The 42341-nt window shown below is 64.4% G+C and carries 40 protein-coding genes and 2 tRNA genes (1 of these 42 running past the window's edge); 11 read left to right on the top strand and 31 right to left on the bottom strand.

Annotated elements, in window-relative coordinates:
* Positions 1-63: 63 nt before the first annotated feature.
* From queF to QMX85_RS01520, 5 genes are all read right to left on the bottom strand, one after another.
* Complete coding sequence (gene queF / locus QMX85_RS01540; RefSeq protein ID WP_282338406.1) at positions 64-894, bottom strand: NADPH-dependent 7-cyano-7-deazaguanine reductase QueF; 831 nt, start codon at positions 892-894, stop codon at positions 64-66.
* A gap of 83 nt (positions 895-977) precedes the next feature.
* Complete coding sequence (locus tag QMX85_RS01535; RefSeq protein WP_282338405.1) at positions 978-1517, bottom strand: cupredoxin family protein; 540 nt, start codon at positions 1515-1517, stop codon at positions 978-980.
* A gap of 92 nt (positions 1518-1609) precedes the next feature.
* On the bottom strand, positions 1610-2389 hold the full coding sequence (locus QMX85_RS01530) for an ABC transporter permease (protein WP_282338404.1): 780 nt from the start codon (positions 2387-2389) through the stop codon (positions 1610-1612).
* Positions 2386-3318, bottom strand: a complete 933-nt coding sequence (locus tag QMX85_RS01525; protein WP_282338403.1) for an ABC transporter ATP-binding protein — start codon at positions 3316-3318, stop codon at positions 2386-2388. Before QMX85_RS01525 ends, QMX85_RS01530 begins: the two co-directional genes overlap by 4 nt.
* Before the next feature lie 83 nt (positions 3319-3401).
* Positions 3402-4022, bottom strand: a complete 621-nt coding sequence (locus QMX85_RS01520) for a glutathione S-transferase (protein ID WP_282338402.1) — start codon at positions 4020-4022, stop codon at positions 3402-3404.
* A gap of 254 nt (positions 4023-4276) precedes the next feature.
* On the opposite strand from QMX85_RS01520, the gene QMX85_RS01515 reads away from it, so the two are divergent.
* Positions 4277-6724, top strand: a complete 2448-nt coding sequence (locus QMX85_RS01515; protein WP_282338401.1) for an acyl-CoA dehydrogenase — start codon at positions 4277-4279, stop codon at positions 6722-6724.
* Between the two features lie 117 nt (positions 6725-6841).
* Entirely contained in the window at positions 6842-7249 is a 408-nt protein-coding gene (locus QMX85_RS01510) for a PA2817 family protein (protein WP_282338400.1), read from the top strand.
* Between the two features lie 113 nt (positions 7250-7362).
* Here QMX85_RS01510 and QMX85_RS01505 read toward each other — a convergent pair whose 3' ends face one another.
* Positions 7363-7524: a hypothetical protein gene (locus QMX85_RS01505; protein WP_282338399.1), complete on the bottom strand. Its 162-nt coding sequence runs from the start codon at positions 7522-7524 to the stop codon at positions 7363-7365.
* A 5-nt stretch (positions 7525-7529) separates the two neighbouring features.
* On the bottom strand, positions 7530-8114 hold the full coding sequence (locus QMX85_RS01500) for a hypothetical protein (protein WP_282338398.1): 585 nt from the start codon (positions 8112-8114) through the stop codon (positions 7530-7532).
* Here QMX85_RS01500 and QMX85_RS01495 point away from each other — a divergent pair.
* Positions 8101-8283 (top strand): hypothetical protein, encoded by a 183-nt coding sequence (locus tag QMX85_RS01495; protein ID WP_282338397.1) that lies wholly within the window; start codon positions 8101-8103, stop codon positions 8281-8283. The genes QMX85_RS01500 and QMX85_RS01495 overlap by 14 nt on opposite strands.
* A 119-nt stretch (positions 8284-8402) precedes the next feature.
* Here the strand turns inward: QMX85_RS01495 and QMX85_RS01490 are convergent.
* Together QMX85_RS01490 and QMX85_RS01485 are read right to left on the bottom strand one after the other, a co-directional pair.
* Positions 8403-8478: transfer RNA gene (locus QMX85_RS01490), tRNA-Gly, on the bottom strand.
* 2 nt (positions 8479-8480) lie between these two features.
* Positions 8481-8556: transfer RNA gene (locus QMX85_RS01485), tRNA-Glu, on the bottom strand.
* Positions 8557-8776: 220 nt separating this feature from the next.
* On the opposite strand from QMX85_RS01485, the gene QMX85_RS01480 reads away from it, so the two are divergent.
* Positions 8777-9547 (top strand): hypothetical protein, encoded by a 771-nt coding sequence (locus tag QMX85_RS01480; protein WP_282338396.1) that lies wholly within the window; start codon positions 8777-8779, stop codon positions 9545-9547.
* A 9-nt stretch (positions 9548-9556) separates the two neighbouring features.
* On the opposite strand, the gene QMX85_RS01475 is transcribed toward QMX85_RS01480, so the two are convergent.
* Together QMX85_RS01475 and QMX85_RS01470 are read right to left on the bottom strand one after the other, a co-directional pair.
* Entirely contained in the window at positions 9557-10039 is a 483-nt protein-coding gene (locus QMX85_RS01475) for a GAF domain-containing protein (protein WP_282338395.1), read from the bottom strand.
* On the bottom strand, positions 10036-10926 hold the full coding sequence (locus QMX85_RS01470) for an ATP-binding protein (protein WP_282338394.1): 891 nt from the start codon (positions 10924-10926) through the stop codon (positions 10036-10038). Before QMX85_RS01470 ends, QMX85_RS01475 begins: the two co-directional genes overlap by 4 nt.
* Before the next feature lie 101 nt (positions 10927-11027).
* On the opposite strand from QMX85_RS01470, the gene QMX85_RS01465 reads away from it, so the two are divergent.
* Positions 11028-13340 carry an ATP-binding protein gene (locus QMX85_RS01465; protein WP_282338393.1) on the top strand — a complete coding sequence of 771 codons (2313 nt, stop codon included), beginning with the start codon at positions 11028-11030 and terminating at the stop codon, positions 13338-13340.
* An 11-nt stretch (positions 13341-13351) separates the two neighbouring features.
* Here QMX85_RS01465 and QMX85_RS01460 read toward each other — a convergent pair whose 3' ends face one another.
* From QMX85_RS01460 to msrB, 3 genes are all read right to left on the bottom strand, one after another.
* Positions 13352-13807 carry a MarR family transcriptional regulator gene (locus QMX85_RS01460; protein ID WP_282338391.1) on the bottom strand — a complete coding sequence of 152 codons (456 nt, stop codon included), beginning with the start codon at positions 13805-13807 and terminating at the stop codon, positions 13352-13354.
* Positions 13804-14289 (bottom strand): glutathione peroxidase, encoded by a 486-nt coding sequence (locus tag QMX85_RS01455; protein WP_282338390.1) that lies wholly within the window; start codon positions 14287-14289, stop codon positions 13804-13806. The genes QMX85_RS01460 and QMX85_RS01455 overlap by 4 nt, the downstream gene beginning before the upstream one ends.
* A 165-nt stretch (positions 14290-14454) precedes the next feature.
* Positions 14455-14853 (bottom strand): peptide-methionine (R)-S-oxide reductase MsrB, encoded by a 399-nt coding sequence (msrB, locus tag QMX85_RS01450; RefSeq protein WP_090229222.1) that lies wholly within the window; start codon positions 14851-14853, stop codon positions 14455-14457.
* 170 nt (positions 14854-15023) lie between these two features.
* Between msrB and QMX85_RS01445 the strand changes: the two genes are divergently transcribed.
* The 3 genes from QMX85_RS01445 (at position 15024) to htpX (ending at position 17686) form a co-directional block, all read left to right on the top strand.
* A complete protein-coding gene (locus QMX85_RS01445; RefSeq protein ID WP_090229224.1) occupies positions 15024-16235 on the top strand; it encodes a pyridoxal phosphate-dependent aminotransferase in 1212 nt (403 codons plus the stop codon).
* Between the two features lie 16 nt (positions 16236-16251).
* The gene (locus QMX85_RS01440; RefSeq protein WP_282338389.1) at positions 16252-16695 is read left to right on the top strand and encodes a hypothetical protein; all 444 of its coding nucleotides are present in this window, start codon (positions 16252-16254) and stop codon (positions 16693-16695) included.
* Between the two features lie 118 nt (positions 16696-16813).
* Entirely contained in the window at positions 16814-17686 is an 873-nt protein-coding gene (gene htpX, locus QMX85_RS01435) for a protease HtpX (RefSeq protein ID WP_282338387.1), read from the top strand.
* Positions 17687-17744: 58 nt separating this feature from the next.
* Here htpX and QMX85_RS01430 read toward each other — a convergent pair whose 3' ends face one another.
* Entirely contained in the window at positions 17745-18395 is a 651-nt protein-coding gene (locus QMX85_RS01430; protein ID WP_282338385.1) for a thiopurine S-methyltransferase, read from the bottom strand.
* 150 nt (positions 18396-18545) lie between these two features.
* Between QMX85_RS01430 and QMX85_RS01425 the strand changes: the two genes are divergently transcribed.
* Positions 18546-18965 carry an OsmC family protein gene (locus tag QMX85_RS01425; protein ID WP_090229229.1) on the top strand — a complete coding sequence of 140 codons (420 nt, stop codon included), beginning with the start codon at positions 18546-18548 and terminating at the stop codon, positions 18963-18965.
* Between the two features lie 59 nt (positions 18966-19024).
* Entirely contained in the window at positions 19025-19888 is an 864-nt protein-coding gene (locus QMX85_RS01420; RefSeq protein ID WP_282338384.1) for a pirin family protein, read from the top strand.
* Positions 19889-19898: 10 nt separating this feature from the next.
* Here QMX85_RS01420 and QMX85_RS01415 read toward each other — a convergent pair whose 3' ends face one another.
* The 7 genes from QMX85_RS01415 to QMX85_RS01385 form a co-directional block, all read right to left on the bottom strand.
* Positions 19899-20681: a dienelactone hydrolase family protein gene (locus QMX85_RS01415; RefSeq protein WP_282338383.1), complete on the bottom strand. Its 783-nt coding sequence runs from the start codon at positions 20679-20681 to the stop codon at positions 19899-19901.
* A 45-nt stretch (positions 20682-20726) separates the two neighbouring features.
* Positions 20727-21719 carry an HD domain-containing phosphohydrolase gene (locus QMX85_RS01410; protein WP_282338381.1) on the bottom strand — a complete coding sequence of 331 codons (993 nt, stop codon included), beginning with the start codon at positions 21717-21719 and terminating at the stop codon, positions 20727-20729.
* On the bottom strand, positions 21719-25420 hold the full coding sequence (locus tag QMX85_RS01405; protein WP_282338380.1) for a PAS domain S-box protein: 3702 nt from the start codon (positions 25418-25420) through the stop codon (positions 21719-21721). The genes QMX85_RS01410 and QMX85_RS01405 overlap by 1 nt, the downstream gene beginning before the upstream one ends.
* Before the next feature lie 294 nt (positions 25421-25714).
* Positions 25715-27616, bottom strand: a complete 1902-nt coding sequence (htpG, locus tag QMX85_RS01400) for a molecular chaperone HtpG (protein ID WP_282338379.1) — start codon at positions 27614-27616, stop codon at positions 25715-25717.
* Between the two features lie 113 nt (positions 27617-27729).
* Positions 27730-29031 carry an MFS transporter gene (locus tag QMX85_RS01395; RefSeq protein ID WP_348775223.1) on the bottom strand — a complete coding sequence of 434 codons (1302 nt, stop codon included), beginning with the start codon at positions 29029-29031 and terminating at the stop codon, positions 27730-27732.
* Positions 29028-29474: a PaaI family thioesterase gene (locus QMX85_RS01390; RefSeq protein WP_282338377.1), complete on the bottom strand. Its 447-nt coding sequence runs from the start codon at positions 29472-29474 to the stop codon at positions 29028-29030. The genes QMX85_RS01395 and QMX85_RS01390 overlap by 4 nt, the downstream gene beginning before the upstream one ends.
* Positions 29471-29947 carry a PaaI family thioesterase gene (locus tag QMX85_RS01385; RefSeq protein ID WP_282338376.1) on the bottom strand — a complete coding sequence of 159 codons (477 nt, stop codon included), beginning with the start codon at positions 29945-29947 and terminating at the stop codon, positions 29471-29473. Before QMX85_RS01385 ends, QMX85_RS01390 begins: the two co-directional genes overlap by 4 nt.
* A 170-nt stretch (positions 29948-30117) precedes the next feature.
* On the opposite strand from QMX85_RS01385, the gene QMX85_RS01380 reads away from it, so the two are divergent.
* Positions 30118-30381 carry a hypothetical protein gene (locus QMX85_RS01380; protein ID WP_273229187.1) on the top strand — a complete coding sequence of 88 codons (264 nt, stop codon included), beginning with the start codon at positions 30118-30120 and terminating at the stop codon, positions 30379-30381.
* Between the two features lie 78 nt (positions 30382-30459).
* Here the strand turns inward: QMX85_RS01380 and QMX85_RS01375 are convergent, their stop codons facing one another.
* The 9 genes from QMX85_RS01375 to QMX85_RS01335 all read right to left on the bottom strand — a co-directional run.
* Positions 30460-30849, bottom strand: a complete 390-nt coding sequence (locus QMX85_RS01375; RefSeq protein WP_282338375.1) for an MAPEG family protein — start codon at positions 30847-30849, stop codon at positions 30460-30462.
* Positions 30846-31580 (bottom strand): DUF599 domain-containing protein, encoded by a 735-nt coding sequence (locus QMX85_RS01370; RefSeq protein WP_282338374.1) that lies wholly within the window; start codon positions 31578-31580, stop codon positions 30846-30848. Before QMX85_RS01370 ends, QMX85_RS01375 begins: the two co-directional genes overlap by 4 nt.
* 93 nt (positions 31581-31673) lie before the next feature.
* A complete protein-coding gene (locus QMX85_RS01365; protein WP_282338373.1) occupies positions 31674-33635 on the bottom strand; it encodes a methyl-accepting chemotaxis protein in 1962 nt (653 codons plus the stop codon).
* A 152-nt stretch (positions 33636-33787) separates the two neighbouring features.
* Positions 33788-34675, bottom strand: coding sequence for a succinate--CoA ligase subunit alpha (gene sucD / locus QMX85_RS01360; protein WP_090229252.1), 888 nt, complete (start codon positions 34673-34675; stop codon positions 33788-33790).
* Positions 34675-35841, bottom strand: coding sequence for an ADP-forming succinate--CoA ligase subunit beta (sucC, locus tag QMX85_RS01355; RefSeq protein WP_090229254.1), 1167 nt, complete (start codon positions 35839-35841; stop codon positions 34675-34677). The genes sucD and sucC overlap by 1 nt, the downstream gene beginning before the upstream one ends.
* Before the next feature lie 153 nt (positions 35842-35994).
* Complete coding sequence (gene lpdA, locus QMX85_RS01350) at positions 35995-37431, bottom strand: dihydrolipoyl dehydrogenase (RefSeq protein ID WP_282338372.1); 1437 nt, start codon at positions 37429-37431, stop codon at positions 35995-35997.
* Positions 37432-37515: 84 nt separating this feature from the next.
* On the bottom strand, positions 37516-38745 hold the full coding sequence (odhB, locus tag QMX85_RS01345; RefSeq protein ID WP_282338371.1) for a 2-oxoglutarate dehydrogenase complex dihydrolipoyllysine-residue succinyltransferase: 1230 nt from the start codon (positions 38743-38745) through the stop codon (positions 37516-37518).
* 64 nt (positions 38746-38809) lie between these two features.
* Positions 38810-41641: a 2-oxoglutarate dehydrogenase E1 component gene (locus QMX85_RS01340; RefSeq protein WP_273229194.1), complete on the bottom strand. Its 2832-nt coding sequence runs from the start codon at positions 41639-41641 to the stop codon at positions 38810-38812.
* A 251-nt stretch (positions 41642-41892) separates the two neighbouring features.
* A protein-coding gene (locus QMX85_RS01335) for a succinate dehydrogenase iron-sulfur subunit (RefSeq protein WP_090229261.1) crosses the window boundary here: on the bottom strand, positions 41893-42341 show its 3' portion. It continues 256 nt past the right edge of the window; 449 of the gene's 705 nt are visible here — the last part of the coding sequence; the start codon falls outside the window, past its right edge; the stop codon is at positions 41893-41895.

The raw sequence follows: 42341 nt of genomic DNA, 5'->3' as shown, positions 1-42341 counted from the left end.
TTTTTTTTAAAAACCACAAATACCGCCGCCCGCCCCCCCCCCCCCCCGGCGGGGCCCCCCACCTCACTGCCGGGCGAGTCGCCGGTTGTCGAAGGTCGTCGCGTGGTTGCTGCGATACGGGTTGATGTCCAGCCCGCCCCGGCGTACGTAACGCGCATGCACGCTGAGACGCTCCGGCTGGAGCAGATTGAGCAGATCCAGGTAGATGCGCTCCACGCACTGCTCGTGGAAATCCGAGTGCTGGCGGAAGCTCACCAGATAGGCGAGAAAACGCGCGTGGTCCAGTTTTGGACCGCAATACTCCACCACCAAGGTGCCCCAGTCAGGCTGACCGGTGACCGGGCAGTTGGACTTGAGCAGGTGGCTGTGGAAGCTCTCGTCGATCACTTCGCTCGCGTTGCAGCGCAGCAGCTCGGCCCGCGGCCGGCTGAAGTCGTCGATCTCCACATCCAGCTCGTCGATGCACACGCCGGCCGGCTCGGCGATGCCTTCCTCCGCCACCCGCCCCAGCGTCTTCAAGGTCACCGCCACCGTCGCGCCGGCGGCAGCGGACAAGTCGCGAACCAGAAGCGCCTGTAGCGCGTCAGGGGAGGCGAAGCGGGTCTGGTTCAGCGAATTGAGGTAGAGCTTGAACGACTTGGATTCGATGATGCTCGGCGAGTGCGCCGGAATCGCGAACTCGCCCACCGCCACCACCGGCTTGCCCGACACCGTCAGCCAGGACAACTCGTAGCAGTTCCAGTAATCCACGCCCGAATACGGCAGGCTCTGCGCGGTCAGGCCCAGCTCCGCCCATTTCGGAGCGCGCGGGATCGGAAACAGCAGTGACGGCGTGTAGGTGGAGACGTACTCGCTGGATTTGCCTAACGGCGAGTGTTCGGCGGGATGCTGCATGGCGATTGGACCTGACGGGGCGAAAACCGCGGCAGTCTATACAGTCGCCGCCCCGATAAAAACCGCAGGTGCCGGAAGGTGCCTCAGTCGATGTGGATTTCGCCCACCATGCCGGCCTGGTAATGGCCGGGCACGTTGCAGGCGAACTGCAGCCCGCTGGCCTGGGCGAAGGTCCAGACCAGCTCGCGGGTCTGCCCCGGCTGCACGAGCACGCTGTTGGGGTCGTCATGGGCCATGCTTGCGGCCGGGTTCGCCTCGCCATGGCTCGTCTCGACGCCGTGATCCATGCTCGCCATGTTGGCGTGCCCGGCCAGCGCGCCGGTGCTCTGCATGTCGAGCATCTCGCGCTGGTGTGCCGCGTGCATCTGCGCGTCGCCGAGGTTGAATTCGTGGACCAGCTTGCCCTCGTTCTTCAGCACGAAGCGCACCGTCTCGCCGGCCTTCACTTCCAGCAACTTCGGCGCGAAATAGATATCGCCCAGCGTCACCTCCACCGTCCGGGTGGCATCGGCAGCCTTGCCCGGCGCGCCGAAAGCGAAGGCCTGGGCGGGCGCGTGAGCCTGGGCGAGCTGGCAGAACAGCGCCAGCGCGCCGCAGACGAGCGTGGAAGAACGTGACGGCATGCTGAACTCCTGAAAGTCGACGGGTGCGAGTCGCCCGAGTATAGGAAGCAGCGCCGTGGCCGACGCTGCCGCAAATCAGCGACCGCCCCCGCTCACTGGCGCATGCCGCGACCGCTCACCAGCAGGCGAATGCACACCAGATAAAGGACCGCGGTCGCGCCCAGCATGAACACCACGGCGGTGCCGATATGGATGTCGGATACGCCGAGGATGCCGTAGCGGAACGCGTTGACCATGTGCAGGATCGGGTTGGCCAGCGACACCACCTGCCAGAACGGCGGCAGCAGATGGATCGAATAGAACACCCCGCCCAGATAGGTCAACGGCGTCAGCACGAAGGTCGGGATGATCGAGATATCGTCGAAGTTGCGCGCGTAGACGGCGTTGACGAAGCCGCACAGCGAAAAGATCGTCGCCGCGAGGAAGATCACCAGCACCGTGATGCCCAGGTGATGCAGCGTCAGGTGGGTGAAGAACAGCGACAGCACCGTGACGATCGCCGCCACCGCCAGCCCACGCAGGACGCCGCCGATGACGTAGCCGATGAGGATGATGTGCGGCGACACCGGCGAAACCAGCAGCTCCTCCACCGAGCGCTGGAACTTGGCGCCGAAGAAGCTCGACACCACGTTGCCGTAGGCGTTGGTGATCACCGACATCATGATCAGCCCGGGCACGATGTACTCCATGTAGCTGAAGCCGCCCATCTCGCCGATGCGCGCGCCGATCAGCCGGCCGAAGATCACGAAGTACAGCACCATGGTGATCGCCGGGGGCAGCAGCGTCTGCGGCCAGATACGCAGGAAGCGCCGTACTTCGCGGTAGACGATGGTCTGCAACGCGACCAGGTTGGGACGCAGTTCGCCGCTCATCTCGCCACCTTCGCCAGGTTCTGTTCGACCAGGGACACGAACAGTTCCTCCAGCCGGTTGGTCTTGTTGCGCAGGCTCAGCACCTCGATGTTCTGCGCCGCCAGTTGGGCGAACAGGTCGGTGATGCCGAGGCTCTTCTCCACCTGCACCTCGAGGGTATGCGAGTCGATCAGGCGCGCCGGGTAACCCTCCAGCTGCGGTTCGATCAGCAGCGACTCCTTCAGGTCGAGGAGGAAGGTTTCCGCATGCAGCTTGGCCAGCAGCGCCCGCATGCTGGTGTTCTCGACGATCTGCCCGTGGTCGATGATGCCAATGTTGCGGCACAGCTGTTCGGCCTCTTCCAGATAGTGCGTGGTGAGGATGATGGTGATGCCCTTCTTGTTCAGCTCGGTGAGGAAGCTCCACATCGAACGACGCAGCTCGATATCCACGCCGGCGGTGGGTTCGTCGAGGATCAGCAGGCGCGGTTGGTGAACCAGCGCCCGGGCGATCATCAGGCGCCGCTTCATCCCGCCGGACAGCTCGCGGGACGCGGCGTTGCGCTTGTCCCACAGGCCCAGCTGGGTCAGGTATTCCTCGGCACGCTCGCGGGCCTGGCGCAACGGAATCCCGTAGTAGCCGGCCTGGGTGGTGACGATGTCGAAGACCTTCTCGAACTGGTTGAAGTTGAACTCCTGCGGCACCACGCCGAGGCAGCGCTTGAGCGCCGAAGGCTGCGCATCGAGGTCGTGGCCGAACACGTTGACCGTGCCGCCGCTCTTGTTCACCAGGGTCGAGAGAATGCCGATGGTGGTGGACTTGCCGGCCCCGTTGGGGCCGAGCAAGGCGAAGAAATCGCCTTCGGCCACTTCCAGATCGATGCCCTTGAGGGCCTGAAAGCCGTTGCCGTAGGTTTTGGTCAACTGCCGGATGGACAGTGCAGAACTCATAGTGAATGCACGCGCGAGAAAGAGAGTGGATTAGATAGGGGCGGAAGGTACCGATTGCAACCGCGTGTTTCGCGGCACCTCACTCAGGTGAGCGCCGTCATCACCGCACGCTGGAAGGCCGGACGCTCGCGCAGACGCGCATACCAGGCTTCCAGATGGGGCAGCGAGGACCGTTCGATCGGCATCTCGAACCAGGCGTAGATGAAGCTCCCCAGCGGGATATCGCCCATGCCGAACGCCTCGCCGGACAGCCACGGCTGGCGGGCCAGGGCCTGTTCGGGAACCGCCAGCAGGTTGGCGCAGAGGCTACGCGCCGCTTCGATGGCGACCAGGTCGCGGTCGGCTTCGGCAGTGCGCAGCATTCCCCAGAACACCGTGCGGTATGGCGCGGCCAGCGACGAGGTCACCCAGTCCATCCAGCGATCGGCACTGGCACGCGCCTGCAGTTCCGCCGGCTGCAATCCGCCGTCGGCATGCTTGGCGCTCAGATAGCGGACGATGGCGTTCGACTCCCAGAGCACGAAACCGTCGTCCTCGATCAGCGGGACCAGGCCGTTGGGGTTCTTCGCCCGGTACTCCGCGTCGCCAACCACGCCAAAGGCGCCGCCCGCGTCGATCTGCTCGTACGGCAGGCCCAGTTCCTCGGCGCACCAGAGCACCTTGCGCACGTTGTTGGAATTCTTGCGGCCCCAGATCTTCAGCATCACATACCTCGGCTCGTTCCATTGCAATGGTCGGAGTCTACCTTCCCCGAGACCGTCATGGGCCATGGCGATGGGCGAACTCCCCTATCCGCCGGGGGTCACTATCCACGAAGCGTTCGGTCCGAGATGGACGATGATCCACCCAGGATCGCACCATGGCGATCCGCTCGAACCGCTCCTGCCGCCACCACGAACGGTGGCGGCCAGTTACAGACAGCACTGCCTTCGAATGCTGTCTTCACGGAGGATTTCACATGCTGGTCGTTTGGTTGCTGGTTCTTGTCGTCGGCATCGCCCTGCTCGCCCACTGGCGTGTATCGCCACTGCCGTCTCTCGCCGCGGTCGCGGTCTACCTGGTCGCCATGGGCGTTTCCGGCCATGCGCCGGTGTTGCTCATGCTGGTCCTGTGGCTGCTGTGGCTGGCCATCGCGGTGCCGCTGCTGCTGCCCGATTTCCGCCGCCGGGTATTCAGCGGGCCGCTGTTCAACTGGTTCCAGAAGGTGCTGCCGCCGATGTCGGCCACCGAGAAGGAGGCCATTGATGCCGGTACCGTGTGGTGGGACGGCGAGCTGTTCAGCGGTCGACCCAACTGGGATGTGCTGCTCGACTATCCCGCGCCCCGGCTGACCGACGAAGAACGCGCCTTCATCGAGGGGCCGACCGACGAACTCTGCGCCATGGTCAGCGACTGGGACATCGCCCAGCGCATGGACCTGCCGCCCGAAGCCTGGGACTTCATCAAGGCCAACGGTTTCTTCGCCCTGATCATTCCGAAGCAGTACGGAGGTAAGGGCTTCTCCGCCTACGCGCACTCGCAGATCGTGATGAAACTGGCCACCCGCAGCGGCGACCTGGCATCCACGGTGATGGTGCCCAACTCCCTCGGCCCGGCCGAACTGCTGCTGCATTACGGCACCGAGGAACAGCGCAACCACTATCTGCCAAGCCTCGCCAGCGGCCAGGATATCCCCTGCTTCGCCCTCACCGGCCCGCATGCCGGCTCCGACGCCGGCGCGATGACCGACAGCGGAATCATCTGCAAGGGTGAGTGGGAGGGCCAGGAAGTGCTCGGCCTGCGCCTGACCTGGGAAAAGCGCTACATCACCCTCGGGCCGGTTGCCACTCTCCTCGGCCTGGCCTTCAAGACCTACGACCCGGACCATCTGCTCGGCGAGCAGGAGGAACTCGGCATCACCCTGGCACTGATTCCGACCTCCACGCCGGGTGTCGAGATCGGTCGTCGCCATGTCCCGCTGGGCGCGGCGTTCATGAACGGACCGAATTCCGGCAAGGACGTCTTCGTCCCGCTGAGCTACATCATCGGCGGTGAGGAAATGATCGGCAAAGGCTGGATGATGCTGATGAACTGCCTGTCGGTCGGCCGCTCGATCTCGCTGCCGGCGGTGGGCACCAGCGCGGCCAAGGCCACCGGTTATGCCAGCGGCCGCTACGCGCAGATCCGTGAGCAGTTCAACGTGCCACTGTCGGCGTTCGAGGGCATCCAGGAAGCGCTAGCACGCATCGGCGGCAACGCCTGGCTGATGGATGCCGCCCGCGTACTCACGGCCAATGCGGTCGACCTTGGCGAGAAACCCTCGGTGCTCTCCGCGGTGCTCAAGTACCACCTGACCGAGCGCGGGCGCGAGTGCATCGCCCACGCCATGGATATCCACGGCGGCAAGGGGATCATCATGGGGCCGAAGAACTATCTCGGCCGATCCTGGCAGGCGGCGCCGATCTTCATCACCGTGGAAGGCGCGAACATCCTGTCGCGCAACCTGATGATCTTCGGCCAGGGCGCGATTCGCTGCCATCCGTTCGTGCTCAAGGAAATGGCCCTGGTCCACGAACCGGACCGCGACGCGGCGCTGGTGAAGTTCGACCGCCTGCTGATGCAGCACATCGGCTTCGCCGTCAGCAACGCCGCCAGCACGCTGGTGCTCGGGCTCAGCTTCGGCCTGCTCGGCAAGGCGCCGGGGCGTGGCTTGTCGCGCAGCTATTTCCGCTCGCTGAACCGCCTGGCAGCCGCCTTCGCCATGCTCGCCGACCTCAGCATGATGCTGCTGGGTGGGGAGCTGAAGCGCCGCGAACGGCTCTCCGCGCGCCTCGGCGACGTGCTTAGCTACCTATATCTGGGCTCGGCAGCGCTCAAGCGCTTCCATGACCTGGGTTACCCGGCGGAGCAACAGGCGTTGCTGAGCTGGTCGCTGGAGGAATGCCTGGGCAAGGCGGAACTGGCGCTGGAGGGCATTCTCGCCAACTTCCCGAACCGCCTGCTGGGTGCCCTACTGACCCTCGTGGTGTTCCCCTTCGGTCGCCGTCACCCCGGCCCGAGCGACGAGCTGGACGCCGAAGTGGCCGCGATCCTCGGTCGCCCCGAAGGCGACCCGGCGCTGGAGCAACTGCTCGACGGCTGCTTCCGCCCGCAGGACCCGAACGACGCGGTGGGCGGCCTGAAACACGCCTTCGACCTGCTCGCGTCGAGTCACGCCACCTCGCGCAAACTGCACAAGGCGCTGAAGGACGACCAGTTCCAGCCCAAGGCCGGGCAGAACCCGATCGATGCGGCCCTCGAGGCTGGCGTGCTCAGCAGCGAGGAGGCGCACACCCTGCACCAGGCTGAAATCGCCCGGCGCGCGGTGATCGACGTCGACGATTTCGCCAAGGAAGACCTACTGCCCAGCGCCGACAAGGTGCGCTGACTCCCAACGGCGCGCCGGGCCGGGGTAACCCGGCCTACATCGGCTAGCTACAGGCCAGGCCTACGCCGCGCCTACGCGGCCCCGCTATAATGCGCACCCCCACTTCACAGGTATCCCATGGTCACTTCATACATCAATCACAACCTGACCCTGCTGGCCCACCTGCGCGGCATCCTGATCGCGCTTGGCGAAGCGGAACAGATTCCCGATGAAAGCCATGCGCTGTTCGTCGAGCGCTTCGACGAACTGGTCAAGGCGCTGCCGAACATCCCCGAGGAACGTCACCTTGGCCAGGACATGATCTGCCAGGTGTTCCACCGTTACCCGCAGATCGCCCACTTGGTGCCGCGCGATCTGCTGTGGTTCTTCGGCGGCGACTGCCTGCATTTCATGCCGGAGGAGGAAATCGCCCAGTTCCAGGACCTCGAGGAGCGCCGCTTCGCAGCCGAAGAGAAAGGCGAACCGTTCGATTGGGGCCAGGAGCGTCAACTCCTGTCGATACCCGAGCAGACCGCCAAGCACTGACGAGCACGCCGAAAAAAGGCCCTCGCGAATCGTTCGCGAGGGCTTTTTTGTCTGCGGGAGTGCTCGCCTTCAGGCGGCCGGCATCGCCGAAATTGGGCCCGGTCATCGTTACGTCATACCGCGCAGCGAATGCCCAGCTCGACCCACAACCCATCTTGCGCATAGGTCAGCTCCGCCGGCGTGCGGCTGCTGGTGGGGTTCTGCGCGAAGCTACCGGCCTCGCGCTCGGCATCGCTGTCGCCGACCAGCACGCGGCGTTGCGTGCGCGTACGCAACGCCGTCAGCAGTTCCGGGCAACTCGTCCACCGCCCGCGGGTCGATGGGCGCCTCCCAGAGCAGGCTGCCCGGCGCCAGCGACAGGCATCGGTCGGGCAGGATGCTGGGGCGGCGAAAACGCCTGGATCACCGCCGGTCGGTAGTGCATCAGATCGTCCGGCACCAGATCGGTGTCGGCGGTGAGGATGGCGCGCAGAAACTCGCCGAAGTGCACGTCCACCGGCGGCAGGTAGTCCAGCGCGCGGATGCGCAGGCGCAGCACATGATCGGCGGATTCTGCTCGTCGCCACCGAAAAGGCGCATCAGGTCCGCCGTGCTTTGCTCGTAAATGGTGACGAAGGCGTCGTAGGTGGCTGCCACCAGGATCGCGCCCCGCTCGTGCGGCTCGGTCAGCCGTCGCCAGCAGCGTGGGATCGAGCAACTGGTCGCCGTTCTTGTCGTCGATGGCTTCGCATAGCGCCCGGTCGCCTCGCCGAACTGGCGCGCCAGCCCGGTGAGCCAGGAATTTCCGGACAGGCGACCGCGACGCGTCGCCAACTGGCTGGAAACGACTTCCAGTAGGGTGAACGAAACCGATGTGGTTCTCCATAGACAGCACCGAAGGCGAGGCCCAGGCCGGCGATGCTGCTTTCGCCTCGGCCATCGATACCAACCTGAGGCGGCTGTCCGAAACGGAAATGAACGTACTCACCCAGCATGGCGCCGCACTGGTGAACACACGCATCGAGAGGTACGCACCGGAACGGCTGGCCGGCTAGCTCCGCTGGGGACGCAGCGCCGGAGAGAACCGCGCATGGGAAGAATGCCGGAAACGAAAAAGGCGGCCCGTAGGCCGCCTTTTTTGGCTATCAGGTTTTGGTAAGCCTGACTGCAGATTTGGAGCGGGAAACGAGACTCGAACTCGCGACCCCGACCTTGGCAAGGTCGTGCTCTACCAACTGAGCTATTCCCGCAATGGCGTCCCCTAGGGGACTCGAACCCCTGTTACCGCCGTGAAAGGGCGGTGTCCTAGGCCACTAGACGAAGGGGACGCAGCCCGGAACTTACGACTTCTTTTCCGGCTTCTGGCGTTTCGCTTTTGGCTTCACGCTGGAAGTGGCGCGCATTCTATTTAGCCTTCGAAAGGTCGTCAAGCACCCTTCAAATATTTTTTTAAATCAACGACTTCAACTGCTGTCAGCGCGCCACTATCGGATGACACGTCAAGTCTCTACACTCGGGCAAAACGCGCACACTAATAAGGTGAAGAAGATGTCACCCATCGTCATTTCGGTCCTGGTAGCCGCCGGCATCTTGCTGTTGCTGGGCATCGGTTACATCAACCACATGGTGGAAAATAACGCGCTGGAGAAAGCGCGACTGCGCGCTGACCTCACGGACCGCACCCGTCGCATCGGCGATCTGTCGGAGGTCTTCCCAGGGCAGTACATGACGCCGTCGCTCAAGCTGCTGCTGGTCGGGCTGGAGCTAAAGCTCAGCGAACGGCTGCTGACGGTCGACAAGAACAACGCCGAGTTGCGCGCACGCATCGCCTACCTGCAGCCGCTGTTCGCCCAGGGTGAAGGCATAGTCCCGGGCAACCCGCCGCAGCCGATAAACAATGACGGTCAGGCCAAGGAGGTACGTTTCCAGCTGGAAACCCTGCACGGGCAGATTACCCGCGCCGCCCAGGAAGGCCTGCTCTCGGCCAACGATGCCAAGCAGTGGATCGCCAACGTGCGGCACATCCTGGTGCTGCTCCACATCGAGTTCTTCACCAACCTCGGCCAGCAGGCGCTGCAACAGAAGCTACCGCGTCAGGCGCGGCTGGCCTACGAGCGTGGCGTGCAGTTCCTGCGTAAGCAACCCAACGTCGCGCAGTACAAGGCGGAACGCGAGAAGCTGGAACAGCAGCTAGCTCAGACCGAAGCGATGATCCTCGCCTTCGACCAGCCGCATCAGGAAGAAAGCACCGAGCTGAACGCCGGCCTGTCGCAGCTGGAGGAGGATGACGTCTGGCAGAAGAAGAACATCTACGACTGAATACCGCGATCAACAGTCGGTCAGCCGCAGGAAGATCGCCGCCAGACGCTCCAGACCCTGCTGGTCCGCCTCACCGAAGCGGGCCAGGTCTGGGCTGTCCAGGTCGAGCACGCCGATCAGCCGCCCGTCCTTGAGCAACGGAACGACCAGTTCGCTGTTCGAGGCGCTGTCGCAGGCGATGTGGCCCGGGAATGCGTGCACATCCTCGACCCGCTGGGTTTTCCCGGTCGCCGCCGCGGTGCCGCAGACACCACGCCCGAAGGGAATCCGCACGCAGGCCACCTTGCCCTGGAACGGCCCCAGCACCAGCTCCTCGCCACGCGCCAAATAAAACCCCGCCCAGTTCAACGCGCCAAGCTCATGAAACAGGAACGCCGAGAACTGCGCCGCGTTGGCGATGAAATCGCGCTCGCCGGCCAGCAGCGATTCCAGTTGCGCCGCCAGCAGGCCGTAGCCTTCGAGGCCCTCGCCGACCTCGTCGAACGCGATCATGCCTCGGTTCCCAGCAGTTGCAGCCCGACCCACTGGCGGGCGAACTGGTACGCGCAGCGCCCATTGCGGTTGCCACGACCCGAAGCCCAGCGGATCGCCTGCTTCTCCAACTCCTCGCTCCATTGCCATTGCAGGCCCGCCTGCTCTGCCATGCTGCCGATCCAGTGGCGCACGACATCGAGGAAATGCTCCTGGGTGAAGGGGTAGAAAGACAGCCACAGGCCAAAGCGGTCGGACAGCGCAATCTTGTCCTCCACCGCCTCGTTGGGGTGCAGCTCGCCATCCACCATCTGCCAGTTCTCGTTGTCGCTCTGCTTCTCGGGCACCAGATGGCGGCGGTTCGAGGTGGCGTAGAGCAGCACATTCTCCGGCGCGCGCTCCAGCGAGCCGTCGAGCACACTCTTAAGCACGCGGTAGTCCCCCTCGCCCGCCTCGAACGACAGGTCATCGCAGAACAGCACGAAACGCTGCGGCAGACGCATCAGTTGCTCTACCACCCGCGGCAGATCGGCCAGGTGATCGCGCTCGATCTCGATCAGGCGCAGGCCGGCGGCGGCGTTCTCCGCCAGCAGCGCCCGGACCAGCGACGACTTGCCGGTGCCGCGGGCGCCCCAGAGCAAGGCGTGGTTCGCCGGCAGGCCGTCGAGAAACTGCCGGGTGTTGCGCGCCAGTTGCTCGCGCTGGCGATCGACGCCGATCAGGTCGTCGAGGTTCAGGTCGAGGCTGACCTGCAACGGCAGCAGGAAGCCGGAGCGCCCTTCGCGCTGCCAGCGCGCGGCCAGGCAATGATTCCAGTCGAGCGGCGGGCGCACCGCCGGAAGCAGCGGATCGAGGCGCGCCAGGACGCTTTCGGCACGTTCCAGAAAGACGGACAAACGAGGTTCCATCGAATACTCCTGCGACTCGTCGATGACGCGCCGGGTGATGCCGGCGACGCGGTTGATTGGGCTATGCTTGGACGGCGACGGACTCGAGTTGGCCGCTACCCATGGATATATCGTTCACCGACCGCTTGTCGTTCAAGCAGGCCAGCCTGACGGTACTGGTAGCATTCATTCTCGGCACGCTACTGAGCCTGATCCAGGTTGGCGTCGATTATGCCAGCGAAGATGCGTCCATCGATCGCGAGATGCAGACGCTGCTGGAAATCGCCCACAACCCCGCGGCGCGCATCGCCTACAACATCGACGCGGAACTGGCGCAGGAACTGGTCGAAGGCCTGCTGCAATCCCCCGCCGTGATCCGTGCGGAAATCATCGACAACGACGGGGTGCCCCTGGCGAGCGTCAGCCGGACACCGCATGTCGACGGCTATCGGCTGTTCAGCGACATGCTGTTTGGCGAGCACCGCGGCTTCGAATCGACCCTGTTCGTCGACCACGACCCCGGCGAGAACCTCGGCCTGCTGCGTCTGCAAGTCGACACCTATGCCTTCGGCGACCACTTCCTGCGCCGCTCGTTGATCACCCTTCTTTCCGGCTTCGCCCGCAGCCTGCTGCTTTCGCTGATCCTGCTGGTAATGTTCTACGCCATGCTGACCAAGCCGCTGGCCGGCCTGGCGCGTGCACTGAGCACCCGCGACCCGCGCGACCCGCATCAGCGGCTGGAGCTTCCGGCGGGCCACGAGCACGACGAAATCGGCGTGCTGGTGCAGGCCATCAATCAGCAATTGCAACTGACCAGTGCCGAGATCGAGCAGCGCCGCGAAGCCGAGAATCGACTGACGCAGTACCTCGGCGAACTCGAAGGCATCGTTTCGGCGCGTACCGCCGAAGTGGAAGCGGCCAACGCGCGCCTCACGGCCTCCAACCGCGACCTGCAGGCCGCCAAGCGCACCGCACAGGAAACCGCGCAGGCGCGTGCCGCCTTCCTCGCCCACATGAGCCACGAAATCCGGACGCCGTTGAACGGCCTGCTGGGGATGCTTTCGCTGTCGATGGACGGCCCGCTCGGCACCGAGCAGCGCCAGCAGCTGTCGATCGCCCACGACTCGGGCAAGGTCCTGGTGGAGCTGCTCAACGATATCCTCGACCTGTCCAAGTTCGAGGCCGGGCAGCTGGAGCTGGAGCGGATTCCCTTCGACCTGGGCAGCCTGGTGGAGGACACCGCCAGCCTGCTGTCGCAGAACGCCAGCCCCGGCGTGGAGTTGACCTGCCTGATCTCGCCGGGGCTGCCGAGCCAGTTGCTGGGCGATCCGACGCGTGTCAGGCAGATCGTCAGCAATCTGCTTTCCAATGCGCTCAAGTTCACCCGCACGGGTCGCGTCGATGTGAAGGTCCGGCCCAGCGCGAACGGTGTCTGCATCATCGTCCGCGACACCGGAATCGGTATCCCGCCCGCGGCCCAGGCGCGGATCTTCCATCCATTCGCCCAGGGCGGCGCCGGCATCACCCGCCAGTACGGCGGCACGGGCCTCGGCCTGGCGCTGGCACGGCGGCTCTGCGAAGCCATGCAGGGCGAGCTTGAGCTGGATTCGCGCGAGGGCCAGGGCAGCCAGTTCATCGTCGACCTGCCACTGCCGGCGCATCAGCTCGCCGCGCCGGTCCACCACATGAACGGGCGGGTCGTCGCGCAGATCGCCGCCGACAGCGGCCTGGATGAACTCCTCGACACCTGGCTGCCGGCGTTCGGCCTGGAATACTGGCGCCAGGACCCTTTGCAGTCGCTCTCCGGGACGCAGGTAGATCTGCTGATCAGCGATCGCGCGGAAAATCTGCTCGGTCTGCGAGCCGAAACCTCAGCGCCCCTGCTGCTGATCACGGCCTACGGCAACTTCCTGCCGACCGAGGAAACGGCGCACCTGGCACCGCTGGAGCAGTTGGCACGACCGCTGTCGCGCGCCGCGCTCGCGCAGTCGCTGTCACGCCTGCTCGGCCAGGAGCCGACCAACGTCGACCTACGGCAGCGCGAGGAAAAGCCGTTGCGCCGCGCACGGGTGCTGCTGGTCGAAGACAACGCGGTCAACCAGCTCGTGGCCAAGGGCATGCTCGGCAAGCTGGGCTGCGAGGTAGCGGTCGCCGGACATGGCGCCGAAGCGCTGGCGTACCTGGAGGGGCAGGACGTCGATCTGGTGCTGATGGACTGCAACATGCCGGTGATGGACGGCTACGAAGCCAGCCGGCGAATTCGTCGCGACGGACGCTGGGCCGATCTGCCGATCATCGCGCTCACCGCCAATGCCCTGCCGGACGAACGCGAGCGCTGCCGCAGCTGCGGGATGAACGATTACCTGGCCAAGCCGTTCCGCCGCGAAGAACTGGCGGCGATGCTCGACACCTGGTTTTCACCCTCCGCCCACTAGCGAATCGCCCTTCAGCCATCGAGCAGGTGCAGCAGCCGATCCAGGCGCTCGCGCAGATCGATCAGCTCACCGGCATCCACGTCCGCCATGCACTGCAGGCGCTGCTGCACCGGCGGAACCCGGTCACGCAGGGCCAGGCCAGCGTCGGTGAGGCCGAGGTGCACTTCCCGCTCGTCCCGAACGGCGCGCTGCCGGCGCACCAGGCCGAGTTGCTCCAGGCGCTTGAGCAACGGCGTCAGGGTTCCGGAATCCAGCATCAGGCGCTGGCCCAGCGCCTTGACCGTCGGCTGCCCCGGATCGCTGGCCTGCCATTCCCAAAGCACCATCATCGCCAGGTACTGCGGATAGGTCAGGCCGAGCGCATCGAGCATCGGCTTGTAGCCGCGGATGACCGCCCGCGAAGCGGCGTACAGCTTGAAGCAGATCTGCTGATCCAGCGCCAGACCGGCCTCCTCGGCAGGACTCACGTGAGCAGCGCCTCGATCTCGCCCGTCAGCTCCTCGGGCTTTGTGGTGGGAGCGAAACGCCTGACCAGCTGGCCATCGGCGCCGATCAGAAACTTGGTGAAATTCCACTTGATGCCCTGGCTGCCCAGCAGTCCGGGAGCGCGCTTCTTCAACTGGACGAACAGCGGGTGCGCGGCGGCGCCATTGACGTCGACCTTCTTGAACAGCGGGAAACTGACACCGAAGTTCAGTTCGCAGAACTCGGAGATGGCGCTCTCGTCGCCGGGTTCCTGCTTGCCGAACTGGTTGCACGGGAAACCGAGCACCACCAGGCCCCGGTCCTTGTATTCCTGCCAGAGCTTTTCCAGGCCTTGGTATTGCGGGGTGAAGCCGCACTTGCTCGCGGTGTTCACCACCAGCAGGGCCTTGCCACCGAAGTCGGCGAGGGATTTCTGTTCGCCCTTGATGGTGGTGCAGGGTATGTCGAGGAGTACGTCGCCCATGGTCGTTGTCCTTGTCGAGGGAAGAAGACGAAACATAGCAATCAATTGAATTGCACACAATTTATAATCATCCACAAGTCCTTTTCAGTTCGCCAAGCGGCAACGTCACAGCGCCAGGTAAGGTGGGCTGGAGCCCACCCTACGAAGGCGGTGCGTCTGCTGGAATCAGGCGTCGCGCGGTTCGAGCTTCAGCGACGCCGAGTTGATGCAGTAGCGCATACCGGTCGGGCGCGGACCATCGGGGAACAGGTGGCCGAGGTGGGCGTCGCAGCGCGCGCAGCGTACTTCGACACGGTGCATGCCATGGCTGAAGTCCTCCAGTTCGCGGATCGCCTCGGGCGACACTGGCTGGAAGTACGCCGGCCAGCCGCTGCCGGAGTCGTACTTGGTTTCGGAGTCGAACAACGCGGCGTCGCAGCAGGCGCAGCGGTAAAGGCCGGGCGTCTTGCTGTCGTTGTACTTGCCGGTGAACGGGCGCTCCGTACCGCCCAGGCGGCAGATGTGGAACTGCTCGTCGGAGAGCTCCTCGCGCCAGGCGTCCAGGGGTTTTTCAAGCTTGTCCATGGGGTTACCTCGTAGCGGAAAAAAGCCCGGGCTGTACCTTTTCCGGTCATCGGGCCGGACGTATCATGCCTGACTTTCGACAGCGGCCTGGCGTCCGGGTTGCGGCCCGCCCCCTCTCCGCCCTCCTCCAAGCGCGACCGTCCGCCGCGCCATTCGGGACATCCAGCCTCATGCAGTTCAGCAAATCGAACAAGCTCGCCAACGTCTGCTACGACATCCGCGGCCCGGTGCTCAAGCACGCCAAGCGCCTGGAAGAGGAAGGCCAGCGCATCCTCAAGCTGAACATCGGCAACCCGGCGCCGTTCGGCTTCGAGGCACCCGAGGAAATCCTCCAGGACGTGATCCGCAACCTGCCCACCGCGCAGGGCTACAGCGACTCGAAAGGCCTGTTCAGCGCACGCAAGGCGGTGATGCAGTACTACCAGCAGAAGCAGGTCGAAGGCGTCGGGATCGAGGACATCTACCTGGGCAACGGCGTTTCCGAACTGATCGTGATGTCGATGCAGGCGCTGCTCAACAATGGCGACGAGGTGCTCATCCCGGCCCCCGACTACCCGCTGTGGACCGCCGCGGTGGCCCTTTCCGGCGGCAAGCCGGTGCACTACCTGTGCGATGAACAGGCCGGCTGGTTCCCCGACCTCGCCGACATGAAGGCGAAGATCACGCCGAACACCAAGGCGATCGTGCTGATCAACCCGAACAACCCGACCGGCGCGGTGTACTCCAAGGAAGTGCTCGAGGGCATCGTCGAACTGGCGCGGCAGAACGGGCTGGCGCTGTTCTCCGATGAAATCTACGACAAGATCCTCTACGACGAGGCGGTGCACATTTCCACCGCTTCGCTGGCGCCGGACGTGCTTTGCCTGACCTTCAACGGGCTGTCCAAGTCCTACCGCGTGGCGGGTTTCCGTTCCGGCTGGGTGGCGATCTCCGGGCCCAAGCAGCATGCGCAGAGCTACATCGAGGGCCTCGACATCCTCGCCAACATGCGCCTGTGCGCCAACGTTCCGAGCCAGCATGCGATCCAGACCGCGCTGGGCGGCTACCAGAGCATCAACGACCTGGTACTGCCCAACGGCCGCCTGCTGGAACAGCGCAACCGCACCTGGGAGCTGCTCAACGACATCCCAGGCGTCAGCTGCGTCAAGCCGATGGGCGCGCTCTACGCGTTCCCGAGGATCGACCCGAAGGTCTGCCCGATCCACAACGACGAGAAGTTCGTCCTCGACCTGCTGCTCTCGGAGAAACTGCTGATCGTCCAGGGCACCGCGTTCAATTGGCCGTGGCCGGACCATTTCCGCGTGGTCACGCTGCCGCGCGTCGACGATCTCGAACAGGCCATCGGGCGCATCGGCAACTTCCTCAAGACCTATCGCCAATGAGCCACCGGGGCGCCTGATGGATCTGCAGATCGACGAGTTCTACAAGGATGCCGCTGCCGGCATGCTGCTGCTCTATCAGGCGTTTCCGCGCAAGGTGGGGCTGTACGTCGTCGACCTCATCGGCTTCGAGGAGCCCGACGAGTTCGGCCTGCCGAGCAAGCGTCACCAGAGCTGCCTCGGCGCGCTGATCTGGCTCGCCGACGAGGGCTACATCCGCTACGAGTCAAGCATCCGCTACGAAGCCCTCGATCAGGCGGTGCTTAGCGAAAAGGGCTTCCTGCGCCTGTCCAGGCCAGTGCCGCATGTGGCCGGCAGCGCCGAACTGCCGGCGGCCGTGCGCCGTGTGCAGGGCACCCTCGCCCATCAGTTACGCGAGGCGCTGGCCGAGGGCCAGAGCGAGCGCATCGCCCGGCTGGCCCGGCTGATCTTCGACCGTGCGCCGGCATCCCAGCCGGAATGACCCGCCGCAGAGGGCACACAGGACACAGTTTGATACCAGAGCTTGGTTGAACTGGCCGATGGCGCCCCTTATATAGCCGACGTACTTACTCTGTTATCCCGTGAGGATCGTTTTAACCATGATGCGCATCCTGTTGTTCCTGGCCACCAACCTGGCGGTTCTGGTCATCGCCAGCATCACCCTCAAGCTGCTCGGGGTGGACCGCTTCACCGGTCAGAACTACGGCAGCCTGCTGGTCTTCTGCGCCGTCTTCGGTTTCGCCGGCTCGCTGATTTCGCTGTTTATCTCCAAGTGGATGGCGAAGATGAGCACCGGCACGCAGATCATCAGCCAGCCGCGTACCCGCCATGAGCAGTGGCTGCTGCAGACCGTCGAGCAACTGTCCCGCGAAGCCGGCATCAAGATGCCCGAAGTGGGCATCTTCCCCGCCTACGAGGCCAACGCCTTCGCCACCGGCTGGAACCGCAACGACGCCCTGGTCGCGGTCAGCCAGGGCCTGCTCGAGCGTTTTTCGCCGGAGGAAGTGAAAGCCGTACTGGCCCACGAGATCGGCCACGTGGCCAATGGCGACATGGTCACCCTGGCGCTGATCCAGGGCGTGGTGAACACCTTCGTGATGTTCTTCGCGCGGATCTTCGGCAACTTCGTCGACAAGGCGATCTTCAAGAACGAAGACGGCCACGGCATCGGCTACTTCGTCGCGACCATCTTCGCCGAGCTGGTGCTGGGCATCCTCGCCTCGATCATCGTCATGTGGTTCTCGCGCCGTCGCGAATTCCGCGCCGACGAAGCCGGCGCCAACCTGGCGGGCACCAACGCGATGATCGGTGCGCTGCAACGCCTGCGTTCCGAGCAGGGCGTGCCGGTGCAGATGCCCGACAGCCTGACCGCGTTCGGCATCAACGGCGGCCTGAAGAATGGCCTGGCCGGCCTGCTGATGAGCCACCCGCCGCTGGAGGAGCGCATCCAGGCGCTGCGTCAGCGCGGCTGATTGGGGCAGAAATTAAAAAGGGCGGTCTCGACCGCCCTTTTTACTGCCCGCGACACGGCTATCGACGCAGCCTGTAGACGCTCTCCTCCAGCCGCGTAAGCCCGCGCTGGAGGAATCTCCAGTTTTCACCCAGCACGTCCAGCGACTCCAGCGTGTCGATTCGCCAACCCGCGTACAGCTGGCGAACCTCCGCGTCCGCGACGGCGAACGGCGGGCCGCTCATCTGCGTCTGGTCATAGTCGAGGGTGATCAGCAGGCCTTCGCTGCGGGACGGCAGGATACGCTCCAGGTGCTCGACGTAGGCCCGGCGCATCGGCGGTGGCAGTGCGATCAGCGCGGCGCGGTCATAGACGGCCGCGCAATCGGCGACGTCCTCGGCGCTCAGCGCGAAGAAATCGCCACACCACAGTTCGACGTCGCCATGCCGATGCACGCTGAACGCGCCGCGCTGCTCGACCTGCGCCTCCAGCCCGCGCTCGGCGAAGAAGTCCTGCACCGCCCGCTCCGCCAGCTCGACGCCGATTACGCGCAGACCGCTCGCCGCGAGCCAGTCGATATCCAGGCTCTTGCCGCACAGCGGCACCAGCACCTGAGCGCCCTTCTCCACCCCCAGCGCGGGCCAGTGACGACGGAGGTAGGGGTTCACCTCATCGAGGTGAAAACCGATTTCGTTGCGTGACCAGCGTGCCTGCCAGAAATCCGCTTGCATCGTGTGTGTCTGCTCCATCGTGGTCGGTGTCTCGCAGAATAATCCAATCGGCGTGCCTGCGGCGCCTCCCGCCCACGACTTTCAAGCGGCAGGGAACGTCGTCGATAATAAGCGCTCAATTGGGTAGCCTTCCCGCACGAGAGAACAACGATGAGCGTGATCGTCAGCAGCGAATCCAGCGACAACTACCGCCAGCGCATCGAGGTGGACGAACGCCACGAGCTCTACACCGACCTGCCGACCTCGGCCGGCGGCGAAGGCAGCGCGCCCGATCCGCACGATTACTTCGACGTCGCCCTGGGCACCTGCAAGGCGCTCACCGTGACCCGCTACGCCCGCGACAAGGGCATTCCGCTGACCGGCGTGAGCGTCGAGGTCAGCCACGATGGCAGCGAGGAGCGCCAGGGCCGCTATGCCATGAGCGTGGTCCTCACGCTCAAGGGCTCGCTGACCGCCGAGCAGCGCGCCAGCCTGCTGCGCGTGGCGGACAAATGCCCGCTGCACAAGCTGATGACCACCGCCGAGGTGAGCATCGACACCCAGCTAAGCGAAGGCGCCTTCAGCCAGTAGCGCTTTTCTGCCGGGCGTAACGCGGGCATCCTCTTCGCACCTTCAACTGGAGCGTCGTCATGTCCGAACTTCGCCTTCTGCGTGCCCACCGCGAGGAACTCGCCGGCCAGGCCATACTGCGCAGCCTGCCGGCTGCGCAATGCCGCAGCGTCGGCCCCTTCGTGTTCTTCGACCACATGCTGCCGACGCAGTACCCGCCCGGCCATGGCATGAACATCCTGCAGCACCCGCACATCGGCCTGTCCACCCTCACCTACCTGTTCGAGGGCGAGCTGCTGCACAAGGACAGCCTCGGCTCGGCGCAGCAGGTGGGCCCTGGCGAAGTGAGCTGGATGACCGCCGGCAGCGCGGTGGCCCATGTCGAGCGCACGCCCGAGGCGCTGCGCGAACGCGGCTCACTGCTGCACGGCCTGCAGGTCTGGCTGGCGTCGCCACGCGCGGACGAATGCGCCGAGCCCTGCTACAGCCATCACCCGGCCGATAGCCTGCCAGCCAGCGAAAACCTGGGCGTGCATATCCGCGTGATCGCGGGAGAGGGTTTCTGCCTGAAGTCGCCGGTGCCGGTGCTCTCGCCAACGCTGTATGTCGAGCTGCGCCTTAGCGCAGGGGCGTCGCTGGTGATTCCGGCGGAGCATGAGGAGCGCGCGCTCTACCTGATCGAGGGCGAGGCGCTGGTGGAGGATCAGCCGCTGACGGTGCAGACGCTGACGGTACTGACGCCCGGTGAAGCGCTCACGCTGAGCGCCTGCGCTGGCTCGCATCTGGTGCTGATCGGCGGTGCACCGCTGGACGGGCCGCGACGGATGAACTGGAATTTCGTCGCCAGCAACCCAGCGCTGATCGAGCGCGCGCGTCAGCGCTGGAGCGCGGGCGACTGGCCGCAGGTGCCCGGCGAAACCGGGCGTATCGAGCTGCCAGCCTAGAGCTGCCCGATCAGGCGCGCGGCACGAAGGCTTCGCTGAAGAAGTCGTCGAGCGCGCGGAACGCCCGCGCCGCCGCCACCGGATGGTATTCGGTCATGCCGGGCACATTGGCCGCCGGGTTGCTGAACGAGTGCACCGCGCCACCGTATTGCACCAGTTGCCAGTCCACGCCGGGCGCCGCCTGCATCTCGGCGATGAAGCCCTGGACCTGGTTCTGTGGCACCAGCGGGTCATTGGCGCCGTGCAGCACGAGGATCGAGCCGCGGATATTGCGGGCATCGTCCGGGTTCGGCGTATCCAGGGTGCCGTGTAGGGAAACGAAGCCCTTCAGCGGCACGCCGGCGCGGGCCATTTCCAGCACCGTGCAACCACCAAAGCAGAAGCCGATGGCGCCCAGACGATCGAGGTCGAGCTGCGCTTCGCCGGCCTGGGCCTGGAACGTCGTCAGCGCCGCTTGCGCGCGCTTGCGCAGCAACCCGCGGTCGGCGCCCAGCGGGCCGATGGCGGCGCCCGCCTCGTCGGCATTCTGCGGACGCACGGCGCTGCCGTAGAGATCCGCGACGAAGACCACGTAACGCTCGCCGGCGACACGCGCGGCCTTCTTCAATGCATTGCCGGTCACGCCCATCCAGTTCGGCACCATCAGCAGGCCGGGCCGCGGCGCGGCCAGCGAGGCGGATTGCACCAGCCAGCCTTCGTGGGGCATGCCGTCGATTTCATAGGCAACCGGTTTGGCCAGCACCTGGGCGGCAGCCAGCTCGGCTACGGCGTCCTGCAGGGAATTCGAGGTCATCAGGTTTCTCCGTTGGAATGAAAAGTCGGTCCGCCGGAGCGGGATTCACTCCTCCGCCCAGCGGGCCTTGATCGCGAGTACGTCCGGCAGACAACCCATGAACAGCTCGACCAGCCGCGGATCGAAATGCCGTCCGCTTTCGCGCCGGAGCAGGTCCAGGGCGTCCTCCACCGTCCATGCCGCCTTGTAGGGGCGCACGCTGGTGAGCGCATCGAAGACATCGGCAATCGCGACGATACGCGCCTCGAGCGGGATGGCTTCGCCTGCCAGCCCGAGAGGATAACCCGAACCGTCCCATTTCTCGTGATGCCCGAGCGCGATGCGTTGCGCCGTGCGCAACAGGCCGGAGGCGTGCTCGCCGATGATCCGCGCGCCGATGGTCACGTGGCTGCGCATGACCCGCCATTCGTCTTCGTCGAGGGCGCCGCGCTTGCGCAGGATGGCGTCCGGAATGCCGATCTTGCCGACGTCGTGCATCGGCGCAGCGTGCAGCAACTCTTCCGCCTGCGCCTCGCTGTAGCCGGCCGCACGCGCGAGCACTTGCGAGTAGTGGCTCATGCGAATCACGTGGAGACCGGTTTCGTTGTCCTTGTACTCCGCCGCCAGCCCGAGCCGCTGGACGATTTCCAGGCGGGTCTGGCGCAGCGTTTCGACGTGCACCAGCGACAGATGAGTGCGCAGTCGCGCCCTGACAATCGGCGGGCTGACCGGTTCGGTGATGTAGTCCACGGCGCCGACCTCGAAACCCTTGGCCTCGTCGTCGGTGTCCGCCAGGGCGGTGACGAAGATCACCGGTATTCTCGCGGTGCTCGGCTCGGCCTTGAGGGCGCTGCAGACCTCGAGACCGGTCATGCCCGGCATCATCACGTCCAGCAACACCAGATCGGGCGACTCGGTGAAGGCCAGTTCGAGGGCCTTGGCGCCGGATTTGGCGAAGAGCAGCCGGTAATCGTCCTGCAGGATGTGCCGGAGCACCTGCAGATTGGTCGCTTCGTCATCGACCAGCAGCAGTTTGGGTCGACTGTCCATTCTATCCATCAGGCGACCTCCATCTCGTTCAGCCTGTCCTGCAGAGCCTGTAGCCGTTTTGCCGCCTCCTCGAACTCGAAATCGTCGAGCAGCTGCTCCAGCGCAGCCAGCTCCGCCCCCGCGGTGGCCTCGCACAGTGCGCTGCGCACGGACGCCCACAGCGGCTCGTTCAGTTCGCCATGCTCCAGGCTGTCGATGAAGTCAGGCAGCACTGCCCGCAGCGCCGCGGCGTCGAAGGGCATGTCCGCCGCGTCGGCGAAGCGCGGAGCGGAGCGCGGCGCATGCAGAGCCAGGCGGTCGGTGACCGCGGCGAAGGCGCTGGCCAACTGCGCCTGAAGGTCGTCGAAAGCGCTCATCGCGGGATTCTTCAGCGCCTGCTCCAGCGTAGCGGCCCGCTCGCAGAGGTCCACCAACGCCAAGTTGCCCGCCACCCCGCGCAGGCGGTGCGCCTGCGCGACGGCAGTTTTCCGATCGCCGGCACGCAACGCCGCGCCGAGCCGCGCGCAGGCTTCCTGGTTCTGCTCGAGGAAGTGCGTAATCCCATCGCGCACGGCCTGTTCGCTGCCCCAGAGGCGCATGCCCCTGTCCCAGTCGATCACGCCGCCGTGGGCCGGCTCGCTCACCGACGGCACGCTCGCCGCGGCACGTAAACCAAACACCCGGCCCAGCTCGGCGAACAGCGCGGCGACGTCGATCGGCTTGGAGGTGAAGCCGTCCATGCCGGCTTCATGGGCGCTGCGGCGGTCCTTTTCCAGCACGCTGGCGGTGATCGCGATGATCGGCGTCCGTGGCATGCCGTGCTGCGCCTCGATCGCGCGAATCCGCCGGGTCGCTTCCAGGCCATCCATGCCGGGCATCTGCACGTCGAGCAGCAGGATATCGAAGCGGCCGGACTCGAACGCCGCGACGGCTTCGGCGCCGTCGGGCGCCTGCACGATACGGTGGCCCTGCTCGCCGAGGATCATGCTCAGCAGTTCGAGGTTCTGCGGCATGTCGTCGGCCAGCAGGATGTCCAGCGGCGGCAGCTCCTGACGCAGCGGCGCCAGGGCGAGTGGGCCGGCGTCGACCGCCTCCAGCGGCAGCAGCACGTGGAACACGCTCCCGACGCCCAGCTCGCTCTCCACGGTTATCTCGCCGCCCATCAGCTCGCACAACTGGCGTGCGATGGTGGTACCGAGACCGGTGCCGCCGAAGCGCCGGCTCATGGAGGCGTCGGCCTGGGCGAACGGATCGAAGATTTTCTGCAGACGATCGGCGGCAATGCCGATGCCGCTATCCTCGATGCGCAGGTGCACACGCCCCTGGTCCTCGAACACCGCCAGGCGCACGCCGCCCGCCTCGGTGAACTTCACCGCGTTGCCGAGCAGATTGGTCAGTATCTGCTGCACGCGCAGCGGGTCGCCGGAGAACCAGTCGCCAAGCTCGGCCGAATAATCCAGCGTCAGGCTCAGCCCCTTGGCTTCGGCGCTCAGGCTGAGCGAGGCGACCAGTTGTTCGCACAGGTCGCGCAGCGAGAACGACACGCTCTCCAGCTCCAGCGCGCCCTTTTCCAGCTTGGCGGTGTCGAGGATGTCGTTGAGCAGCCCCAGCAGCGAACGCGCGGAGTGCCGCACGGTTTCCAGATGACGACGCTGGGTCGGGTCCAGCGAGGTGCCAAGCAACAGCTCGGAGAAGCCGATCACCGCGTTCATCGGTGTCCGGATCTCGTGGCTCATGTTGGCCAGGAACGAGGTTTTCGCGGCCGCGGCCTGCTCGGCGCGCTCCTTGGCGAGGCGCAACTGGTTCTGGATTTCATGGCGGGCGCTGACGTCGGTGGCGAACTTGACGATCTTGAACGGTTTGCCGTCGCTATCGAAGATCGGGTTGTAGGACGCCTGAATCCAGATGTTTCGCCCATTCTTGCCGCGCCGATGGTATTCGCCGGCATCGTATTCACCCGCGCGCAGGCGCCGCCAGAAGTCCTGGTACTCGTCGCTGGCAACGTAGTCGGGATAGCAGAACAGGCTGTGGTGCCGGCCCTGGATTTCCTCCAGCGTGTAGCCGGAAAGCGCCAGCAGGTTCGCGTTCGCGGTGAGTACGCGCCCCTCCAGATCGAACTCGATCATACCCATCACGCGACTGATGGCTTCCACGGTACCTTCGTATTCGGCGTTGCGCAGCTTGCTCTCGGTGATGTCCAGCATCACCCCGTCGACCCATTGCGGCTGGCCTTGGTCATTGAGCACGGCGCTGCCGCCCTCCCAGATCCAGTGCTCGTGACCCTCGCGGTCGATCAACCGGTACTCGATCACATAGCTTTGCCCCGCCGCGATGGAGGCCCTTACCTCGTCGTCGAACGCTTTCATGTCGTCGGGATGAATCAGTTCGCCGATACGTACTTCCTGCGCCATGAACGCACCTGCCGGCCAGCCGGTCAGCCCCTCCACCGCGTCGCTCACGAACAGGGCGGTCCAGTACTCGTCCAGCAACACGCGGAACGACACCCCGGGGATATTGCGAATCAGCGAGCGGTATTGCTGCTCGCTGTCGCGCAGCGATTGCTCCATCGCCTTGCGCTCGCTGATGTCGGAAACGAAGCCGACGAAGAGGACCTGGTCAGGCAGCACAGCCATGCCCAGGGCGAGACGGATCGGCAGCAAGCTGCCGTCGCGGCGCAGCCCGAGCGTTTCGCGGCTCTGGCCGACGACGTCCACCGGCTCCCCGTGCGCGTAGGCGTGCAGGTAGCCGGCGTACTCGCGGCGCACCGCCTCGGGCATCAGCATCTCGAAGTGGCGGCCGATCAGCTCTTCGGTGGACCAGCCGAACAGCCGTTCTACCAGGCGGTTGGCGCTGACGATATGGCCCCGCTGGTCGAGGGTGACGATGCCGTCGACTCCGGTATCCAGCAGCGTGCGCATCTTCGATTCGCTGCTCTGCATCTGCAGGTACATCAGCCGGTAGCGCAGCAGGCTGTTGGCGGCCAGCACGAACACGCTGAGGGTCAACGCGATCAGGGTCACGGCGAGGGCAATGTAATTCGCGTGCAGCGCGCTCTGGGCAACGTCCAGCGTCGGGCTGCCGACGAAACGGGCGCCAATCATGCCGGTGTAGTGCATGCCGGAAATCGCCAGCCCCATGACGCTCCCGCTGATCAGCACTGCCTGGAACGAGGACAGGTTCCTCACGCGCACCAGGCGGAAACGAATCCACAACGCCAGCACGGCAAGGCCGACCGCCACCACGATCGACAGGGCGAACCAGATCGGGTCGAAGCGCAGCAGCGGGCCCATGCGCATCGCCGCCATGCCGGCGTAGTGCATGGCGCCGATCCCGGCGCCCACCAGCAGGCCGCCGACCCACAGGGCGCTGGCGCTCAGGCGTGGTCGCGAGAGCAACTGCAGGGCGACCCAGGACGCGCCAAGGCTCGGCGCCACCGACAACACGGTGATTCCCGGTTCGTAGCTGACTTCGGTACAGAGCTGCAGGGCCAGCATGCCGATGAAGTGCATCGACCAGACGCCCCCACCCAGGGCCAGCGCACCGGTACCGATCGCTACCTGGCGATAGAGAAGACTGGCGCTGGCGCGCGCCACACCGGCCATTTGCAGCGCCATGCTCGAGGTGAACACCGCGATAGCCAGCGAAAGCAGCACCAGCCAGGGGTTGTAGCTGGCGAGCAAGAGTAGGCCCGGATCGCGGGTATCGCCGAACAGGGAAATCAGTTCATTCATGGGACGGTTCTACGTGCACTCAGGAGCTGACAGCTGACGAGCCCTGGCCGGCAAGCCTGCGTGAGCGCCTCGAGGCGCTTCTGATCGATTGAAAACGACGGCCCGATTCGGTCGGGCAGCCAAATGACATCAATGTGCCACCATAATACCTCAGCGGCGCGCCCAGCCTAAAGCCTCCTCGCGGAAGGGCCTCATTGATCCTCTATAACGACCCGATTGATTTTTTCTGTACCCGAAACGACAAAAGGCCCGCCTCCGGAAAGAGACGGGCCTTCTACTGACCGCTTACTTAGCTCAGGCGGACAACTCGACCAACAGCTTGTTCAGCCGGCGCACGTAGCTTGCCGGGTCCTTCAGGCTGTCGCCCGCGGCCAGGGCAGCCTGGTCGAAGAGGATGTGGCTCAGCTCGCCGAAGCGGTCCTCGTCGGGCTCGCGATCGAGCTTCTCGATCAGCGGGTGCGTCGGGTTGAACTCGAAGATCGGCTTGGAATCCGGCACCTTCTGCCCGCTGGCTTCGAGGATCTGGCGCATCTGCAGGCCGAGATCGGCCTCTCCAATCGCCAGGATTGCCGGCGAATCGGTCAGGCGGTGCGATACGCGCACCTCCGCCACCTGCTCGCCCAGCGCCGCCTTGAGTCGTTCGACCAGGCCTTCCTTGGTCTTCGCGACCTCTTCCTGGGCTTTCTTGTCCTCTTCCGAGTCCAGCTTGCCGAGGTCCAGATCGCCGCGCGCGACGTCGACAAAATGCTTGCCGTCGAATTCGGTGAGGTAGCTCATCAGCCACTCATCGATGCGGTCGGTGAGCAGCAGCACTTCGATGCCTTTCTTGCGGAAGACTTCCAGGTGCGGGCTGTTCTTCACCTGCGCGTAGCTTTCGCCGGTCAGGTAGTAGAGCTTGTCCTGACCTTCCTTCAGGCGCGAGACGTAGTCCGCCAGGGAGACGCTGGGCTCTCCGGATTCGTCGGAGGTCGAGGCGAAGCGCAGCAGACCGGCGATCTTCTCACGGTTGGCGAAGTCTTCCGCCGGACCTTCCTTGAGCACCTGGCCGAAGTGCTTCCAGAAACTCTTGTACTGCTCGGGCTCGCCCTTCGCCAGTTTCTCCAGCATGTCCAGCACGCGCTTGGTCAGCGCCGACTTCATCGAGTCGACCACCGGGCCGGACTGGAGGATTTCGCGCGAGACGTTCAGCGACAGGTCGTTGGAGTCGATCACGCCCTTGATGAAGCGCAGGTACAGCGGCAGGAACTGGTCCGCCTGATCCATGATGAACACGCGCTGCACGTACAGCTTGAGGCCCTTGGGCGCTTCGCGCTGGTACAGGTCGAACGGCGCGCGGGCCGGGACGTAGAGCAGCGAGGTGTACTCAAGCTTGCCCTCGACCTTGTTGTGGCTCCAGGCCAGCGGGTTCTCGTAGTCGTGGGCGACGTGCTTGTAGAACTCCTGGTATTCCTCGTCCTTCACCTCGGTACGCGGACGCGTCCACAGGGCGCTGGCGCGGTTTACGGTTTCCCACTCGGTTTCGACCGGCTTCTCTTCGTCGCCGTGATGTTCCTTCGGCAGCTCGATGGGCAACGCGATGTGGTCGGAGTATTTCTTGATGATGTTGCGCAGGCGCCAGCCATCGGCGAACTCTTCCTCGCCCTCTTTCAGGTGCAGGACGATGCGCGTGCCGCGCTCGGCCTTGTCGATGTTCTCGACCTCGAACTCGCCCTCGCCCTTCGACGACCAGAGCACGCCTTCGCTGGCGGGCTGGCCGGCGCGGCGGGTGAACACCTCGACCTTGTCGGCGACGATGAACGCCGAGTAGAAGCCCACGCCGAACTGGCCGATCAGGTGGGAATCCTTCTTCTGGTCGCCGGAAAGATTCTTCAGGAAGTCGGCGGTGCCGGATTTGGCGATGGTGCCCAGGTGCGCGATCACATCCTCGCGGCTCATGCCGATGCCGTTGTCTTCGAGGGTGACGGTCTTGGCGTCTTTGTCGAAGCTGACGCGAATCCTCAGCTCGGCGCCGCCCTCAAGCAGCTCGGGCTTCGCCAGGGCCTCGAAGCGCAGTTTGTCGGCGGCATCGGAGGCGTTGGAAATCAGCTCACGAAGGAAGATTTCCTTGTTGGAATACAAGGAATGGATCATCAGGTGCAGCAGTTGCTTCACCTCGGTCTGGAAGCCCAGGGTCTCTTTGCGAGTTTCCACACTCATCGTCATCGAACTCCACATGGATGGCACAAGCCGCAGTAGCGGCGGATGTCACCAAGGTGGGGGCTTCGTCTGGGATTTCAAGTGTTTAGCCAGGATCGCAGGGAAACGGGCGGCTAGGGTTCGAGCAGCTCGATGGCGCTGACCTGCTCCGGGGAGAAGCGGAACAACGCCTCGCCGGGCGGCTTCACGGCGCGACGGATGACGATGTGCCCGTCCGTATCTAGCCCGTCGAAGCGTCCCTCGGCGTTCACGCCACGCTCGCTGCGCAGGCGGATCAGCCTGCCGCGATAACGGGAAGGCTGCTGGAGAAGGCGCTCGACGCTCAGCGGCCGGGGCTCGCTGGCGACAGGCTCAGGCGGGCTGGCCGGCGGCTGCGGGTCGGTCGCCTGGACCACCGGCCGGCGTGGCGAATCCACCGGGGCCGGCCGCTCATCCGGCACGCGGGGATAATGATCGCCCTGCACGAACCAGCCACGCTGAGGGGTCTTGCTCAACTGCAGCGTCAGGCGCTGCGGCCTGCCGGCAATCGATGCCTGCACGGCGACGTCGGCGCGGCTCGCCGGCCACGCCAGCCCGGCGAGCGGTTGCACGTGCACCTCGCGGGTGGCGAAGCGGCGCTGCAGGTAATTGGTGATCACGTAGCGCAGCGTGTCTTCGTTATCGAGATGGGTATCGACACCCTCCTCCCGGTAACGCAGACGGTCGGCGAACAGTTCGACACGACCGTTGAGGCGGGTGGCGTACGGCGTCGGCAGCGACAGGTGAAATTCGCCGGCCAGCTTGTTCGGCGCCAGCGGTTGCAGGTCGAGGTGCAGGCTGTAGCCCTCGCTCAGGCTTCGCACCTGCGGCAACTGACTTCCCGGCGCCAGCCAGCTCAGCTCGACGTTCGCCACGCCCGGGCGATCCTCGGGGAGTACGTCGAGGCGCACCGCGCCCGTCACCGGGCGGCGCAGACGGATGCGCAGCTCGCGGTGGGCAGCGCCCTCGCCCTCCTCGCGCAGGCTGAGCACGCCGTCGATCAGCTCGCCCTGCTGCGGTGCGAAGCGCTGGCCGTTGAGCTGGCCGTTGAGGCGGATGTCCAGTTCCGGCGGCAACGCCGGCTCGCGTCTCGCCCAATCGAGGCTGAGAATCCGCTCCAGACGCTGCGGATCGCTGCCGGCCATCATCGTCAGCCCGACCACCAGCGGAATGACGCCCAGTGCGCACAGCAGCACGGCCCTGCGTGCCAGGCCCCAGCGGAACAGCACGAACAGCAGGGTCAGCGGCGGCAGCAGCGCACCGATGCCCCACAGCAGGCTGCTGCGAAAGGCCAGCAGCACCAGCCAGAGCAGCCCGATGGCGATCAGCAGAACCCCGCTGCCCGCCAGCAGCGTCGCCATACCGATATCGCTCAACCCGGAAAACGCTTCGTTCAAGGCTTGTCGACCTTGAAATGCGCCCGCGCGGTGGCGATCGGCTCGCTCTGGCGGCTCTGCCAGGCGGTGATCGCGACATTCGCCACGCGCCGCCCCTGGCGCCAGACCTGGCATTGCGCATAGGTATCGCGGTAATGCCCGGCACGCAGGTAATCGATGGAGAAGTCGATGATCTTCGGCATGTGCGGAATGCCCATGAACATCAGCAGGTGCAGCAGTCCGGCCTGCTCCATGAAGCCGGCGATGACCCCGCCGTGAATCGCCGGGAGCGTCGGGTTGCCGATCAGGTCCCTGTTCGCCGGCAAACGGAACACCATGTCCTCGCCCATCCGCAGGCACTCGACGCCGAGCAGCCGCGCGTAAGGGATCAGGGCGATCAGGCCGTCGTAGTCGTTCCTCTCGTGGGCATCGCGCACCTGCTGGTTGAGATCGAGCGCGGTCATGCGCCACCGCCCTGGATGTCGCGCGTGACCGGAGCACCCGCGCGGGCGTTCTTGCCCATCCGCATGAAGGTGCCTACGACATGGGCGATCGGCTGCTGCGGATCGTCCTGATAGGCGTAGCCGCGGGTGAAGATGACGTTCTCGGTGACGCGGTAGCACTCGGCGAAGCCGAAGACATCCCTGAGCGGTTCGGCCGGATGCATGTAGTCGATGCGCAGGTCGAGCGTCGGGCAGATCTCGAACTCAGGCAGCACGCAAACCGTCGAGATGCCGCAGGTGGTGTCCATCAGGGTGGTGATCGCGCCGCCGTGGATCACGCCGGTTTCGGGGTTGCCGACGATCTGCTGGCTGTACGGCAGGCGCAGTGTCAGGCCCTGCGGATTGCCGGCATGCACCTGCATGCCGAGCACCTGACAATGGCGCAACGCGGAGAGAAAGCGCGTGGCTTTCTCGACGATGGCGGTTTCACTCATACGACATTTCCGGGTGATTTTTATGCCGCCGATGATACCCGCTCCACCGCGCGCCAGGCAGCTCGGCAACCCTCGGCGAGAATTTTTGCCCGATAGATAAGGAACTTAGGCGCAAACGTGCCGTTCAAAAGGGGTGAGATTTGGAAGGTCACTCTGAGGAGAAATACAAAATGAACAAATCCCTGTCCCTCGCCTTGATTCTGGCGGCCAGCATGGGCCTTGCAGCCTGCGACAGCGGCTCCGAGAACAAGAAGCAAGATGCTCAGGAACACGCCAACGAAGCTCAGGAGCATGCCAACAAGGCGGCCGAAGAGCAAAGCAAGGCGGTCGAGGACACCAACGAAGCGAACCAGGAAGCCGCCGAGGAAGCGAAGGACGACGGTCAGACTCCGCCGCCACCCGCCACCACTCCGGCACCGGAAGCCAACAAGTAAGATCGTATCGCGACCCTACCGTAGGCATGAAAAAGGCCCGCCAAAAGCGGGCCTTTTCTTTTGTCCGGCGAACGACGCTCAGAGCGTCGGCGTGAGCATCAGCAACAGGCAGCAGGCCAGGCCGACGAACCACACCAGGCTGCGCTGCCAGGTCAGCCCGATGTAGTAGAACCAGAGATAAACGAGGCGGCTGATCACGAAGATGACCGCCAGTGCGTCGACCAGCCACCCGTGGGTCTGCGTGGTATGCGCCATCAGCACGCCGGCGAGGAACAGCGGGAAGATCTCGATGCTGTTGAGGTGGGCGGCCAGGGCCCGCGCGCCGGCGCCCGTCAGGTTAGCCTGCTGCGCACGCGGATGGCGGTTATCGTAGCCACCGGCTTCGGCGCTCATCGCCTTGGCCACCGGCAGCTTGGCGAGATAGATCAGCAAAGCGGCTATGAATACACACCAGAAAGGTACGCTCATTCGTTTTTCTCCTTGGGCGGCTCTGCCGCGTGAGTGGGGGTGTAGACCATGACCTTCAATACATCGGAGTGGAATTCGCGGCGGTAGAGGACGAGCACAACCCCCGCGGTGACCAGCATGAACAACCACGGATGGATGAACCAGCCGAGCATCGCCATACCGAAATAATAGGCCCGCAGGCCGAAGTTGAACTGGTTGGCCGCCATGGAGATCACCCGCGCCGCGCGCTCGGCGAAGGATTTGCGCTCCAGCTCGTTGACGTGGCGCTCCCCCACCATCGGCGCGGAGCCGACCAGCGTCGAGGCGAAGTTGTACTGGCGCATGCACCAACTGAACGTGAAGAAGGCGTAGACGAAGACTACCGCCAGGCCAAGCAGCTTCAGCTCGGACAGCGGACGGGTGGCGTCCTTGACGAACGGCAGGTCGGCCAGCAGCGACACCGCACGGTCACTTGAGCCGAGCACGGTGAGCACGCCGGCGAGAATGATCAACGTGCTGGAGGCGAAGAAGGAGGCGTTGCGCTCCAGGTTGCCGATCACGTTGGCATCGGCGATCCGGTTCTCGCGCAGCAGCATGCGGCGCATCCAGTCTTCCCGGTACAGGTGCAGCACGCTGGCGAGGCAGGCAGTGTCGCGCCCTTTCCAGCCGGCGTAGAGGGTGTAGCCGATCCAGCAGAAGATGAACCAGCACAGGGCCAGCAGATCGGGCAGATAAGCGGTGGGCACGAACATGGAACCTCCTTGTGAGCCGGCGCGATTATAGCCAGCCAGCCGCTGCGGGCGCCCGACATAAAGCGCCCACCCCGACGCCTCCCATCCGCCGCTTCAGACCTGGAACTGCTCGATCAACTGAACCAGCTGGCCTTCCAGCAGGTGGATCTCCTGCGCCGAACGCCGCGTGCGCTCGACGGTATCGGAGGTCTGGGCGGTGATCTGGTTGGCTCGCAGCACGCTGTTGCCCACCATGTCGGCGACGCTCGCCTGCTCATGGGCCGCGGTCGCCATCGCCTGGATGTTCTCGTCGATCGCATCCACCGCGACGGTGATTCCGCCGAGCGACTCGCTGGTCTGTTCGGCACGCTCGCGGGCGTGGCCCACCGCCTGCTGGCTGTCGCTCATCATCTCGATGGACGACTGCGTGCGTCGCTGCAGCGCCTGGATGATTTCCTGGATTTCTTCGGTGGACTGCTGCGTGCGCTGGGCCAGCGAGCGCACCTCGTCCGCCACCACGGCGAAGCCGCGGCCCATTTCGCCCGCCCGCGCCGCCTCGATGGCGGCGTTCAGAGCCAGCAGGTTGGTCTGCTCGGCGATCCCGCCGATCACCCCGAGCACCGAGCCGATACGCCCGCTGTCCTCGCGCAGCGACTCGATCACCGTCGCCAGACTGTCGACCTTGCCGGACAAAACCAGCATGGCCTCCTGATTCGCCCGGACCCGTGCCAGGCCGACACCTGCGGCCGTGCGTGCATCCTGCGACAGCGCCTGACCGGCGCGCGCATTCCGGGACATCTCCTGCGCGCTCGCCGCCATCTCCACCATCGCCGAGGCAATCTGGTCGCTTTCCTCGCGCTGTTGCTGCACATCGCGGTGCGCGCTTTCGGCGGAATCCTGCAGGTCTTCGGCGGACTTCTGCAAGGTGTGCGAGGCGCTGGAAACCTCGGCCACGGTGCGCCTGATCTTCTCCACGAAACGGTTGAAGTTCTGCGCCAGCTGACCAATGTCGTCCTGCCCCTGGACCGGCAGGCGCCGGGTCAGATCGCCCTGCCCGGCTGCCATGTCCTCGAGCATCACGTTGATCCGCGCCAGCGGGCGCACCAGCGCCGCACCGACAGCGTAAGCCGTGAGCCCGGCCACCAGCAGCGCCGCCAGCACCAGCCCCCAGAACAGCAGGTTGGCACGCGCCACGGTGCTGTCGGCGTCTGCCGCCGCGGCATCCATCGACTGCATGATGCTTTGCTGCAACTGGCTGGCGAGGTCGGCGATCTGCGGGTCGATGGCATCCATCTTCTGCAGTGTCGCGTTGCGCGCGCCCACCAGTTGCACGGCCTTGTCCGCTGCGGCCTTGTACAGCTCAAGGCTCTGCAACGCGCCGTTCAGTTTGTCCTGGGTACTCTGGCTGCTGGTTCGGTCGCGCAGAACGCTCATGGTGCTCTGCGCGTTGCCCAGTTCGGTCTGGAACGACTTAACCTGATCGGGCTGGTTCTCCTGCAGGAACTGATAGAGGTACTGACTTCCCAGTAGCAGATGGCGCATCGCCGCGCTGGAGTAGAACACCGCGTCGAGGTTGAAGTCCTGCTGGGCGTTTTCCAGGATCGAGCTGAGAACCTTCTCGATCGCCGGGCCTTGCCGACCGAGTTCGCCGCTGATCAGCTTCTGATGTTCCTGGCTGAGCGGCACCAGCGATTCGCGGAACAACTGGCTGTACTGCGCATGCAGGTTCTCCATGGAGGCCAGCAGTTGCCTGCGCTGCGAATCCCGCAGGTGCGCGCTGGTCTGCTCCAGGGCAGCGCCGAGATCGCGGTCCAGTTCGAGAAACTCCTGCTCGGTCGCCTGATCGCCGCTGCGCGCGTAGTGGCGCACGCTCAACTGCAGCCGCGCCATGCTGTCAGCGACCTTGGCGACCCGATCCATTCCCGGCCCGAGGTTCTGGGTGACCACCTCTACGCGGCTGGCGATGCTGCGCAGCGACAACGACGAAACGACGCCGAGCGCTATGAGCAACAGACAGAGCATCGCGGGAACCACGGCCATTTTCAGTGCTATACGCAGGTTGGCGAACCACTGCATGGAACGGTTTCCTCGGTTACATGAGCCCGCGCGGACAGCGTGCGGGCGATAACGACTTATCGACCGCTCTGCCCCAGGCTTGAGCGCTGGATTTCGTAAGGCGGAAAAGAAAAAGGCCACCCGAAGGTGGCCTTTTTCACATCAAGTCAGCCTCAGGCTTTCTTGACTTCCCAACCGGTCAGCTCGGCCAGGGCCTTGCCGATGTCGGCCAGCGAACGAACGGTTTTCACACCGGCGTCCTGCAGCGCAGCGAACTTCTCGTCCGCAGTGCCTTTACCGCCGGAGATGATGGCACCGGCGTGGCCCATACGCTTGCCTGCCGGAGCAGTCACGCCAGCAATGTAGGACACCACCGGCTTGGTCACGTTGGCCTTGATGAAGGCAGCGGCTTCTTCCTCGGCGGAACCACCGATCTCGCCGATCATGACGATCGCTTCGGTCTTCGGGTCAGCCTGGAACAGCTTGAGGATATCGATGAAGTTCGAGCCCGGAATCGGGTCGCCACCGATGCCCACGCAGGTCGACTGGCCGAAGCCGGCGTCGGTGGTCTGCTTGACGGCTTCGTAGGTCAGGGTGCCGGAACGCGACACGATGCCCACTTTGCCCGGCAGGTGGATGTGACCTGGCATGATGCCGATCTTGCACTCGCCAGGAGTGATGACGCCCGGGCAGTTCGGCCCGATCAGGGTCACGCCCAGCTCGTCGCACTTGACCTTGGCTTCCAGCATGTCGATGGTCGCGATGCCTTCGGTGATGCAGACGATCAGCTTGATGCCGCCGAATGCCGCCTCCAGGATCGAGTCCTTGCAGAACGGAGCCGGAACGTAGATCACCGAAGCGGTAGCGCCGGTGGTCTCGACGGCTTCCTTGACGGTGTTGAACACCGGCAGGCCCAGGTGCGTGGTGCCGCCCTTGCCCGGAGTCACGCCGCCAACCATCTGGGTACCGTAGGCAATCGCCTGTTCGGAGTGGAAAGTCCCCTGCGAACCGGTGAAGCCCTGGCAGATGACTTTGGTGTCTTTATTGATCAGGACGCTCATTACTTGCCCTCCGCAGCTTTGACCACTTGCTCTGCAGCATCGGTCAGGCTGGTTGCCGCGATGATGTTCAGGCCGCTTTCAGCCAGGACCTTGGCGCCCAGCTCGGCGTTGTTGCCTTCCAGACGGACGACCACCGGAATCTTCACGCCGACTTCTTTCACGGCGCCGATGATGCCTTCGGCAATCATGTCGCAACGAACGATACCGCCGAAGATGTTCACCAGAACGGCCGCGACGTTGCTGTCGGAGAGAATGATCTTGAACGCTTCGGTAACGCGTTCCTTGGTAGCACCACCGCCAACGTCGAGGAAGTTGGCCGGCTTGCCGCCGTGCAGGTTGACGATGTCCATGGTGCCCATGGCCAGGCCAGCGCCGTTGACCATGCAGCCGATGTTGCCTTCCAGGGCAACGTAGTTCAGTTCGAACTTGGCAGCGTGGGCTTCGCGCGGATCGTCCTGCGACGGGTCATGCATCGCACGCAGCTTCGGCTGACGGTACATGGCGTTGCTGTCGATGTTGATCTTGGCATCCAGGCAGTGCAGGTTGCCGTCCTTCTTGATCACCAGCGGGTTCACTTCCAGCAGAGCCAGGTCGTAGTCCTGGAACAGCTTGGCCAGGCCGACGAAGATGTGGGTGAACTGCTTGATCTGGTCGCCCTTGAGGCCCAGCTGGAAGGCCAGCTCGCGGCCCTGGAACGGCTGAGCGCCGACCAGCGGATCGATGGTGGCCTTGAGGATCTTCTCGGGAGTGTCGTGAGCGACCTTCTCGATGTCCACACCACCTTCGGTGGACGCCATGAACACGATACGACGGCTGGAACGGTCGACGACGGCGCCGAGGTACAGCTCCTTGTCGATGTCAGTGCAGGACTCGACCAGGATCTTGGTGACCGGTTGGCCGTTGGCGTCGGTCTGGTAAGTCACCAGACGTTTGCCCAGCCAGTTGGCGGCGAACGCCTTGGCGTCTTCCTTGCTCTTGACCAGTTTTACGCCGCCCGCTTTACCGCGGCCGCCAGCGTGAACCTGAGCCTTGACGACCCACTCGGTACCACCGATCTTGTCGCAGGCTTCTGCGGCTTCTTCCGGGGTGTCCACGGCGAAGCCTTTGGATACGGGCAGGCCGTACTCAGCGAACAGCTGCTTACCCTGATATTCGTGAAGATTCATGCTTATCTACCGTCTTCGTTAGGTATTGCGCATTCGGCGCTGCGTTAGTGCTGCCGCGCCACCTGTGACTGCCCTTTTGAGGAAACAGTCCGATGGGCATTCCGCGGCAAGCCTGGTGGCAGGATACGGGCAACCCATCGTGGTTCTGATCGCTTAGCGCTTCTTGCGGTTGGCGATATGAATGGCATGGCCATTCACTGCCAGAGCGGCTTCATGCAGCTGCTCGGACAGGGTCGGGTGCGAGAACACCATCATGCCCAGGTCTTCGGCACTGGTGCCGAACTCCATGGCGATGGCGCCCTGCTGTACCAGCTCGGCGGCGCTAGGGCCGATCACGTGAACGCCCAACACGCGGTCGGTCTTGGCGTCGGCGATGATCTTGACGAAACCGGCGGTGTCATTGGCAGCCATGGCACGGCCACTGGCGGCGAACGGCGCGACACCGACGTTGACTTCGACACCTTCAGCCTTGAGCGACTGCTCGCTCTTGCCGACCCATGCGATTTCAGGGTGGGTGTAGATCACGCCCGGAATCAGGTCGTAGTTCATCTGCGCCTTATGCCCGGCGATACGCTCGGCCACTACCACGCCCTCTTCCATTGCCTTGTGCGCGAGCATCAGGCCACGGACCACGTCGCCCACGGCGTAGACGCCGGGAACGCTGGTGGCACAGAAGTCGTCGACGAAGATGTAGCCACGCTCGTCGAGGTCCACGCCGCTGTCCGCGGCCAGCAGTTCGGTGGTGACCGGACGACGGCCGACGGCGACGATCAGCTTGTCGTAGGTTTCCTTCTGCTCGCCGTTGGCGTCGGTGAAGGTCACGGTGACTTCGTTGCCGTTGATCTCGGTGGCGGTCACGCGCGCGCCCAGACGAATCTTCAGGCCCTGCTTGGTGAGGATCTTCAGCGCTTCCTTGGCGACCTGGTCATCGGCGGCCGGGAGGAACTTGTCCAGCGCCTCGAGGACGGTCACTTCGGCGCCCAGACGGCCCCAGACCGAACCCAGTTCGAGACCGATGACGCCAGCGCCGATCACGCCCAGGCGCTTGGGCACGGACTGGAAGTCCAGCGCGCCGGTGGAATCGACGATGACGTTCTGATCGATCGGTGCCGGCGGAATCTCCACCGGGCGCGAACCCGAGGCGATGATCACGTTGGTCGCTTCGAGGATCTCGGTGCTGCCGTCACGGCCGGTGACTTCGACCTGCTTGTTAGCCAGCAGCTTGCCGTGGCCTTCGAAGGAGGTCACGCCATTGGCTTTGAACAGTGCAGCGACGCCGCCGGTGAGGTTGCGGACGATCTGGTCCTTGCGGGCGATCATGGTCGGCACGTCGATGGTGACGCCGCTGGCCTCGATACCGTGGACTTTGAAGCCTTCGTGGGCTTCGTGGTACTTCCAGGTGCTGTCCAGCAGCGCCTTGGATGGGATGCAGCCGACGTTCAGGCAAGTACCGCCGAGGGCGATCTTGCCTTCCTTGCCGACATACTTCTCGATGCAGGCGGTCTTCAGACCGAGTTGCGCGGCGCGAATGGCAGCCACATAGCCGCCAGGGCCGGCACCGATCACTACCACGTCGAATTTCTGGCTCATAACAATCTCCATCAACTTTGAGCTTCAAGCGGCGAACCGCCAGCGGAGCCTGTTAAGGCTCGGCTGGCGGACAGCGGCCGTGGGTTAGATGTCCAGCAGCAGGCGCGCAGGATCTTCCAGCAGGTTCTTGATGGTCACCAGGAAGCTGACCGCTTCCTTGCCGTCGATCAGGCGGTGATCGTAGGACAGCGCCAGGTACATCATCGGACGGATGACGACCTGACCGTTGACGGCCATCGGACGCTGAAGAATGTTGTGCATGCCGAGGATCGCGGCCTGCGGCGGGTTGACGATCGGAGTCGACATCATCGAACCGAAGGTGCCGCCATTGGTGATGGTGAAGGTGCCCCCGGTCATCTCGTCGATCGACAGCTTGCCGTCACGGGCCTTCTTGCCGAAGGTTGCGATGCCGCTCTCGACTTCGGCCAAGTTCATCAGCTCGGCGTTACGCAGCACCGGAACCACCAGACCGCGGTCGCTGGAGACGGCAACGCCGATATCCTGATAGCCGTGGTAGACAATGTCGGTGCCGTCGATCGAGGCATTGACCGCCGGGAAGCGCTTCAGCGCTTCTACCGAGGCCTTGACGAAGAACGACATGAAGCCCAGGCGTACGCCGTTGTGGGTCTTCTCGAAGAGATCCTTGTACTTGGAGCGCAGGGCCATCACTTCGGTCATGTCGACTTCGTTGAAGGTGGTCAGCATGGCCATCGAGGACTGTGCCTCGACCAGACGCTCGGCGACCTTGGCGCGCAGGCGGGTCATCGGAACACGCTTCTCGACGCGCTCGCCAGCAGCGAAGATCGGCGCCTCGGCGGCCGGAGCCGACGGTTTGGCGGCTGCAGCGGGAGCGCTCTTCTTGGCTTCGATGGCGGCGACGACGTCTTCCTTGGTCACACGGCCGCCCTTGCCGGAGCCTTTGACACTGTTCGGATCGATGCCGTTTTCTTCAGCCAGCTTGCGCGCGGCAGGCGCCAGCATCGGCTCCTCGCCAGCGGCGGCGGCAGGCGCAGCAGTTTGCGCCGGAGCGGCGGCTGGGGCTGCGGCGGCAGGAGCCGGAGCAGCCACACCAGCACCACCTTCGGTCAGACGGCCGAGCAGCTCGCCGCTAAGCACGGTATCGCCTTCGTTCTTGACGATTTCGGCAACCACGCCATCCGCTTCGGCGAGGACTTCCATCACCACCTTGTCGGTTTCGATATCAACGATCAGCTCGTCACGTTTGACGGCGTCACCCGGCTTCTTGTGCCAGGTAGCGACGGTGCCGTCGGCGACCGATTCCGGGAAAGAGGGGGCTTTGATCTCGATAGCCATTATCAGGGTTCCTATTGATTCGGTTTCTTCTGGAGGCGGCTATGGCCGCCTCGGCACGAAGGCGTTAAACGTTGAAAGCGTCCTGGAGAAGCTTCTCCTGCTGCTCGGCGTGCAGGGAAGCGTAGCCACAGGCGGGCGCAGCGGAAGCGTCACGACCGGCATATTCCAGGAACAACTCCGGTTTCTGCGCAACGGCGACCCGACGCATGTGGTGCTGGCTGCAATACCAGGCGCCCTGGTTCATCGGCTCTTCCTGACACCAGACGATGTGCTTGAGGTTGCCGTACTGCGACAGCACTTCCGCCAGATCGTCCTCGGGGAACGGATAAAGCTGCTCAATACGGACGATTGCCGTATCGGTACGGCCTTCCGCACGACGCTTCTCGAGCAGGTCGTAGTAGACCTTGCCGCTGCAGAGGATCAAGCGTTCGACCTTCTGCGCGTCGAGTTGATCGATCTCCGGGATGACGGTCTGGAAGGAACCGTTGGCGAGATCTTCCAGGGTCGAGATGGCCAGCTTGTGGCGCAACAACGACTTCGGCGTAAGGGCGATCAACGGCTTGCGCAGCGGACGGATCACCTGGCGACGCAGCATGTGGTAGACCTGCGCCGGAGTGGTCGGCACGCAAACCTGGATGTTGTGCTCGGCACTCAGTTGCAGGTAGCGCTCGAGACGCGCGGAGGAGTGCTCCGGACCCTGCCCCTCATAGCCGTGCGGCAACAGCATGGTCAGCCCGCACAGACGGCCCCACTTGTGCTCGCCACTGGTGATGAACTGGTCGATCACCACCTGCGCGCCGTTGGCGAAATCGCCGAACTGGGCTTCCCAGATCACCAGCGCGCTTGGCGTGGTGGTCGAGTAGCCGTATTCGAAGGCCAGGACGGCCTCTTCCGAAAGGAACGAGTCGTACAGGTCGAAACGCGGCTGGTCCTTGACCAGATGCTGCAGCGGGATATAGGTCCCGGCGTCCTTCTGGTTGTGCAGTACCGCGTGACGGTGCGAGAAGGTGCCGCGACCGATGTCCTGGCCAGTCATGCGAACCGGGTGGCCTTCGAACAAAAGGGTCGCATACGCCATGGTTTCGGCGAAGCCCCAGTTGATCGGGAGCCCACCGGCAGTCATTTTCTGACGGTCTTCGAGGATCTTCGACACCTGACGCTGGACGACGAATCCTTCCGGGACTTCGAGCAGCTTGTTCGACAGTTCCTGCAGCGTCTTGAGGTCGAAGCGGGTGTCGTGACGCGCGGTCCAGGCATGCCCCAGATACGGACGCCAGTCGACGAACAGTTCCTTGTTCGGCTCCTTGACTAGGCTTTTAACCACGTGGAGGCCGTTATCCAGGGCGGTACGGTACTCGTCGATCTTCGCCTGGACGCGCTCGGCATCGAGCACGCCAGCCTGAGTCAGAGTCTCGGCGTAGAGTTCGCGCGTGGTGCGCTGCTTGGCGATCTGCTGATACATCAGGGGCTGGGTGCCACTTGGCTCGTCGGCCTCGTTGTGGCCACGACGGCGGTAGCAGACCAGATCGATGACCACGTCACGCTTGAACTGCATGCGATAGTCGATCGCCAGCTGGGTGACGAACAGCACCGCTTCCGGGTCATCGCCGTTCACGTGCAGGATCGGCGCCTGGACCATCTTCGCCACGTCGGTCGCGTACTCGGTGGAACGCGCGTCTTCCTGACGGCTGATGGTGAAACCAACCTGGTTGTTGATCACGATACGAATCGTGCCACCGGTCCTGAAGCCGCGGGTCTGCGACATCTGGAAGGTTTCCATGACCACGCCCTGCCCCGCGACAGCGGCATCACCATGGATGGTTACCGGAAGCACCTTGTCACCGGAAAGATCGTTGCGACGATCCTGACGGGCACGCACCGAACCCTCGACCACTGGAGAGACGATTTCCAGGTGCGACGGGTTGAACGCCAGTGCGAGGTGAACCTCACCGCCAGCGGTCATCACGTTGGACGAGAAGCCCTGGTGATACTTGACGTCGCCGGAACTCAGACCCTCGACCTTCTTGCCTTCGAACTCGTCGAAAAGGTCGCGCGGGTTCTTGCCGAAGGTATTCACCAGCACGTTCAGGCGGCCACGGTGGGCCATACCGATGACGATTTCCTTGTTGCCGTAGGAACCCGAGCGCTGAATGATTTCATCCAGCAACGGAATCAGGCTCTCGCCACCTTCCAGGCCAAAACGCTTGGTACCCGGATACTTGGTACCCAGGTATTTTTCCAGTCCTTCAGCGGCGGTGAGGCGCTCGAGCAGATGGCTACGCACTTCAGCGGAAAACGCCGGGCGGCCGCGCACACTCTCCAGACGCTGCTGGAACCACTTGCGCTGCTCGGAATCGACGATGTGGGTGAACTCGGCGCCGATGGTGCGACAGTAGGTCTGCTGCAGGGCTTCCTGGATTTCACGCAGGGTGGCTTCTTCCTTGCCGATGTAGAGCTCACCGGTACGGAAGGTGGTATCCAGATCGGAATCAGTCAGGCCGTAATGATTGATCGCCAGATCGGCAGGAGTCGCGCGCTGAGCCAAACCCAGCGGGTCGAGCTTGGCAGCCTGGTGGCCACGCATGCGGTAGGCCTGGATCAGACGCAGGACTTCAACCTGCTTCTTCTCATGCTCGCTGCTTACGCTCCCGGCGGATACCGGCTGAGCGCGACGCTGATTCTTGGCGAGCAGAACGAAGTGATCGCGGACCGTAGAGTGCGAGACATCGGTGGCAGCACTGCCATCGGTCGGCAGCTTCTGGAAATAGGTGCGCCACTCTTCTGGCACAGCGTTGGGATCGTGCAGGTAGAGCTCGTAGAGCTCTTCCACATAGGCAGCGTTACCACCGGAAAGGTGGGCACTGTCCCACATGCGCTGCATTACGCTTTCTTGCATGCTTGGTCACCCTCGGTAAGGGGACACCATCAGCGTGGTCACCGCTCAAGACCGGTCTGGACTACAGCTCAGACAGATCCAAACGGACCTCACAGATAGCCCGGGTACCAGCCCGGATGCCCCTGCTGGTCTTCATATTTTTCGAATAGGGACCACGACTTTTTGGGCTGAGGTCCTGACTAAAACTGCAGTGCCGGCTGAGAACCGGCGCTGCAGGCACTACTGGCGTTGCAGGTATAGCAGATCGTAAATCAGGTCCCGCTTTGCAGAAGCATGTTGCGAACGTGGCCAATCGCCTTGGTCGGGTTGAGACCTTTCGGGCAAACGTTCACGCAGTTCATGATCCCACGGCAGCGGAACACGCTGAACGGATCGTCCATCGCAGCCAGACGCTCTTCGGTCTGGGTGTCGCGGCTGTCGGCCAGGAAGCGGTAAGCCTGCAGCAGCGCAGCGGGACCGAGGAACTTGTCGGGGTTCCACCAGAACGACGGGCAGGACGTCGAGCAGCAAGCGCATAGGATGCACTCGTACAGACCATCCAGCTTCTCGCGCTCTTCCGGCGACTGCAGACGCTCGATGGCCGGAGCCGGCGTATCGTTCTGCAGGTAAGGTTTCACCTTCTCGTACTGCTTGTAGAAGATGCTCATGTCGACGACCAGATCACGAATGACTGGCAGACCCGGCAGCGGACGCACCACCA

It is taken from the genome of Pseudomonas sp. PS02288, from assembly GCF_029959715.1.
In the GTDB taxonomy this organism is placed as follows: Bacteria; Pseudomonadota; Gammaproteobacteria; order Pseudomonadales; family Pseudomonadaceae; genus Pseudomonas_O; species Pseudomonas_O kuykendallii.
This window is presented reverse-complemented; position numbering and strand designations above follow the sequence as displayed.

Bases quoted from the DNA above. Each gene is read 5' to 3' on its own strand.
- queF (WP_282338406.1), bottom strand. From the start codon at position 894: ATGCAGCATCCCGCCGAACACTCGCCGTTAGGCAAATCCAGCGAGTAC.
- QMX85_RS01535 (WP_282338405.1), bottom strand. From the start codon at position 1,517: ATGCCGTCACGTTCTTCCACGCTCGTCTGCGGCGCGCTGGCGCTGTTC.
- QMX85_RS01530 (WP_282338404.1), bottom strand. From the start codon at position 2,389: ATGAGCGGCGAACTGCGTCCCAACCTGGTCGCGTTGCAGACCATCGTC.
- QMX85_RS01525 (WP_282338403.1), bottom strand. From the start codon at position 3,318: ATGAGTTCTGCACTGTCCATCCGGCAGTTGACCAAAACCTACGGCAAC.
- QMX85_RS01520 (WP_282338402.1), bottom strand. From the start codon at position 4,022: ATGCTGAAGATCTGGGGCCGCAAGAATTCCAACAACGTGCGCAAGGTG.
- QMX85_RS01515 (WP_282338401.1), top strand. From the start codon at position 4,277: ATGCTGGTCGTTTGGTTGCTGGTTCTTGTCGTCGGCATCGCCCTGCTC.
- QMX85_RS01510 (WP_282338400.1), top strand. From the start codon at position 6,842: ATGGTCACTTCATACATCAATCACAACCTGACCCTGCTGGCCCACCTG.
- QMX85_RS01495 (WP_282338397.1), top strand. From the start codon at position 8,101: ATGTGGTTCTCCATAGACAGCACCGAAGGCGAGGCCCAGGCCGGCGAT.
- QMX85_RS01500 (WP_282338398.1), bottom strand. From the start codon at position 8,114: ATGGAGAACCACATCGGTTTCGTTCACCCTACTGGAAGTCGTTTCCAG.
- QMX85_RS01480 (WP_282338396.1), top strand. From the start codon at position 8,777: ATGTCACCCATCGTCATTTCGGTCCTGGTAGCCGCCGGCATCTTGCTG.
- QMX85_RS01475 (WP_282338395.1), bottom strand. From the start codon at position 10,039: ATGATCGCGTTCGACGAGGTCGGCGAGGGCCTCGAAGGCTACGGCCTG.
- QMX85_RS01470 (WP_282338394.1), bottom strand. From the start codon at position 10,926: ATGGAACCTCGTTTGTCCGTCTTTCTGGAACGTGCCGAAAGCGTCCTG.
- QMX85_RS01465 (WP_282338393.1), top strand. From the start codon at position 11,028: ATGGATATATCGTTCACCGACCGCTTGTCGTTCAAGCAGGCCAGCCTG.
- QMX85_RS01455 (WP_282338390.1), bottom strand. From the start codon at position 14,289: ATGGGCGACGTACTCCTCGACATACCCTGCACCACCATCAAGGGCGAA.
- msrB (WP_090229222.1), bottom strand. From the start codon at position 14,853: ATGGACAAGCTTGAAAAACCCCTGGACGCCTGGCGCGAGGAGCTCTCC.
- QMX85_RS01445 (WP_090229224.1), top strand. From the start codon at position 15,024: ATGCAGTTCAGCAAATCGAACAAGCTCGCCAACGTCTGCTACGACATC.
- QMX85_RS01440 (WP_282338389.1), top strand. From the start codon at position 16,252: ATGGATCTGCAGATCGACGAGTTCTACAAGGATGCCGCTGCCGGCATG.
- htpX (WP_282338387.1), top strand. From the start codon at position 16,814: ATGATGCGCATCCTGTTGTTCCTGGCCACCAACCTGGCGGTTCTGGTC.
- QMX85_RS01430 (WP_282338385.1), bottom strand. From the start codon at position 18,395: ATGCAAGCGGATTTCTGGCAGGCACGCTGGTCACGCAACGAAATCGGT.
- QMX85_RS01425 (WP_090229229.1), top strand. From the start codon at position 18,546: ATGAGCGTGATCGTCAGCAGCGAATCCAGCGACAACTACCGCCAGCGC.
- QMX85_RS01420 (WP_282338384.1), top strand. From the start codon at position 19,025: ATGTCCGAACTTCGCCTTCTGCGTGCCCACCGCGAGGAACTCGCCGGC.
- QMX85_RS01415 (WP_282338383.1), bottom strand. From the start codon at position 20,681: ATGACCTCGAATTCCCTGCAGGACGCCGTAGCCGAGCTGGCTGCCGCC.
- QMX85_RS01410 (WP_282338381.1), bottom strand. From the start codon at position 21,719: ATGGATAGAATGGACAGTCGACCCAAACTGCTGCTGGTCGATGACGAA.
- QMX85_RS01405 (WP_282338380.1), bottom strand. From the start codon at position 25,420: ATGAATGAACTGATTTCCCTGTTCGGCGATACCCGCGATCCGGGCCTA.
- htpG (WP_282338379.1), bottom strand. From the start codon at position 27,616: ATGAGTGTGGAAACTCGCAAAGAGACCCTGGGCTTCCAGACCGAGGTG.
- QMX85_RS01390 (WP_282338377.1), bottom strand. From the start codon at position 29,474: ATGACCGCGCTCGATCTCAACCAGCAGGTGCGCGATGCCCACGAGAGG.
- QMX85_RS01385 (WP_282338376.1), bottom strand. From the start codon at position 29,947: ATGAGTGAAACCGCCATCGTCGAGAAAGCCACGCGCTTTCTCTCCGCG.
- QMX85_RS01380 (WP_273229187.1), top strand. From the start codon at position 30,118: ATGAACAAATCCCTGTCCCTCGCCTTGATTCTGGCGGCCAGCATGGGC.
- QMX85_RS01375 (WP_282338375.1), bottom strand. From the start codon at position 30,849: ATGAGCGTACCTTTCTGGTGTGTATTCATAGCCGCTTTGCTGATCTAT.
- QMX85_RS01370 (WP_282338374.1), bottom strand. From the start codon at position 31,580: ATGTTCGTGCCCACCGCTTATCTGCCCGATCTGCTGGCCCTGTGCTGG.
- QMX85_RS01365 (WP_282338373.1), bottom strand. From the start codon at position 33,635: ATGCAGTGGTTCGCCAACCTGCGTATAGCACTGAAAATGGCCGTGGTT.
- sucD (WP_090229252.1), bottom strand. From the start codon at position 34,675: ATGAGCGTCCTGATCAATAAAGACACCAAAGTCATCTGCCAGGGCTTC.
- sucC (WP_090229254.1), bottom strand. From the start codon at position 35,841: ATGAATCTTCACGAATATCAGGGTAAGCAGCTGTTCGCTGAGTACGGC.
- lpdA (WP_282338372.1), bottom strand. From the start codon at position 37,431: ATGAGCCAGAAATTCGACGTGGTAGTGATCGGTGCCGGCCCTGGCGGC.
- odhB (WP_282338371.1), bottom strand. From the start codon at position 38,745: ATGGCTATCGAGATCAAAGCCCCCTCTTTCCCGGAATCGGTCGCCGAC.
- QMX85_RS01340 (WP_273229194.1), bottom strand. From the start codon at position 41,641: ATGCAAGAAAGCGTAATGCAGCGCATGTGGGACAGTGCCCACCTTTCC.